General features: G+C 69.1%; 68 protein-coding genes and 2 pseudogenes (2 of these 70 running past the window's edge). 42 read left to right on the top strand and 28 right to left on the bottom strand.

Translation table 11 applies throughout. The features are described 5' to 3' along the window. The 8 genes in view from LRX76_RS11845 to LRX76_RS11810 are tightly spaced (at most 5 nt apart) and all read right to left on the bottom strand, a layout consistent with a single transcriptional unit that may run on beyond the window. Positions 1-286: the 5' portion of a DUF935 family protein gene (locus LRX76_RS11845; protein ID WP_231805416.1), read on the bottom strand. It extends 1,217 nt beyond the left edge of the window; 286 of the gene's 1,503 nt are visible here — the first part of the coding sequence; it begins with the start codon at positions 284-286; its stop codon lies beyond the left edge, outside the window. Next, the gene (locus tag LRX76_RS11840) at positions 283-1,734 is read right to left on the bottom strand and encodes a terminase family protein (protein ID WP_231805414.1); all 1,452 of its coding nucleotides are present in this window, start codon (positions 1,732-1,734) and stop codon (positions 283-285) included. The genes LRX76_RS11845 and LRX76_RS11840 overlap by 4 nt, the downstream gene beginning before the upstream one ends. Next, complete coding sequence (locus LRX76_RS11835; RefSeq protein ID WP_231805412.1) at positions 1,734-2,282, bottom strand: DUF3486 family protein; 549 nt, start codon at positions 2,280-2,282, stop codon at positions 1,734-1,736. Before LRX76_RS11835 ends, LRX76_RS11840 begins: the two co-directional genes overlap by 1 nt. A gap of 5 nt (positions 2,283-2,287) precedes the next feature. Further along, positions 2,288-2,602: a hypothetical protein gene (locus LRX76_RS11830; RefSeq protein WP_231805410.1), complete on the bottom strand. Its 315-nt coding sequence runs from the start codon at positions 2,600-2,602 to the stop codon at positions 2,288-2,290. Then, on the bottom strand, positions 2,592-2,906 hold the full coding sequence (locus LRX76_RS11825; RefSeq protein WP_231805408.1) for a hypothetical protein: 315 nt from the start codon (positions 2,904-2,906) through the stop codon (positions 2,592-2,594). Before LRX76_RS11825 ends, LRX76_RS11830 begins: the two co-directional genes overlap by 11 nt. After that, the gene (locus LRX76_RS11820; RefSeq protein ID WP_231805406.1) at positions 2,903-3,190 is read right to left on the bottom strand and encodes a hypothetical protein; all 288 of its coding nucleotides are present in this window, start codon (positions 3,188-3,190) and stop codon (positions 2,903-2,905) included. The genes LRX76_RS11825 and LRX76_RS11820 overlap by 4 nt, the downstream gene beginning before the upstream one ends. A 1-nt stretch (position 3,191) precedes the next feature. Beyond that, the gene (locus tag LRX76_RS11815) at positions 3,192-3,632 is read right to left on the bottom strand and encodes a hypothetical protein (RefSeq protein WP_231805404.1); all 441 of its coding nucleotides are present in this window, start codon (positions 3,630-3,632) and stop codon (positions 3,192-3,194) included. Then, positions 3,629-4,354: a hypothetical protein gene (locus LRX76_RS11810; protein ID WP_231805402.1), complete on the bottom strand. Its 726-nt coding sequence runs from the start codon at positions 4,352-4,354 to the stop codon at positions 3,629-3,631. Before LRX76_RS11810 ends, LRX76_RS11815 begins: the two co-directional genes overlap by 4 nt. Before the next feature lie 196 nt (positions 4,355-4,550). On the opposite strand from LRX76_RS11810, the gene LRX76_RS11805 reads away from it, so the two are divergent. Further along, positions 4,551-4,736 (top strand): hypothetical protein, encoded by a 186-nt coding sequence (locus tag LRX76_RS11805; RefSeq protein WP_231805400.1) that lies wholly within the window; start codon positions 4,551-4,553, stop codon positions 4,734-4,736. Further along, positions 4,733-4,876, top strand: a complete 144-nt coding sequence (locus LRX76_RS11800; RefSeq protein ID WP_231805398.1) for a Gp49 family protein — start codon at positions 4,733-4,735, stop codon at positions 4,874-4,876. The genes LRX76_RS11805 and LRX76_RS11800 overlap by 4 nt, the downstream gene beginning before the upstream one ends. 40 nt (positions 4,877-4,916) lie before the next feature. On the opposite strand, the gene LRX76_RS11795 is transcribed toward LRX76_RS11800, so the two are convergent. From LRX76_RS11795 to LRX76_RS11785, 3 genes are read right to left on the bottom strand one after another with little or no spacing between them, the layout of a single operon-like run. Further along, positions 4,917-6,227, bottom strand: coding sequence for a DUF4041 domain-containing protein (locus tag LRX76_RS11795; RefSeq protein ID WP_231805396.1), 1,311 nt, complete (start codon positions 6,225-6,227; stop codon positions 4,917-4,919). A 9-nt stretch (positions 6,228-6,236) separates the two neighbouring features. Then, a complete protein-coding gene (locus tag LRX76_RS11790; RefSeq protein WP_231805394.1) occupies positions 6,237-6,764 on the bottom strand; it encodes a hypothetical protein in 528 nt (175 codons plus the stop codon). A gap of 16 nt (positions 6,765-6,780) precedes the next feature. Then, a complete protein-coding gene (locus LRX76_RS11785) occupies positions 6,781-7,254 on the bottom strand; it encodes a helix-turn-helix domain-containing protein (protein WP_231805392.1) in 474 nt (157 codons plus the stop codon). A gap of 96 nt (positions 7,255-7,350) precedes the next feature. Between LRX76_RS11785 and LRX76_RS11780 the strand changes: the two genes are divergently transcribed. The 27 genes from LRX76_RS11780 to LRX76_RS11655 all read left to right on the top strand — a co-directional run bounded on the left by LRX76_RS11780 (position 7,351) and on the right by LRX76_RS11655 (position 19,277). Then, positions 7,351-7,560 (top strand): hypothetical protein, encoded by a 210-nt coding sequence (locus LRX76_RS11780; protein ID WP_231805390.1) that lies wholly within the window; start codon positions 7,351-7,353, stop codon positions 7,558-7,560. Next, a complete protein-coding gene (locus LRX76_RS11775) occupies positions 7,557-7,874 on the top strand; it encodes an aminopeptidase (RefSeq protein WP_231805388.1) in 318 nt (105 codons plus the stop codon). Before LRX76_RS11780 ends, LRX76_RS11775 begins: the two co-directional genes overlap by 4 nt. Continuing rightward, positions 7,871-8,098 (top strand): hypothetical protein, encoded by a 228-nt coding sequence (locus LRX76_RS11770; RefSeq protein WP_231805386.1) that lies wholly within the window; start codon positions 7,871-7,873, stop codon positions 8,096-8,098. The genes LRX76_RS11775 and LRX76_RS11770 overlap by 4 nt, the downstream gene beginning before the upstream one ends. Continuing rightward, entirely contained in the window at positions 8,095-8,400 is a 306-nt protein-coding gene (locus LRX76_RS11765; RefSeq protein WP_231805384.1) for a helix-turn-helix domain-containing protein, read from the top strand. Before LRX76_RS11770 ends, LRX76_RS11765 begins: the two co-directional genes overlap by 4 nt. Before the next feature lie 15 nt (positions 8,401-8,415). Then, positions 8,416-9,333, top strand: coding sequence for a hypothetical protein (locus LRX76_RS11760; protein ID WP_231805382.1), 918 nt, complete (start codon positions 8,416-8,418; stop codon positions 9,331-9,333). Positions 9,334-9,335: 2 nt separating this feature from the next. Then, complete coding sequence (locus tag LRX76_RS11755; RefSeq protein ID WP_231805380.1) at positions 9,336-11,141, top strand: hypothetical protein; 1,806 nt, start codon at positions 9,336-9,338, stop codon at positions 11,139-11,141. Next, positions 11,138-11,293 (top strand): hypothetical protein, encoded by a 156-nt coding sequence (locus LRX76_RS11750; protein ID WP_231805378.1) that lies wholly within the window; start codon positions 11,138-11,140, stop codon positions 11,291-11,293. Before LRX76_RS11755 ends, LRX76_RS11750 begins: the two co-directional genes overlap by 4 nt. Beyond that, positions 11,290-11,454 (top strand): hypothetical protein, encoded by a 165-nt coding sequence (locus tag LRX76_RS11745; RefSeq protein ID WP_231805376.1) that lies wholly within the window; start codon positions 11,290-11,292, stop codon positions 11,452-11,454. Before LRX76_RS11750 ends, LRX76_RS11745 begins: the two co-directional genes overlap by 4 nt. After that, positions 11,451-12,620, top strand: a complete 1,170-nt coding sequence (locus LRX76_RS11740; RefSeq protein ID WP_231805374.1) for an AAA family ATPase — start codon at positions 11,451-11,453, stop codon at positions 12,618-12,620. The genes LRX76_RS11745 and LRX76_RS11740 overlap by 4 nt, the downstream gene beginning before the upstream one ends. Before the next feature lies 1 nt (position 12,621). Then, positions 12,622-12,858: a hypothetical protein gene (locus tag LRX76_RS11735; RefSeq protein WP_231805372.1), complete on the top strand. Its 237-nt coding sequence runs from the start codon at positions 12,622-12,624 to the stop codon at positions 12,856-12,858. Beyond that, positions 12,851-13,090 carry a hypothetical protein gene (locus LRX76_RS11730; RefSeq protein WP_231805370.1) on the top strand — a complete coding sequence of 80 codons (240 nt, stop codon included), beginning with the start codon at positions 12,851-12,853 and terminating at the stop codon, positions 13,088-13,090. The genes LRX76_RS11735 and LRX76_RS11730 overlap by 8 nt, the downstream gene beginning before the upstream one ends. A gap of 1 nt (position 13,091) precedes the next feature. Further along, entirely contained in the window at positions 13,092-13,283 is a 192-nt protein-coding gene (locus LRX76_RS11725; protein WP_231805368.1) for a hypothetical protein, read from the top strand. A 172-nt stretch (positions 13,284-13,455) separates the two neighbouring features. Continuing rightward, a complete protein-coding gene (locus LRX76_RS18770) occupies positions 13,456-13,590 on the top strand; it encodes a hypothetical protein (protein WP_269450850.1) in 135 nt (44 codons plus the stop codon). 1 nt (position 13,591) lies between these two features. Continuing rightward, positions 13,592-13,978, top strand: coding sequence for a hypothetical protein (locus LRX76_RS11720; protein WP_231805367.1), 387 nt, complete (start codon positions 13,592-13,594; stop codon positions 13,976-13,978). Then, the gene (locus LRX76_RS11715; RefSeq protein WP_231805365.1) at positions 13,971-14,261 is read left to right on the top strand and encodes a hypothetical protein; all 291 of its coding nucleotides are present in this window, start codon (positions 13,971-13,973) and stop codon (positions 14,259-14,261) included. The genes LRX76_RS11720 and LRX76_RS11715 overlap by 8 nt, the downstream gene beginning before the upstream one ends. Next, positions 14,251-14,478, top strand: coding sequence for a hypothetical protein (locus tag LRX76_RS11710; protein ID WP_231805363.1), 228 nt, complete (start codon positions 14,251-14,253; stop codon positions 14,476-14,478). The genes LRX76_RS11715 and LRX76_RS11710 overlap by 11 nt, the downstream gene beginning before the upstream one ends. After that, a complete protein-coding gene (locus LRX76_RS11705; protein ID WP_231805361.1) occupies positions 14,475-14,966 on the top strand; it encodes a hypothetical protein in 492 nt (163 codons plus the stop codon). The genes LRX76_RS11710 and LRX76_RS11705 overlap by 4 nt, the downstream gene beginning before the upstream one ends. After that, complete coding sequence (locus LRX76_RS11700; RefSeq protein ID WP_231805359.1) at positions 14,963-15,220, top strand: hypothetical protein; 258 nt, start codon at positions 14,963-14,965, stop codon at positions 15,218-15,220. The genes LRX76_RS11705 and LRX76_RS11700 overlap by 4 nt, the downstream gene beginning before the upstream one ends. After that, entirely contained in the window at positions 15,217-15,825 is a 609-nt protein-coding gene (locus LRX76_RS11695) for a DUF3164 family protein (protein WP_231805357.1), read from the top strand. The genes LRX76_RS11700 and LRX76_RS11695 overlap by 4 nt, the downstream gene beginning before the upstream one ends. Position 15,826: 1 nt before the next feature. Next, on the top strand, positions 15,827-16,036 hold the full coding sequence (locus tag LRX76_RS11690; RefSeq protein WP_231805355.1) for a hypothetical protein: 210 nt from the start codon (positions 15,827-15,829) through the stop codon (positions 16,034-16,036). Position 16,037: 1 nt separating this feature from the next. Continuing rightward, a complete protein-coding gene (locus LRX76_RS11685; RefSeq protein WP_231805353.1) occupies positions 16,038-16,295 on the top strand; it encodes a hypothetical protein in 258 nt (85 codons plus the stop codon). Continuing rightward, positions 16,282-17,190, top strand: a complete 909-nt coding sequence (locus LRX76_RS11680; protein WP_231805351.1) for a recombination-associated protein RdgC — start codon at positions 16,282-16,284, stop codon at positions 17,188-17,190. The genes LRX76_RS11685 and LRX76_RS11680 overlap by 14 nt, the downstream gene beginning before the upstream one ends. Positions 17,191-17,192: 2 nt before the next feature. Next, the gene (locus LRX76_RS11675) at positions 17,193-17,903 is read left to right on the top strand and encodes an HNH endonuclease signature motif containing protein (protein WP_231805349.1); all 711 of its coding nucleotides are present in this window, start codon (positions 17,193-17,195) and stop codon (positions 17,901-17,903) included. Further along, a complete protein-coding gene (locus LRX76_RS11670) occupies positions 17,900-18,154 on the top strand; it encodes a hypothetical protein (RefSeq protein WP_231805347.1) in 255 nt (84 codons plus the stop codon). The genes LRX76_RS11675 and LRX76_RS11670 overlap by 4 nt, the downstream gene beginning before the upstream one ends. 3 nt (positions 18,155-18,157) lie before the next feature. Further along, entirely contained in the window at positions 18,158-18,460 is a 303-nt protein-coding gene (locus LRX76_RS11665; protein WP_231805345.1) for a hypothetical protein, read from the top strand. After that, positions 18,457-18,921: a regulatory protein GemA gene (locus tag LRX76_RS11660; RefSeq protein WP_231805343.1), complete on the top strand. Its 465-nt coding sequence runs from the start codon at positions 18,457-18,459 to the stop codon at positions 18,919-18,921. Before LRX76_RS11665 ends, LRX76_RS11660 begins: the two co-directional genes overlap by 4 nt. After that, on the top strand, positions 18,918-19,277 hold the full coding sequence (locus LRX76_RS11655; protein ID WP_231805341.1) for a Mor transcription activator family protein: 360 nt from the start codon (positions 18,918-18,920) through the stop codon (positions 19,275-19,277). The genes LRX76_RS11660 and LRX76_RS11655 overlap by 4 nt, the downstream gene beginning before the upstream one ends. A gap of 299 nt (positions 19,278-19,576) precedes the next feature. Here the strand turns inward: LRX76_RS11655 and LRX76_RS11650 are convergent, their stop codons facing one another. Continuing rightward, complete coding sequence (locus LRX76_RS11650; protein ID WP_269450849.1) at positions 19,577-20,905, bottom strand: allantoate amidohydrolase; 1,329 nt, start codon at positions 20,903-20,905, stop codon at positions 19,577-19,579. A gap of 161 nt (positions 20,906-21,066) precedes the next feature. Beyond that, on the bottom strand, positions 21,067-22,107 hold the full coding sequence (locus LRX76_RS11645; protein WP_269450848.1) for a purine nucleoside permease: 1,041 nt from the start codon (positions 22,105-22,107) through the stop codon (positions 21,067-21,069). 94 nt (positions 22,108-22,201) lie between these two features. Between LRX76_RS11645 and LRX76_RS18820 the strand changes: the two are divergent. Next, positions 22,202-22,627: pseudogene (locus LRX76_RS18820) on the top strand (PAAR domain-containing protein); the annotation flags it as partial. Between the two features lie 72 nt (positions 22,628-22,699). Here the strand turns inward: LRX76_RS18820 and LRX76_RS11635 are convergent. Continuing rightward, complete coding sequence (locus tag LRX76_RS11635) at positions 22,700-22,960, bottom strand: hypothetical protein (RefSeq protein WP_231805546.1); 261 nt, start codon at positions 22,958-22,960, stop codon at positions 22,700-22,702. Between the two features lie 301 nt (positions 22,961-23,261). Between LRX76_RS11635 and LRX76_RS11630 the strand changes: the two genes are divergently transcribed. Then, positions 23,262-23,627: a hypothetical protein gene (locus tag LRX76_RS11630; protein ID WP_231805544.1), complete on the top strand. Its 366-nt coding sequence runs from the start codon at positions 23,262-23,264 to the stop codon at positions 23,625-23,627. A 7-nt stretch (positions 23,628-23,634) separates the two neighbouring features. Continuing rightward, positions 23,635-24,180 carry a hypothetical protein gene (locus LRX76_RS11625; protein ID WP_231805337.1) on the top strand — a complete coding sequence of 182 codons (546 nt, stop codon included), beginning with the start codon at positions 23,635-23,637 and terminating at the stop codon, positions 24,178-24,180. 215 nt (positions 24,181-24,395) lie between these two features. Here the strand turns inward: LRX76_RS11625 and LRX76_RS11620 are convergent. Next, positions 24,396-24,569, bottom strand: a pseudogene (locus LRX76_RS11620) (SymE family type I addiction module toxin); the annotation flags it as partial. 35 nt (positions 24,570-24,604) lie between these two features. On the opposite strand from LRX76_RS11620, the gene LRX76_RS11615 reads away from it, so the two are divergent. Together LRX76_RS11615 and LRX76_RS11610 are read left to right on the top strand one after the other, a co-directional pair. Next, positions 24,605-25,060 carry a hypothetical protein gene (locus tag LRX76_RS11615; RefSeq protein ID WP_231805333.1) on the top strand — a complete coding sequence of 152 codons (456 nt, stop codon included), beginning with the start codon at positions 24,605-24,607 and terminating at the stop codon, positions 25,058-25,060. A gap of 97 nt (positions 25,061-25,157) precedes the next feature. Beyond that, entirely contained in the window at positions 25,158-25,718 is a 561-nt protein-coding gene (locus LRX76_RS11610; RefSeq protein ID WP_231805331.1) for a hypothetical protein, read from the top strand. 82 nt (positions 25,719-25,800) lie between these two features. Here the strand turns inward: LRX76_RS11610 and LRX76_RS11605 are convergent, their stop codons facing one another. The 10 genes from LRX76_RS11605 to LRX76_RS11560 all read right to left on the bottom strand — a co-directional run bounded on the left by LRX76_RS11605 (position 25,801) and on the right by LRX76_RS11560 (position 42,769). Then, positions 25,801-27,381, bottom strand: a complete 1,581-nt coding sequence (locus tag LRX76_RS11605) for a gamma-glutamyltransferase (protein WP_231805329.1) — start codon at positions 27,379-27,381, stop codon at positions 25,801-25,803. Continuing rightward, a complete protein-coding gene (locus LRX76_RS11600; protein WP_231805327.1) occupies positions 27,381-28,841 on the bottom strand; it encodes an AtzE family amidohydrolase in 1,461 nt (486 codons plus the stop codon). The genes LRX76_RS11605 and LRX76_RS11600 overlap by 1 nt, the downstream gene beginning before the upstream one ends. A 447-nt stretch (positions 28,842-29,288) precedes the next feature. Then, positions 29,289-30,389 (bottom strand): nucleoside hydrolase, encoded by a 1,101-nt coding sequence (locus tag LRX76_RS11595; protein ID WP_231805325.1) that lies wholly within the window; start codon positions 30,387-30,389, stop codon positions 29,289-29,291. A gap of 130 nt (positions 30,390-30,519) precedes the next feature. After that, on the bottom strand, positions 30,520-32,829 hold the full coding sequence (locus LRX76_RS11590; protein WP_231805323.1) for a TonB-dependent receptor: 2,310 nt from the start codon (positions 32,827-32,829) through the stop codon (positions 30,520-30,522). 274 nt (positions 32,830-33,103) lie between these two features. Further along, the gene (locus tag LRX76_RS11585; RefSeq protein WP_231805534.1) at positions 33,104-34,633 is read right to left on the bottom strand and encodes an adenosine deaminase; all 1,530 of its coding nucleotides are present in this window, start codon (positions 34,631-34,633) and stop codon (positions 33,104-33,106) included. A 79-nt stretch (positions 34,634-34,712) separates the two neighbouring features. Continuing rightward, a complete protein-coding gene (locus LRX76_RS11580; protein ID WP_231805532.1) occupies positions 34,713-36,014 on the bottom strand; it encodes an NCS2 family permease in 1,302 nt (433 codons plus the stop codon). A 279-nt stretch (positions 36,015-36,293) separates the two neighbouring features. Further along, the gene (locus LRX76_RS11575; RefSeq protein ID WP_231805321.1) at positions 36,294-37,244 is read right to left on the bottom strand and encodes a PDR/VanB family oxidoreductase; all 951 of its coding nucleotides are present in this window, start codon (positions 37,242-37,244) and stop codon (positions 36,294-36,296) included. A 338-nt stretch (positions 37,245-37,582) separates the two neighbouring features. After that, entirely contained in the window at positions 37,583-39,004 is a 1,422-nt protein-coding gene (locus tag LRX76_RS11570; RefSeq protein ID WP_231805319.1) for an amidohydrolase, read from the bottom strand. Between the two features lie 73 nt (positions 39,005-39,077). Further along, the gene (locus tag LRX76_RS11565) at positions 39,078-41,324 is read right to left on the bottom strand and encodes a TonB-dependent receptor (RefSeq protein WP_231805317.1); all 2,247 of its coding nucleotides are present in this window, start codon (positions 41,322-41,324) and stop codon (positions 39,078-39,080) included. Positions 41,325-41,713: 389 nt separating this feature from the next. Next, positions 41,714-42,769 carry an aromatic ring-hydroxylating dioxygenase subunit alpha gene (locus LRX76_RS11560; protein ID WP_231805314.1) on the bottom strand — a complete coding sequence of 352 codons (1,056 nt, stop codon included), beginning with the start codon at positions 42,767-42,769 and terminating at the stop codon, positions 41,714-41,716. Positions 42,770-42,930: 161 nt separating this feature from the next. Between LRX76_RS11560 and LRX76_RS11555 the strand changes: the two genes are divergently transcribed. Beyond that, entirely contained in the window at positions 42,931-43,851 is a 921-nt protein-coding gene (locus tag LRX76_RS11555; RefSeq protein WP_231805312.1) for a LysR family transcriptional regulator, read from the top strand. Positions 43,852-43,966: 115 nt separating this feature from the next. Here the strand turns inward: LRX76_RS11555 and panE are convergent, their stop codons facing one another. The 3 genes from panE to LRX76_RS11540 form a co-directional block, all read right to left on the bottom strand. Next, complete coding sequence (gene panE / locus LRX76_RS11550) at positions 43,967-44,917, bottom strand: 2-dehydropantoate 2-reductase (protein WP_231805310.1); 951 nt, start codon at positions 44,915-44,917, stop codon at positions 43,967-43,969. A gap of 137 nt (positions 44,918-45,054) precedes the next feature. Further along, entirely contained in the window at positions 45,055-45,864 is an 810-nt protein-coding gene (locus LRX76_RS11545) for an ABC transporter permease (RefSeq protein ID WP_231805308.1), read from the bottom strand. 21 nt (positions 45,865-45,885) lie between these two features. After that, complete coding sequence (locus LRX76_RS11540; protein WP_231805306.1) at positions 45,886-46,899, bottom strand: ABC transporter ATP-binding protein; 1,014 nt, start codon at positions 46,897-46,899, stop codon at positions 45,886-45,888. 103 nt (positions 46,900-47,002) lie between these two features. On the opposite strand from LRX76_RS11540, the gene LRX76_RS11535 reads away from it, so the two are divergent. From LRX76_RS11535 to LRX76_RS11505, 7 genes are all read left to right on the top strand, one after another. Continuing rightward, the gene (locus tag LRX76_RS11535) at positions 47,003-47,752 is read left to right on the top strand and encodes a ferredoxin--NADP reductase (RefSeq protein WP_331716775.1); all 750 of its coding nucleotides are present in this window, start codon (positions 47,003-47,005) and stop codon (positions 47,750-47,752) included. Positions 47,753-48,393: 641 nt separating this feature from the next. Continuing rightward, positions 48,394-48,552 (top strand): hypothetical protein, encoded by a 159-nt coding sequence (locus LRX76_RS11530; RefSeq protein ID WP_231805303.1) that lies wholly within the window; start codon positions 48,394-48,396, stop codon positions 48,550-48,552. Then, positions 48,549-49,133 (top strand): hypothetical protein, encoded by a 585-nt coding sequence (locus LRX76_RS11525; protein ID WP_231805301.1) that lies wholly within the window; start codon positions 48,549-48,551, stop codon positions 49,131-49,133. The genes LRX76_RS11530 and LRX76_RS11525 overlap by 4 nt, the downstream gene beginning before the upstream one ends. Further along, positions 49,130-49,327 carry a helix-turn-helix transcriptional regulator gene (locus LRX76_RS11520; RefSeq protein WP_231805299.1) on the top strand — a complete coding sequence of 66 codons (198 nt, stop codon included), beginning with the start codon at positions 49,130-49,132 and terminating at the stop codon, positions 49,325-49,327. The genes LRX76_RS11525 and LRX76_RS11520 overlap by 4 nt, the downstream gene beginning before the upstream one ends. Before the next feature lie 41 nt (positions 49,328-49,368). Next, the gene (locus tag LRX76_RS11515; protein WP_231805297.1) at positions 49,369-50,919 is read left to right on the top strand and encodes an alpha/beta fold hydrolase; all 1,551 of its coding nucleotides are present in this window, start codon (positions 49,369-49,371) and stop codon (positions 50,917-50,919) included. Then, positions 50,916-51,671 (top strand): ATP-binding cassette domain-containing protein, encoded by a 756-nt coding sequence (locus LRX76_RS11510; protein ID WP_231805530.1) that lies wholly within the window; start codon positions 50,916-50,918, stop codon positions 51,669-51,671. The genes LRX76_RS11515 and LRX76_RS11510 overlap by 4 nt, the downstream gene beginning before the upstream one ends. Then, positions 51,668-52,141: the start of an ABC transporter permease gene (locus tag LRX76_RS11505; protein WP_231805295.1), read on the top strand. 738 nt of this gene lie beyond the right edge of the window; 474 of the gene's 1,212 nt are visible here — the first part of the coding sequence; its start codon is at positions 51,668-51,670; its stop codon lies beyond the right edge, outside the window. Before LRX76_RS11510 ends, LRX76_RS11505 begins: the two co-directional genes overlap by 4 nt.

Raw genomic sequence — 52,141 nt, 5'->3', positions numbered from 1 at the left:
GCAGGTGCTCGGCGGCTTGCTTGTCCACGCGGCGATCGCTGGCGGCGTCCACCTGCCACTCGCGGCTGACCACGGCATTGCGGCGCTGATCGAAGCAGGCCTTGACCTGGTCGTCGCTGCGCACACGCTCGTAGATCTCCAGGTCATAGCTGCCGCGGTTGCGCAGCACCTGGTCGCCCGGCAGTAGCAGCGCGCCGGGGTGGGGATTGGTCCAGTCGCGGCCATCCTGCGTCGAGGCGATTTCCAGCCCAGGCTGCGGGCGCTTGATGTTCTCGTCCTCGCTCACACGAAACCTCCAAAGTCGTTGATGCCGCCGACGGTGCCGAAGCCGGTGTCGGTGATGCCGAGGCCGCTGTCGGCGTAGGCGCTGCCGAGGCCGTAGCTGTCGCGGCGCCCGGTGGATTGATAGTCGATCGCCGCCGCCGGCGAGCTGGCGGCATGCACTGCCAGCGCCAGCGCCCAGAAGCGGTCGGCGTGGCCATCCGGCGTGCGCTCAGCGGTGAAGCGGATGTTGCCGGCCACGGTGGTCTGCTTGGTCACGCTGCGCAGGTCCGAGCGCGTGGTGGGGTCGTAGGGGATGCGCAGCGTGCGGTCCTGCATGCGGCCGCGCACCGGGTAGGCCAGCGCTTCCTTGACGCGACCCGTGAACGTCACCGCCTCCACGCGGTCCTCGCCGAAGCGCCGCTGGGCGTCATCGGACCAGCCGATGCCCAGGCCGGTGGCGTCGATGCAGGTGCGGCGGCAGCGGGCAATCCACGGCCACAGGATGGCTTCCTGCTCGGGCTTGGACATGTTGGACAGGGCGATGATGGCGCGGGTGTAGAGCACGTCGCCCAGGCGCTCGAAGATCCACATCACCGTCAGGTCGCGCTTGCGGCCGATGTCGATGCCGGCATACAGCTCGCCGCGCTCGATCACCTCCCAGGGCGTGCCCTGGGCGTACTCGCAGCTGGCGATCAGGTCGTATTCCAGGAACGCGGTGTCGTCGTCGGCCGGGACGCACATGTACTCCTGCAGGAACGACTCTTCGTCCACGCAGCCGGACTTCACGAAGTCGAAGTACGCCTGCTCGTCCATCTCCTGGCGCTCGTCGTCCGCCGGCAGCTTCTGCTGCAGCTTGTAGAGCAGCCCTTCGTTGAGCGCGTCTTCCAGCGTGACACGGTGCAGGCTGATCCCCTTCGGGTTGCCGCCTTCGCGGACCTCGCGGATCAGCTGGTTGAAGAAGTTGTGGCTGCCGCGGTGGGTGCTGAACACCTCAAGACTTCCGCCCCAGGTGATGCCGGGGTAGGCGATGGACCACAGCTTGCGCGGATCGGCATGCAGGGCGAACTCGTCGAGCACACGGCCGCCGCGCTTGCCGGCCTGCGCATCCGGGTTGGACGACATGCTGTGGATGCTGCGGCCGTTGGCGAAGCGCAGATCGAAGCTGGTCTGCTTGCCGTCGAGTACTTGCTCGCCGAAGTCACGCGCGCCCAGCGCCAGCACGTCCGCCCACAGCTTGCAGTCGTCGATGAACAGCCGCGCCTGCATCTCGTCGCGGCTGCTGACCCATTGGTCCCACTTCGTACCCTGCTGGGCGGTGCGGCGAACGCAGGCATGGGCCGTCGTCCAGGACCAGCCGATCTGGCGCGACTTCTCGCCCAGCTTCAGGCGGCTACGGTCGTTGATCCATTTGGACTGCGACAGCAGGAAGATCGCTTTGGGATCGGCAGGGATGCAGCGGGCGCGGCCCATCAGACCACTCCCTGCAGGCGCGCGTCGATCGCTGCCAGCGTCTCCTCGGACACGCCGGCGCCGGCGGCCAGCTTGCGCACGTCGGCGGCCGCTGCCTCGACCTTGCTGCGGACCTCGACCGCCCACTTGTTGCGGTTGACGCTGGCGCGGCTGAGCGTGGCAATGTTCTTCGCAGCCTTGCCCAGCAACGTGATGCGAGCGGCGGGGTCCAGCGTTTCGCCGTCTTCGGCCACTTCCTGCAAGGCGAGGATGGCGTCGAAGATCTCGGTCTGCACCAGACTGATGATCGCGTTGCTGCGGTCGTCGGCATCGTCGGGCGCGGCCTGGGTGATCAGGCGGGCGGCCTCGGTGCTGGCCCTCACCGCGGCCAGCCGGCGCTCCAACTTCTGCCCATGCACGCCCAGGGCGCTCTTGCCGATGCTGTAGCCGGCGTCGGCCAGCCATTCGGACAGCGCCACGTAGCCGCTGAAGCCGTTGCTGATCAGACGCTGCTCAAGCTCGGCGCGGACGTCTTCCGGCAGCTGGTCGATCTTGCTGGGAGGCGGCATGGGGCTTACCAGTACTTCTCGGGCCGGGCGATGCCCGGCGCGCAGTCCACGGTGTATTCCACGATGTCGGTGCCCAGGCGGCTCAGGTCCGCGAACCAGCGGCCGTCCGGCTTCTTGTCCAGCCCGATCATGCAGCGGTCCTTGAGGTATTCCAGGGCGCGGCGCACCTCCAGCTGCGTGGCATCCGGGTAGAGCGCCTGCACGGTGCTGATCAGGATCTCCTCGTAGGCGCCGTAGGGTGCCGCGTTGTGCAGCGCCAGCAGCAAGATCCACCGCTGCTGCTCGCGCCTGACCTTGTCCATGTCCAACTTAATGCTCACGCTTTGCCCCCTGGATCTGCACGTTTTTCAGTTCGCTGCTGATGGCGTCCAACTTGGCCTCGATCACCGTTTGCCCTCGGATGTAGTCCTCCCGCCGCACGTACCGCTCGGCCAGCTCGGCGCGCAGCGCCAGCACCGATCGCTCGGTCTCGCGCCAGCCCTGGGCATCGGCGCCCAGGACACCCAGCCGCTCGTCGAAGCGCCGCTCGATCTGCGACAGCAACAGCCTCCCCAGGCCCACCAGGATGGTGAGCAGCGTCAGCGCCAGGGTGATCAGTTGCCACAGTTCGAACTGCACTTTCATGGGACCTTCGTCTCATCCAGGCTCAGGGATTGAGACGCAGGGGCCTCCGTTGGAAATTTCTGCAGCACCGCCGCCGACGATAGGCGTCCGGATGTCGAGCGGTCGTCGTTTATCCGTTGCAGCAGCTGCTGCCACTCCTGCTCGCGCAGCAGACCGTCGAGCACGCAAGGCACCGCCTGGCCGCTGGTCAGCCGGCAGCCCATTGGCGGCGGGGCCGGCGCCGCCACCGGCTCGGTCAACGAGGCCGGCAGCTCGGCATACACCAGCACCGGCCACTCGATCACTTCAGTGCGGCCCAGCGGTTGCCGGCTGGCCCCACAGGCCGTCAGCCAGAGCAGCGCACACAGGCATGCGGCGCAGCGCAGTGCAATCTTCATCGGTTTCCACCTTTGCTTTGAGGGCAGCCCGGCGCTGGGCTGCCTTGCGTTCGAGTTGGGCGATGCGGCCGGCGCGGGCATCCAGTTCCGCGGCCGCGGCCCGCTGCTGGGCCAGGCGCTGGTCGCGCTCGGTCTTCAGGCTGTCGCGCAGGGCCTTGGCTGCATCGGCGTTGCCAGTGGCCGTGGAGCGCGCGGTGGCCAGGTCCCGGGACAGCGCGGTCAGCTCGCCGGTCAGCCGGGTGACCTCGTCGCCCTGGTCGCTCTGGCCCCAGCCGCGGCCGATCCATACGCCGACCAGGAAGGCGACCAGCACCAGGATCAGCGCCACGCGGGCGATCATCGTGCTCACGTCGCCACCGCTTGGCGCGCGCGGCGCAGCCGCCACCAGGTGTAGACGCTGGCGCCGGCGGCGACCAGCACCACCCCGGCCACGACCAGACGCAGCCAGGACGGCATGCCGGCGGTGGACTGCGCCACGGTATTGGCCTGCTGGACCACCGGCATGAGCCCTTGGATCACCGGGGTCACCTGCTGCACCACCTCGGCCACGGCGACCGCGCCGCCGGTGGTGGCCGCGGTCACGGCCGCCGTGGTGGCCGCCTTGGGCACCGCCACCAGAGGCGCGGCGTCCGGCTTGGTCACGCCAGCCAGGCGCAGGCCCTCTTCGATCACGTCGCCGCTGTAGGGCTGGCGTCCGTTCTCGTGGGTGATGATGGCTTCCACCAGCGGGCGCAGGCGGCGGTATTCGTGGACGTTGATCCACGTGTCCGCATCCACGCCCACAGCCTGGGCCACCGCGCGGCCGTAGGCGCCGGTGTCGTTCTCCACCGGCGGTGCCCAGCGGTTGATGATCTTGCGGACGGTGTCGCAGCCATGCCGGTCGAAGTAGTTGACCAGCAGGATGCACATCGCGCGGATGCCGTAGGCCGGGCTGACGAATACCTCGAAGCGCGTTTCGGCACGCTGCTCGGCGTTCATCCGCTCGCGCGGCATGCGGCCCTGCCACTTGTTGGCGTTGTTGCGATCGATGTTGCCCGGATTGTTGTTGCGGATACCGCGCGACGTGCTCATGCCCTGCCAGCTCCTGTAGAGGTGGCCGGCGGGCAGACGAGGAGGAATGCCCGCCGGCCTGGTGCATCCCCCCGCGGGCGCACCAAATCGACGGGGTGAGTGTCACGGCTTCGGCGGGCGCGGTCATTTGACCGCGGTCCAAATACAACTACGCGCGCGCGCGGAAGAGTGGCGCTCCCAAGACAGGAGTACCGCGATGGAATCTCAACAGAGCACGGGCGTGGCTTCTCCTCGCCTCACGTCCGACGACATCGAGCGCGCGATCCGCAGCGAGTTCTACTTCACCGCCGCCGATGGCGTGCTTGGCGAATCTGAAATGGGCACCAAGCCTGCCGACTGGACGTGCTGGTCCTGGACAACCATGCACGGGTGGTCGGCGTGAACCACGGCAGCATCAGTTCGGCCAACCACAGTGCCGAACTGGGACGGAAGTACGCCCGCGAGGATGCCGTTCGCCAGGCTTGGGAGCTTCTTGGCTTCCGCCTGCGTGATTGGCTGCATGCGCAGCCGGGGACGTTCTGACCTGGTCGAAACGAAAGGGCCGCTTGAGGGCGGCCCTTGTTCAGTTGCTGACTTGTACCGCAGTCAAGCGCGATAGGCTTTCCCGGTATTCCAGCGCCTCCGGAATGTCTTGGAACTGGAGCAATTCGCCCGCCAGCTCAGCAAGATGCGCCTTTGCCTCCAGCGGAGTGGCGCGAAAGAACTCGCGGCGGAAGTTCACCTGATTGACTCGCCGGGCTGCCAGCCGCTGATGCATCGTGGTTTCGATGCCTACCGCGTCCTTAGAGAAGAACAACGCATGCACGTCGAAATTGAACGGAACTGAGGCATCGCTCAATTCACGGATTCGATCCAAAGGGTCGAGTCGGCGTGTCATCCCGATCTTGACCATCTCCTCGCCGAAGGAGCCGAGGTTGGAGATGACGTACACGTAGCCGGCACGGATGTTGGCGGCGCGGTAGTCCACGTCTTCGATTGCGCGCTGAACATCCACCAACTGCTCGCGAAGCCGCGCAGCGCCTTCTTCGTCGCCCTTCCTGACAAGCGCTTCCAGCGCGTTCGCATAGTGCTGACGCTCCTTCTCCAGCCGCGCGCGCTCACGTTCCATTTCCTGCTGCGCCTTTCGCTCTTCGCGGAGGCGCTCACGCTCGGCCCGCTCGGCCTCTTTTTCCGCGGCGACCTTGTGGACAAAGTCCGCGGTCAGCTCCAGCTCCTGTACACGCAGGCGCAGGTAGCGGTCCGATATACGGATGTGCATGGTCTTCCCCAGGCGCGCGATGGTTTCAGCCACCTTACTCAAGCGCTCCACCGCAGCATCCAGCCGGTGGGGCTTCAGCCCCCTGACCAGGTTGTCGGCCTCCGCGTTGAAGGCGCGCAGCATCAGCTTGGAGAAGTCATTGACCATCTTCCGGCCCTGAGCCTCGGAACCGTTGACCGTCCAAGAGGTGGCGGCGAGGACCGCGCCGCCGTCCTTCCGCGCCATCGACTTGATGTGCTCTTCAATGTTTGCCAACTCGGCCTGATATGCCACCGCATCCGTCAGCGGATGCCGGTAACGGTAGATGCCGGCCTCTTGGAGCAGGGCAAGCTCTTCGGTCTCTACGATCGTTTTCTTTACTTCTACCAGCTGCGCGCGTGCGGTAGCGACGGCAGCATCAGCATCTCCCCGCTCCTTCGCGCAGGCGGCGGTCAACTGCACCAACTCATGCTGCAGTTGAGATCGCTGGGCTTCCAACTCCAGAACCGAGAGCATGCCGAGCTTGGTCATCTGCTCTTTGAGCCGCTGCTGCTCGTCTTCTAACTTCTTGACTGTGCTGAGCAGCTCGCGTGCGTACTTCCGTGCGCCGAAAAATGGGATATGGTCACTACTCATTTCACTCCCCTAGAGCAATGTCGCGAGGTCTTCATTCGCTGGCCCACGCGGCCCAGCGGTGCGGACTGTGCGGCCGTCAATCGAGCCAAGCGCAGCATCGTTGCCGCCTTGGATCTCGATCAGCGTGGAAGTCGGCACATCTTCATTGACGTCGCGGCAGACCTTCACGCACGGCCGCTTCCACACGGCAACACGATCGGGTCGCTCGCCGCCGACCTCGGCGAAACAGCGCTGGCCGATGGCGTAGTACTCGCCGGGCACGTGTTCCAGGCGATCGTCCATGACGAACTTCAACAGGCTGGCTTTCGGCGCATCCTCCACATCCACGCTGACCAGCGTCCAGTCGTCGCGGTACTTCTCCAGCCCAGGGCACGCGGCCATCAGCGCGTCCAGAACCGTGCGCTGCGCGTCATCCAGGCCAGCAGTGTCGATCCGCTCCCCGACGATCCATCCCTCAGCTTCCGGCTGTTGCTCGGGCTCGGCAGTGCAACCGCATAGCGCCGCCGCAAGCACAGCAGCAGTGATCCATACACGCATACATTCCCCCTGAATATCAGCTCTTCCGGTGACCTTTCTTCGCATCGCCTGGAGCGACAGCGGCCGCGCCTATCGCGGCGGCGGTTGCCAGTATCGCCGTACGCCCCTGCGCATCTGCATTCCTGAAATTCTGCAGCAGCATCCGCTCCTCCGGCGACAGCTCGGCCACGAGCGTCTCGAATACCGCTTGCTGGACCTCGTAGCGGGCATCCGCCTCCTTCACATTGCCCGCGACCCTGGTCGCCTTGCTGATGGCTGCAAGGCGGCGCTCCAGCTCGTCGCTTTGCCCGGTCAACACGTATTTCACGTCGAGCCTCAGCTCAGGCCTGTCGGCGGCCAAGGCCTTCACCTTGTCCTCCGGGAACGCTTTGCGGCCCTTGCGCGCAGAAAAAGCGGCCTTGGTCATGCCAAGGATCTCTGCCACGTCCTGGTCTTCCGTAACCCGGAGAGCCTGCTTCAGCCGCAGCAGCTGTTGGTTGAAATCGCGCACGAAGAAACCTGTTGACTCAGTCAATAAAAGTTGATTAGATTGTTCCGTCGGTGGAAACAGCCGCTCAACACAACCGGAACAAGAGGATACAGGCAAATGAAAGCCCCCCAACCTGGGTTGGATCTGCTGCTGGCGGTGAAGGCCGGGTTCGTCCGCCAAGGCACCACGATGACGCGCTGGGCCAAGGACAACGACACCCACGTCAGCAACGTGCGCAACGCTCTGATCGGCACATGGAACGGCCCCCGCGGCCAGGCCATGCGGACCAAGATCGTCAGGGCCGCCGGCGTGAGGGACGCTGTATGACCCCGCTCAACAGCCCCCTGCCGACCAACTGGTCGGCCCGCCTTTCCCGCCAGTACACCGCCTGGGGCGCGCTGCATACCGCCCGCCGCATGCGCGATGGCTTCGCCGCCGGCACGCGCGAGCGGGCCGAGTGGGACTTCATCTGCACCGCCTGCCTGCGCGAGTCCAACCGCCTGGACCGGATTGCCGCGCGCCAACGCCGCAAGGCCGACCGCGAGGCCGAGGCCCACAACGCCGCCATGCATGCCCGGCTCGACTGGCTCAATGAGCAGGGCATCGACCCGGCGGACTGGCTGAGCGGGGCCGCCCGATGAGCGCCGCCTTCGACTGCTTCTCCCGCGTACGCGGCATCTACCACCGCCGCTTCCGTCCCGGCATGGCCGAGTGCGAGCGCCGGATCATCGACGCCTGGTACGACCTGTGCCGCGCGACCGAGCGCGACGGCGCCGACTCCACCGCCGCCCGGATCTACGCCCAGCGCCTGCACGACATGGGCGTGTTCCGCCGCCGGGCGATGCTGCAGGGGCGTGAGGCATGAGCGCTTCCAACCAGCCCACCCGCCGCACCCTGCGCCTGCTGTTCGCCCTGCAGGGCCACACCTTCGAGGGCCTGCGGCTCAAGCAACTGGCCGATGCCGTGCAGGCCAGCCCCTCCACCGTACTGCGCGACCTGGAAGTGCTGGCCGACGAGGGCATCGCCGAGCGCATCCCCGGCCGCGACGAGTACTGGCGGCTTTCCCCCCGACTGATCCAGCTGGCCCGCGCCCACGAACAGGAAATGGCGCGCGTGCGCCAGCGTCTGGACGAGACGGATCAGCGCTACTCCCGCAACCCCAACTGACGAGGAACCGAAGCAATGGCATCGAACAAGACCGCCGGGCGCAAGACACTGGCACCGGCAGAACAGGCAGGCCCGGAGTACATCGGCAAGACGCCGGCCGACGAGGCGCAGCAGATCGAGGCGCTGCGCACGCACCAGCTGGAATTGGTGGAGAAGTTCGGCGATGGCTTGCCCTGGCAGCCCGAACACTACGAGGCTGCGATCCGCAGCGAGCTGCATCGTGGCTGCGAGGCATTTCTGCGCGCTGGCCGCTACTTGTTGGTGGCGCGCGAATGCGCGCTGCGCGGAGAGTGGAGCGGCATGCTGCAGCGGCTGGGCATGGAACCGCGCCAAGCGCAACGCATGATGGAGGCGGCGCGACGCGTTGCCATGCTTCCAAATGCGTCGACGTCGACGCATTTGGTCGCCGCCGTGAACAACGAGAGCAAGTTGATCGAGCTGCTCTCGCTGCCGGAAGATCAGTTCGCGGAACTGGCTGAAGTCGGTGAAACGGGCGATCTCGCCCTGGACGACATCGTCACCATGTCGGTGCGTGAGCTGCGCGAACAGATCCGCGAACTGCGCGCAGACGTGGATGCAAAAGACCAGCGCATCAGCAAGTTGAGCGACGATCTCAACAAGGAACATGAGAAGGTCTCCAAGGCCAATCGGCGTTGGAAGGCGGCCGACCCGGATCAGCAGCTCATCATCCTCAAGCAGTCCGTGACCGAAGCCGAGCAGGCGGTTCTCTTGGTCCTCGGCAGCGACAAGACCGGCCTGCGCGCAGCCTTCCGCGCATTGGCCGCACACGCCTCCGACAACGACCAGGACAACGATGCCGCCATCTACCTGAGCGATGTCATCGGCCGCCTGCTCACCGCGGTGCGCATGGTCCGCGACGACGAGGAGCTGCCGATCTCTATCCCCCTCGTCAACGACGGCGCGGAGGGCTGAGCATGTCGGCCGAAACGCTCATCAACGCGGCCGCCAGCGAACTGCTGGCCGCGCCGCACGGCAGCAAGGGGCGCATTGCCGCGCAGCTGGCCGAGCAGATGGGATGCTCGGTCCAGACGGCCTACCGCCGCCTCGGCGCGGTGATGGCCACGCTCAAGCCGCGCAAGCGGCGCTCGGATGCCGGCGATCTCTCGCTCAGCCGCGAGGAGGCCGCAACGATCGCCGCGCTGGTGGAGGAGACGCGCCGGCTCACCGGCACCGGCACGCTGCCGGTGGAGGATGCTGTGGACATCCTGCGCGCCAACAACCGGATCGAGGCATGCCGCGTGGACAAGTCCACCGGCGAGTGGCGCCCGCTCAGCACTTCGGCGATCTGCCGGTCCATCCGCCACTACGGCTTCCACCGCGACCAGCTGGCCGCGCCGTCGCCGGCGGCGCGGCTGTCAAGCCCGCATCCCAACCATCTGTGGCAGATCGATGCGTCGGTGAGCCGGCAGTTCTACCTTGCCGACGATGGCGCGCACGTGATGGACAAGCGCGAGTTCTACCGCGGCAAGCCGGGCAACTTCACCAAGATCGCCGAACGGCGCCTGTGGCGCTACGCCATCACCGACCACGCCAGCGGCTGCATCGAGCTGTTCTATGTGCTGAGCGCCGAGAGCAGCGCCAACCTGCTCTCGGCGCTGATCCACGCGATGACGCAGCGGCCGGACGGCACCATGCACGGCATCCCCAAGCTGCTGATGATGGACCCCGGCAGCGCGGTCACCGCCGGCACCACGCGCAACTTCGTGGCCGCCTGCGGCATCGAGCTGATCGTCAACGAGGTGGGCAACGCTCGCGCCAAGGGCCAGGTGGAGAACGCCAACTACCTGATCGAGACCCACTTCGAGGCCGCGCTGAAGACGCGCGCGCCGGTGACCAGCCTGGAGGAGATCAACACCCTGGCGCAGCAGTGGGCGCGCGCCTACAACGCCACCCGCATCCATACGCGCACCGGCGTGACGCGCCGCGACGGTTGGCTGCGCATCACCCCGGCGCAGCTGGTGCTGGCGCCGGCGGTGGACGTGCTGCGGCAGCTGGCTACCAGCGCGCCCAAGCCCTGCACGGTGCGCGACTGCATGGTGCGCTTCCGCGGCAAGGTGTACGACGTGCGCGGCGTGCCCGGCCTGGTCAACGGCCAGCGCGTGGCCGTGGTTGCCAACGCCCTGGACCCGGACGGCAGCGTACGCGTGCTGATGCCGGGCGAGCAGGACAGCGCGCCGGTGCATTACATCGCCCCGCGCGTGGGCGCCGACGAGTGGGGTTTCCTCGCCGGCGCCGCCCAGGTGGGCAGCGAGTACAAGGCCATGCCGGAGACGCCGGCCGACGCGGCGCGAAAGGAGCTGGAGCGGCTGTCGATGGCAGTGCAGACCGACGCCGATGCCGCGGCGGCGCGCAAGGCCAAGCGCCTGGCGTTCGGCGGCGACCTGGACCCGATGAAGCACCTGCGCGAAGCCGATATCGCACCCAGCCTGCCGCGTGCCGGCACCGCCTCGCGCGTGGAAGCGCCGGAGGTGGTGGCCGCCCAGCGCATCGAGCCGGCGCCGGTGCGCGCGGAGATCCCGCCGCTCAACCACGTCGAGGCGGCGATGCGGCTCAAGCCGCTGGTGGAGCGTGCGGGCGCGGCCTGGACGGCGGCCATGTACGCGCGCACGGCGCAGCACTGGCCGGAGGGCATGCCGGTGGACCAGGTGGAAGCGTGGGCGGCGGTGCTGGCTACGCCGGAGCGTGGCGGCCTGCGCGTGATTGGCGGGGGTGCGGCATGAGCACTTCCCTCGAAGACATCAAGCGCGCGGCTAAGAAGATCCAGGCGCGCGACGGGTATGGCTACTGCCAGGCGCTGGAGATCGCGGCGCGCAACGCGGGGTTCCGGACATATGCCGCCGCGAAGGTGGCCCTACAGAGGGCGGGCAAATGACGAAGCGCTACGAACCCACACCCGAGCAGCGCGCCGCGATGGACCGTGCCAAGCGCCCCCAGGTCCACCCGTATCGCACCTGGCAGGGCATGCCGGGCGAGGCGGAAAAGGCCAAGGCCGAGCAGGTGGTGCCGTTCAACACCAGGCTGGTGCGCGCATGACCCTGCGCCTGAAATCCATCCTTGCGAGCGCCGGCATCAAGCAAGGCGCCCTGGCCGCGGCTGTCGGCCTGAGCCGGCCTGCGCTCAACGGCCTGATCAACCACAACGTGCTGCCCACCGGCTCCGACCGGCTGGAGCTGGAAATCGCCATCACGCGCTACCTGCGCGACCACCACGCCGACCACACCACGTGGACCCGGAAAGAGGAGCCGCCGCGCGCCAACGCGGCGGCCCCGGATTCCCCGCAAGACCCCGCTATCAACGATATCTCAGACGAGGAACTGCAGATGCTACTACGCAAGCAATCCCTGACGCCGCAGGCGCGGCGCCACTTCGGCCTGACGGCCGACCCCTTCGCCGAGCCGACCTCGGCCGAGGAAGTCTTCCTGTCGCCGGACATCCGCTACGTGCGCGAGAGCATGTACCAGGTCGCGCGCCACGGCGGCTTCCTGGCCGTGATCGGCGAGAGCGGCGCCGGCAAGTCCACGCTGCGCGAGGAACTGGTGGACCGCATCCACCGCGAAGAGCAGGCGGTCATCGTGGTCGAGCCCTACGTGCTTGCCAGCGAGGGCACCGACTCCGTCGGCAAGAGCCTGCGCAGCCAGCACATCGCCGAAGCCATCATGGCCACCGTCGCACCACTGGCGAAGACCAAGAGCAGCCCGGAGGCGCGCTTCCGGCAGCTGCACGAGGCGCTGCGCGACAGCGCTCGCGCCGGTCACGCGCACGTGCTGGTGATCGAGGAGGCGCACAGCCTGCCGCTGCCCACGCTCAAGCACCTCAAGCGCTTCCGCGAGTTGAAGGACGGCCTGCGCCCGCTGCTGTCGGTGATCCTGATCGGCCAGCCCGAGCTGCAGGTCAAGCTCTCCGAGCACAACCCTGAAGTGCGCGAGGTGGTGCAGCGCATCGAGATCGTCAACCTGCCGGCGCTCAACGCCGACCTGGAAGGCTACCTGGCACACCGCTTCAAGCGCGCCGGCGTGCCGCTGGACAAGGTGCTGTCCCGCGATGCCGTGGACGCGCTGCGCACCAAGCTCACGCCCACGCGCGCCGGCGGCACGCTGCTGTACCCGCTCGCGGTGCAGAACGCGCTCACCGCGGCGATGAACCGCGCCGCCGACCTGGGCGTGCCGGCGGTCAGCGCCGATGTCGTGCGGGGGGTGTGAGATGCCGATCTTCACCGAGGGTTGGCCTGCCATCGAGGGCATGGTGCTCAAGCCGGAGCGCAGTGGCAGCTGGCCGATGGTAACGCAGGCAGTGCTGGTTCCGTTCAAGGTCCAGAACGAGCCCGTGCCGGAACTGGACACGCTGCAGGTCGTGATCGTGCCGCGTGCGAATTGGGAGCGCCTGATCGCGCATGTACCTCCCGCCGTCCTGGCCCGCGAGGGGGTCCAGCATGGCTGACCGCACCGCCACGCCCGAGGGTCTGCAGTACCTGCGCGGCTTCGCCCACGGCCTGATGCGCCAGGCCGAGCTGCCGCACCGCGAGGTGACCGTGATGCACCGCGACTTGTTCAAGCGTGCCGGCATCGCCTGGCGCGACGGGCAGGCGATGGATGCGCTGCTCGGCTCGCTCGACTACCAACAGCTGCGCGCGCTCATCGATGAGCTGCGCGACGACGACCTGGAGGACTGACATGGACAAGCTCTGCACCTCGCCGCTCACCGCTATCGAGCAGGCCCGCCTGCTCGGCCTGCTGGACGCGCTTACCGGCTACCTGGGCGCACCCGGAAACTGGGGCTATGGCACGCGCCTGGGCAAGTTTGCCGGTGACGCGCTCGACGTGCGCCGCGCTGTTGCCACTGTGCATGTCGAGGAGGACCGCTGACATGGCAGCTCCTTCGCTCAAGCGCTGCAAGGGCATCGCGCGCAACCGCCGCGAGCACACGGCACGGCCGAAGCATCGGCCGCATCTCGGAACCGTTGGCACTCTCCGGCCGAACGGCCCACCGCGCATCGCCGTTTATATCGGCAGGGTGTGCCACAGCAAGAGCGGGCGCATGTACGAGGTGTCGCTCGACGACGATCGCCAGCCGGTGGTCACCTCCTGCACCACGTGGTCGGACTGGACGATCAGTTGGGACGAGCTGATCGACCTGGCCGTCGCCGCCGGCATCGACAGGGAGGGCGACTGACATGCAGCTGGCCCTGCTGCCGCAAGAGCTTTCCCCGGAGACGGTGCTCGCGCAGCTGCAGGGCCGCCGCGGCGCCGCCAACGGCATCACCGCGCGCGACCTGGTCTACGTCATCACCCACCGCATCAACGCCGCCGACGAGCGCCGGCTGCGCCAGATCATCGAGAAGCTGCGCCGCGATGGTCACCCCATTTGCGCTCATCCGGCCTTCGGCTACCACTTCGCCGCCGACGCCAGCGAGCTGGACCGCACCTGCAGCTTTCTGCTCGGCCGCGCAATGACCTCGCTGGAGCAGGTCGGCGCGATGCGGCGCGTGGCGATGCCGGACCTGTACGGACAACTCGGGCTGCAACCGCCCACCAAAGACGAGGATTCCCGCAATGACTGACCCGAAGAAATCCGAAGTGCTGTTCACCGCCGCCACCGCTGCCCAGCAGCTGGAACAGGCCGGCATCCAGGTGATCGCGCACTACAGCAACGGCCGCAGGGCGGTGCTGATCATCGACCGCCCGCCGCCGCTGGTGCGGGGCGTGCTGCGCCGGCGCCAGCCCAACGGCCGCGGCGGCATCGAGCGCGTGCTCGCCGCCGAGTACGAGGGCCTGCAGATCGAGTGGAGCACCCACGAAGACGGCGTGGCGATCGCGCCGCGGGAGGTGGCCCATGTCCACTGACCTGGGCAGGTTCCTGGTGGTGCCGCAGGAGTGGGTGGGCGGCGAAGGCTACGCCGACCAGGAGGAGGCATTGGGCGCGGCCGCACTGCGCACGCGCGCAGATCGCAAGCATCGCGCGGTGGTGCGCGTCATCGCCCAGGTCGAGCCGGACCCGGCGCCGGCGGTGGTGGTCACACGCTTCGGCGCCGAGGCCGGCGACGGCGAGGTGCGGTCATGAGCAGCACCGTCGCGGATCTCAACCGCAGCGCGCAGGCGTCGATCGCGCAGGTGCTTGCCGATGGCGCGTTGCTCGACTCGGCCACGCTGATCGACCGCGTGATGGCGCTCGGCTACCGCCACCGGCCCTATGTCGCCGGCATCGTTTCCAAGGCGTTCCTGGTCGGCATGATCGAGCGCGTGGGCCTGGGCCGGCCGTACCGCTACCGGCTGGCGCCAGGTTGGGCCGGCGACCTGGCTGCGCCGGCTTCGCAGCGGTCGGCACCGCGCGAGCGCGTGCTCAACGAGCCGCGCACGCGCGACATGACGCAGGCCACGGCCTATGCCGGCCCGGCGTTCGACCTCGGCCCGCTGGTGCCGGACCTGGGCACCGTCTGCGAATCGCAGGAGGAGCGCGAGGGCGAGCTGCCGCCGATGGTCGGGGCGCGCCTGCGCGACTCCCTGGACGCGCAGTTCGCACGCATGTTCGGCGAGGACTGGCGGCCATGAGGCCGAACGGTCGCCCTCGCAACGATCGCCTGCGCGCCATGCGCTTCGCGCTGTGGGCGCAGCACCAGCCTACCGCCGGCATCACGCCGCAGATGATCTCCGGGCTGTTCGGCATCTCCCTCGAATCTGCGCGGCTGTGGCGCACCGACTGGCTCGCCGCGGCCAGCCCCCTCGAAATCGAAAACGTTCCCGCGGTGCTCAACGTCCGCGCCGGCGGCAACCGGCGCGACCCCAACCAAGGAAATACCCCATGAACGCAATCCCCAAGGGCTACCTGGAAGACCGCAACGGCCACCTGGTACCCGAATCCCAGCTCAAGCCGATCGACCGCGCCCGCGACGAGCTGGTGATCGAGAAGATCACCCGCGCCCTGGCGCTGCGCAACCTGCTGCGCGAGTTCAAGCGCGGCGTGTTCAACGACATCGCCGCCTTCGTCCAGCTCAGCGCCGAGCAGTACGGCGCCCGCATCGGCGGCGACAAGGGCAACGTCACGCTGTTCTCGTTCGATGGCCGCTACAAGATCATCCGCGCCATCCAGGACACCATCGCCTTCGACGAGCGCCTGCAGGCGGCCAAGGCGCTGATCGACGAGTGCGTGAGCGACTGGACCGAGGGCGTGCGCATGGAGCCGCGCGCGATCATCAACAACGCCTTCCGCCTGGACAAGTCCGGCAACATCCGCACCGAAGCGGTGCTGGAACTGCGCAAGCTCGACTTCGACGACCCGCGCTGGCTTGAGGCGATGGAGGCGATCAGCGATGCGGTGACGGTGGTCGGCAGCAAGACCTACGTGCGCTTCTACGAGCGCGACGAGCGCGGCCAGTACCAGCCGATCTCGCTTGATGTGGCGGGGGTGTGAGATGGGCGAGATCAAGCTCAACCTGAAGGACTCCATGCGCATCCTCAACAACGAGGATGCCGCGCCCGACGCGCGCGTCATCGCCGCGTTTGCTGTCGCCTTTCTTGAGACCTTCAAGCACGCCGACGAGATCAATCCCGAAACGCGAGCCATCGTCCGCAAGCTGATGCACATGTCCCTTCAAGAGATCTACGACACAGAGGAGCAGTGAGATGGACAAGACCCTTCTTCAACGCCACCTGGACTACATGGCCCGCTACAAGGGCCACCGCCAGCCGCTGGTGACGCCGTGCTGCCAGTTCGACCTGGTCGTGTCGGCGCCGACCGACGCCGGCAATCAATGGGACAGCCTGGTGGAGTGCCCCAACTGCGGAGAGCTGTTCATGAAGATCGTCACCAGCACCGAAGCGCGCGGGCTGCTGCTTCAAGGAGCCGCGCATGCGAAGGAGACCCACCATGTTCTTCCGTAACCTGACCCTGTTCCGCTTCCCCACCGCCATCGACTTCTCTGCCATCGACGGCCGACTCGTCGAAGAGCGCCTACGCCCGGTCGGCCCGCTGGAGATGACCTCGCGCGGCTTCATCTCCCCGTTCGGCCGCGACGAGCAGGAGGTGCTCAGCCACCGCATCGGCGAGTTCCTGTGGCTGACCGTGGGCGGGGAGGACAAGATCCTGCCCGGCTCGGTGGTCAACGACCTGCTGGCGCGCAAGCTGGCCGAGATCGAGGAGAAGGAAGGCCGCAAGCCCGGCGGCAAGGCGCGCAAGCGGCTCAAGGACGACCTGGTGCATGAGCTGCTGCCGCGCGCCTTCGTCAAGTCCTCGCGCACCGATGCCATGCTCGACCTGCAGCACGGCTACGTGGCCGTGGACACCTCCAGCCGCAAGAGCGGCGAGAACGTGATGAGCGAGATCCGCGGCGCGCTGGGCAGCTTCCCGGCGCTGCCGCTCAACGCCGAGGTCGCGCCGCGCTCGATCCTCACCGGCTGGATCGCCGGCGAGCCGCTGCCCGAGGGCCTGTCGCTGGGCGAGGAGGCCGAGCTGCAAGATCCCTGCGAAGGCGGCGGCAACGTCAAGGTCACCGACCTCGAGCTGCGCAGCGACGAGATCGACAAGCACCTGGAGGCTGGCAAGCAGGTCACCAAGCTGGCCTTGAACCTGGATGGCCACGTCTCCTTCGTACTCGGCGACGACCTGGTGATCCGCAAGCTCAAGTTCCTCGACGGCGCCCTCGACCAGCTCGAGAACAGCGACCAGGACGGCGTGCGCGCCGAGCTGGACGCGCGCTTCGCGCTGATGAGCGGCGAGGTGCGGCGGCTGTTCCTGGTGCTGGAAGATGCGCTGAAGATCTCCAAGGTGGAGGACTGACCGTGGCGAAGTCGCGCGGCATCCTGCCCCCTCGTCGCCGGTGGACGGCGGACGAGGACGAGACGCTCCGCATCAACTTCCCGATGTGGCCGGCGTTCCTGATCGCGCACCTTGTCGGCCACAGCGAAACTTCGGTGTACCAGCGCGCCAGGCGCCTGGGCGTCGAGAAGCATCCGGATCACTGGCGCAACCCGATGGCCCACCTGTGGATGGGCAGCCAGCATCCGAACTCGATCGCAGCGCGGTTCAAGCCTGGCCTGGTGCCTGCCAACAAGGGCTTGCACCGTCCGGGCTGGGCGCCGGGCCGCATGGCCGAGACGCAGTTTCGAAAGGGCCGGCGGCCGGAGGAGGCGCATAACTACGTCCCGATCGGCACCGAGAAGATCGACCCGAAGCGTGGCGTGCTCATGCGCAAGATCACCGACGATCCGACGGTCTTCCCGGTGCAGCGGTGGCAGCCTGTCCACGTGCTGGTGTGGGAGGCCGTGCATGGCCCCGTGCCCGAGGGCCACATCGTCCGCTTCCGCGACGGCACGAAGACGTTCGACGCGGTGACGATCACCGCCGACAAGCTGGAGTTGGTCTCGCTGGCCGAGAACATGCGCCGAAACACCATCCACAACTACCCCGAAGAGCTGAAGAAGGTCATGCAGCTTCGTGGCGTGCTCAACCGCCGCATCAACCGTATGTCCAGGACGAGGACCGCACCATGAAGAACAAGATTGAGGATCTGCGCGATCACCTGTTCGAGGTGATCGAGGCGCTGAAGGACAAGGACGACCCGATGGACCTTGAGCGGGCCAAGACCGTCTCCACCGTCGCCCAGACCATCATCAACAGCGCCAAGGTCGAGATCGACGCCATGCGCGCGCTCGATGCCAACGGCCTGGCCACCGACTTCATCCCCGTCGAGAAGCGTGGCGTAAGCCCGTTGCTGCCGCCGCCGCGCCGTGGGAGGGATTGAGTAATGACCGAGAAGTACCGTCCGAGCAACGGCACCGAGGGTGATGGCTTCATCTGCGCCTGGTGCCGTGACTGCCAGCGCAGCGAACACCTGCAGGAGATCGACGATGGCGGACTGGCTCCAGTCGGGTGCCGGATTGCCGATCTGACCATGCTGCACGACGTTGACGATCCGGAATATCCCGCGGAATGGACCTTCGATCAGTTCGGCCTTCTGCAGTGCTCGGCCTATGTCCCCGCGGGCGAGCCGGTACCGCCGTCGCGGTGTTCCCGTACCCAGGACATGTTCCCCGAGACCACACCATGACCCGCTCTCGCAAGCCCCAGGACGGCCGCAAGCGCGTGCTGGCGGCCATCCACGCGGCCTCCAACAAGCTGGGCCTGGCCGACGACGTATACCGCGACCTGGTCGAGCGCGTCTCCCGCGAGCATGGCACCGCGGTGCGCAGCGCCGCCCTGTGCGACCAGCGCCAGCTCGACGCGATCGCCAACGAGCTGCGCCGCCTGGGCGGTATGCCCGCAAAGGCCGCCCAGGCAGCCCGCCAGTGGGCCGGCAAGCCCCGCGGCGCCCTCTCGCCCCAGCTGACAAAGATCGAGGCCCTGCTGGCAGATGCGGGCCGCGAGTGGGCCTATGCGCACTCGATCGCCCGGCGCATCTGCAAGGTCAACCGCCTGGAGTGGTGCAACGAGGACCAGCTCGCGAAGGTGATCGCCGCGATGCAGATCGACGCCAACCGCCGCGCGAAGCGGGAGGCCGCCCCGCAATGAAGCCGATGGAGGCCCGCCGCCACGAGCTGCTGACCGAGGTTGCGGAGTTGATCTCGCAGCAGTTGGTCCGAACGCATGCCGTGTCCGCGGACCTGGCCGAGCTGGTCGGCTCGTCCGTCGCCGACGCCCTGGCCGAGCACTGGGGCGGGCAGATCATCACGTATCCCAAGGATGCGCACTACAAGGCGTCCAAGCGCGAGCATGAGATACTGCTCGCCCACCGCCGCGGCGCGACGTTCGCCAGCTTGGCACGCGAGACAGGGATGACCGAGCGCGGTGTCCGTCGCCTCATCAACCGCGCCCAGGTCCGCGCCAGCGGGCTGGATCAACCAGGTCTATTCGACCAGGACTCTTGATTGCACCACGTGCAATAGCGTTTCATGGCGGTCCGCTCAATTCCGCCTTCTTCCGGGTTCTTCCGGCTAGATATCTCGCCTTCCCCCCCTGATATATCTCACCCCTGCACAAGCACCCCTCCCCAACCCTCCCCTTCGCTGCGCGAAAGGGAGGGGCAAAAATTCCTCCCCCTTGCGCGCGCAGCGCGTAGGGGCGGCGCGAAAGGGAGGGGGGTAGAGCCCGGCCCTGCGCATGCAACGCATTGGGGAGGCCGCAGAGGGAAGGCAGCGATCGCGGCAAGGTCAGTAGAGGCACGGCTTCACCCACCCGCGCCCACGATGGACGTCTCCGTGCCGGCGGTCATCGTCGTCCCCAGCCGCTCGACGAATCCCAGCATCGCCGCCACGGCCACGCTGGCGTCTTCGGCCTCGACGTGTTCGGCCGGGTTGTGGCTGATTCCGCCTTCGCAGCGCACGAACAGCATGGCGGTCGGGCACAGCGCGGTCATCACCATCGCGTCGTGGCCGGCGCCGGAGAGCAGCCGGCGCGGCGCGATGCCCTGCGCGGCGACCGCCTGTTCCAGCAGTTTCGTCAGCGCCGGGTCGCAGGGGCTGGCGCCCAGGTCCTGCACCGGCTCGGCGGCGATCTCCACGCCGCGCTCGCCGGCGATGCGGCGGAAGCGGCGCAGGATCTCGCCGGCGCCGGCGTCGCGCAGGTCGTCGCGGCCGGCGCGCACGTCCAGCGAGAATTCCACCCGCCCGGGAATCACGTTGGTCGCGCCCGGCAGTACCTGCATGCGACCGACCGTGGCGACCAGGTCGCCGCCGGCCTCGCGCGCTGCGGCCTCGACCGCCAGCACGCACGCGGCGGCGGCGGCGAGCGCGTCGTGGCGCAGCGGCATCGGGCAGGTGCCGGCATGCCCGGCGCGGCCGTCCACGCTCACGTTGAAGCGCAGCTGCGCGGCGATGCCGGTGACGATGCCCAGCGGCAGGCCTTCGGCTTCCAGCACCGGGCCCTGCTCGATATGCGCCTCCAGGTAGCCGATCACCGCCGCCGGGTCGCGCGCGGCCGCGCCGATGAGCGCCGCGTCCAGGCCCCAGGCCGCCAGGGCCGCGGCTACCGGGATGCCGTCGCCGTCGACCACGCCGTCCAGCGTCGCCGCATCGAGCGTTCCGGCGAGCGCGCGGCTGGTGAACATCGAGGCCGGGAAGCGCGAGCCTTCCTCGTCGCCGAAGGCGATCACCTCGATCGCGAACGGCAGCCGCCGCGTGGCGCGGTGCAGCGCAGCCACGCACTCGATGCCCAGCATCACCCCGAGCGGGCCGTCGTAGCGGCCGGCGTCGCGCACGCTGTCGATGTGGCTGCCGATCAGCAGCGCCGGCGCATCGGGCCGAGAACCCTCGTAGCGGCCGACCAGGTTGCTGGCCGCATCCATGCGCACGGCCATGCCGGCCTCCTCCATCCAGCCGGCGATGGCCTGCTGGGCGGCGCGGTGTGCAGGGGTGAGCCAGGCGCGGAACAGGCCATCGCCGCTGTCGCTGTACGGTGCGGTGCCGAGAGCGTCGCAGCGGTCGATGACGCGCTGGCCGGCCTGCAGGACGGCGGGAGGGCGGTGCGGCGGCGGTGCGGAAATGGCGTGTGCTTCCATCGGTGACCCCGCGCTTGCGTGGCCGGCGCCGGAGCGCCGCTGCGTCGTGGGTGGGGTGAATGTCGCGATCGACTATACGAATGGCCTCGTGTCGCCATCAAAGTGTTTTTTCGCACATGTATGTTGCGAAAAACGCAACGCAACGCAATGCTCTGGGACGCTCAAGGTGTGGGGGGCACGCCATCGCGCCAACGCGGCCAGTCGGCGAGGATGGTCGCGGCCAGTGCCTTGCCGACCCGGTAGGCGTTGGTGGTGGCCGGCACGAAACCCCCGGACTTGGCGTGCAGCGATTCGGCCACGTCTTGGCCCGGCGCCTCGCGATCGAAGTTGGAGCCGGTGCGCAGCACCGCGACTCGGCGGAAATCGACCCGGCCGGCCTCGGCACCGTGCCTGAGCGCGGTCAGCGTGGCGTTGTCCTCCATCTGCGTGGTGCATACCTGCGCCTTGCCGCCGCTGGCCACCGCGGCCTGCGTCGCCATCGCCGCGGCCAGCGTCGAGCCGTGCCAGTAGGTATCGGACGACAGCGTGTCGCAGATGCTCACCTGCGGCGGCGCGTTGGCCGGTGCCGCAGGGTAGCGGATGCGATAGGCACGCGCCTCGTCGCCATCGAGCAGCGGCGTGGCACGGGTCAGCGCATAGGCGCGCTGCAGCAGCGACTCGTCGAGCCGGTACAGCTCGGTGCCGGTGTCCCAATCGCCCTTCTCGCCCGGCTGCGGTGCGCCCAGCGCCAGGATGCCCGACGGCCAGCCGGCCGGCGCCTGGCGCGGATCGACCGCATAGCTCAGCCCGCCATCGACCACGTAGCGCGCCCAGTGCGCCGAGCCCAGCGTGCCAAAGGCCGGATCGACGCCGCCGATGCCGGCGACCAGCACGTAGCTGCGGCGCAGGTCGAAGCGCTGCGAATGCACCAAGGCGGCGGTGACGCTGGCGGCATTGGCATAGCCCATGTCGGTGGTGAGCAGGCACAGATGCGCATCGTCGGTGCAGTGCACGTCCGGGTAGCGCGGCGCCAGGCCCGGTACCGGCACCGCGCGCGTCAGCGGCTCGTGCTCCAGCCAAGGCCTGGCTTCGCTGTCGAACATGGTGATGACCAGTACCTGGGGCGCGAGCGGCGTGGCGCGGGGAGCGGGGAAGGCGGGCAAAGGCAGGAGGCTACAGAACAGCAGGGCGAGGGCGCGGAATGCGTCACGGCTGTGGGGCATCGGGGAACTCATCGGTGGGGACGTGGGGAATTCCAATGTAGCGACATGCGGACAGGGGGCGGCGCAGAGGTGGTGATGGTGAAGTGGATATCGAATGCACCGATGCAGATCGTGCGTGGCGTCATTAGGGGCGGTGGCTTGCTCCATGCGCAGCTTGGCCCCTGGATCCGCGATATATGGGTCGGGTGATGTGTCGGGGGGGGCGCGGATGCGGTGGGGAAACGTGGTTGGAGGGGGCGGCAACGCAGCGTCCCGTGTCCTGCTCCGTTCATGTCGGTCAGGCATCCCCCTGCCGGGACCTGGTGGCATACTTCGCTTCACCCTGCACTCCCATGGAAGGTGTTGCATGTCCCGAGTCATCGCCATCGTTGGCGACGCCACGGACAGCGGTGGCCGAGTAGTCTCAGGCTCCGCCTTTACCGACATCGATGGCCAACCGGTCGCGCGTGTCGGCGACCAGGCTACTTGTCCCCGGCACAAGGGGGTTTTTGCCATCGTTTCTGGCGATCCGGCCATGATCGTCGATGGCCAACCGGTCGCACGCCATGGCGATGCGCTCGCCTGTGGCTGCAAGCTGCTGGCGGGTCGGCAATCACATGTGTTCGTCGATCCGGGTGGAGGTGGCTCCCCTGACCGGCGAGCCGTTTCCGCTGCCGTCGCCGCCGCTTCCGTACTGGGAGCAATGGTGGCCCGCTTCGACGAGCAACTCCGTTTCGTCAATCCATCGGGAGCGGCCCTGGCCGGGGTGCGCTACGTTTTGAAGCTCGACGACGGAACCGAGGTCGAGGGCACAACCGATGCGCAAGGGCGGACGCAACGCGTGACGACTGAGGTGGCTACCGCTATCGCCCATGCCGAGCTACGTGCCAGGGAGCTAGATTGCTGTGCTGCCCATTCCCGTCTTGGTAGCGATAACGATGCGATTTCTTTCGAGGTGGAAGGCGTCACCACCTCGGCTGTCGGCATTGGCTCTTCGATACGTCAGGTAGCCACACCGGAGGGAGAGTCGCGCGGATTGAATGGCGATGAGATCGCCATGGCGCGCCTGGTCTTCGGCGATGCAGTGGACTACGACAAGGTGCGGATCCACAACGGCGAGTATCTCTGGTTCGGGATGCAGCCGAACGACACTGCGATGACCCCCAGAGGGGGAGATGTACTTCAACAAGAAGCACTTCCGCGAAAGCTACGCCGACCGCACCCAGCCCATGTACCAGACGTGGTTCATGCACGAGATGGTGCATGTGTGGCAATTCCAGCTCGGATATCCAGTCAAGTGGCGCGGCGCGCTGCGAGTGGGGCTGAGCTATGCGTACACCCTGGCGCCGGAGAAGCGCCTGGGCGACTACAACATGGAGGCGCAGGGAGACATCGTGGCGGACTACTTCGCCCTGGAATACCTGAAGAACCCGGGCGTGGTGAGACAGGAAAACTATGCAACGGTGCATGCGCTCCCGCAGTATCGCCAGGTCCTGCAGGAGTTTCTCAAGGATCCATCGAACAAGATCAGCCTGCCATGAGGTTTTCATGAGAGCCCTGTCGGTTTGCTTCCTGCTGTCATTGACCATCGCCGCCATGCTGCAGGCCGGCGATGTTCATGCGCGATCCTCGATGTCGGAACTGGTGGTGAGCGAGAAGGACGGGAAACCCTGCTTCGCCCTGAAGCCCGACCGCGAAACCCGCCGCTACCGCTCGCGGATCGCCTACGTCAACGTCGCCAGCGATCCATCCCCCGGATCGACCGAACCGGCACGGGTCGCCTGGGCATCGACGCTGCCGCCGGCTCCCGGCGAGTACACGCTTGGCGCGGAGGAATGCCTGGCGTATGGCCAGCGGGTGCCGGGCGAGGAGATCGTCACGGCGGCACAGCCGCTGCAGCCGGGGGTTCGCTACACGGTGACCATGAACACGTTCCTGCGCGGCAAGGGCGGTTCGACGAACAGCGGTTACGCGGGACAGTTCTGCCTGGCGCGCGACCGACAGGGGCGTGTCCGCGTGCATGACCTGTGGCATGCGCCGCGCGCTGGGGTCGCTGCCGGCGATGCCTGCCGTCCGTTCTTCCGACAGCCCTGATGCGCGGGTAATCCCACGCGCTTTCCTGTTTGCGGGGGAGGACTGGGCGAAAGCGCCCCCATCCTCCTTTCGGATCAAGTCCGGGACAGGCTCTTCGTGTGCCTTCTACCGCAGGCGGCAGAAGGGTACCGACCAAGTGGTCCCTTCCCCCGCTTGCGGGGGAAGGTGCCGAAGGCGGATGGGGGGCGCCGCAGGCGCCTGGCCGCATCCGCTGATCAGCCGCCGCCGTTGCCGCGGCTGATCAGCAACAGGCCGCGCCCGACCGTCACCTGCTGCGCATCGCCCACGGCAAAGCCGCATTGTTCCAGCCAGCGGCCGGACAGGCGCAGCCTGGGCACGGCGCGGCCGACCACCTGGTCGCCACGGCGCTCGTCGTAGTACTGGTGGCCTGTCGTGCAGCGCTTGGGCGTGCGCGAGCGTGCACGTGGTGCAGGCTATCATCATGCCGGATGTCACGAGTAACGCCTTGGCGGGGGGCGCGATCCCTTTCCTGAGACGCGACTTCATCGCGATGACTGGAATTGGGGCAATCATTAGAAAGACGGAAGTTAACGTGATTACCGTTCTCCCCGCCATTCCAGAGCGGAGAACGCTCCTGGTCGGTGAGCCGATCGGTCAGCAGCAGTTGCATCCTCGTGTTGCTGCGGATACCGGGAGTGCTGATTTCGTTGACCACTGTATCGTTCGACGTATGTTCGAATCCCTAGAAGGAAACATGGGCGACAAGGCGCTGTTCGGGGTTTACTGGCTTGCCTGCTCGGCTCCATATCGCATGAAGGAGGAAGTTGGGACTGACGACCTGGAATTGGATGTCGCTCAGGACTCATTGACGCATGTCCATTTGCGACCGGTCGTTGATCTGACGGCTTTCGTCCGGTGATGGCTTAGAGATAACGATGAACTTGCTCATGTCGAGGGAGTCTTGCTGGAATCTGGGTGGCTCACGGCCCGTGTGGCTCGAATCGGCTTTCGCGTGCGTGGCGGTATTGATTGCCCTGCTGTCCATGCTGCTCCTGCTGTTGTCCAGCCCATGGAGAGGGGGGACAGCCGAGTCCCGGCGCAACGAGGTTCGCACTGCGCTGATATTCCTTGACCGCGTGCTAGAGAAGGCGCCGGTTATCGAACGTACGGTGGTGCTTCCGAGGCGGGGCAGCCGTGTGGTGGCACAGACGGCCGATGCAAGACCAGTCGTCGAGAAGCGCAAGGCGGAAGATGCACTGGGTGAGCCGGCCGTGGCAGGTGGGTCTGCGCAGTTCATCGCTCGGATTCCCGACGATACGAGCATGAGTCCTGACTACCGCCCTCGGATTGTCGGGGGTAGGCAAGACGAGACGCCTTACGAGCAAACCCGGTTCAACGGAAGCTGGACGCCCAACGGTGGTGCAGTACAGCAGACGTGGGCATTTCGCTCCAAGGCTGCGCATCTTCTCCTGTCTGCAACGGGCGCACTCGACCTGCCATGCACCGAGCAGGAGCGGCGCCAGAGAAAGCGAAGATGCGCCGGCGAGCAATACGACTACGCCGACGAGCCGAATTAGCTGCGCCGGATAACCGCAGTGATGCCACGATGTCGATACGGGAATCGGGGGCCGGGAAGCATGGCCGGGTGCTTTCTCACCGTCACCACCCGGCCACGGCCCCGTCGCTGCGCGGGTCGAACGCGCCGGCCAGGGTTCCATCGGCCTCCCGCACCAGCGCCCCGGCGTGCCCCATCACCGGGGTGAACGCCGGGAGCAGTTCCACCGCATGCCCGGCTTCGCGCAATGCCTGCACCACGGCCGGATCGAAGCGGTCCTCCAGCTTCAGCGAGGTGCTGTCCTCGCCCCAGGTGCGGCCGAGCAGCCAGCGCGGGGCGGTGACCGCCTGCTGCAGCGGCATGCCGAAGCGGGCGTAGCGGGTGAAGATCGCGGCCTGGGTCTGCGGCTGGCCTTCGCCGCCCATGGTGCCGTAGCTCATGACGCGGCCGTCGTCGAACACGGCCAGGGCCGGGTTGAGGGTGTGGAACGGTTTGCGGCCGGGGCGCAGTGCGTTCCAGCCGTCGCGCGCGAGGCGGAAGCTGCAGCCGCGGTTCTGCCAGGTGATGCCGGTGCGCGGCAGCACCAGCCCGGAGCCGAACTCGAAGTAGGTGGACTGGATGGAGCTGACCGCGCGGCCGTCGCCGTCGATGGCGCCGAACCAGACGGTGTCGCCGGCCTGCGACGGCTGCGGCCACGGCAGGGCGCAGGCCGGGTCGATGCGTGCGGCCAGGGCATCCAGTGTGTCGTCGTCGTCGAGCAGGGCCTGCGCATCCAGGGTCATCCAGGCCGGGTCGCCGACCTCGCGGTCGCGGACCAGGAAGGCCTGCTTGGTGGCCTCGACCAGGCCGTGCAGGTGGGCATAGCCGTCGGCCGCGTCGGCCGGCAGGCGGTCGAACAGCGCCAGGATCAGCAGCGAGGCCAGGCCCTGGGTCGGCGGGGCGTGGTTGTAGACGGTGGCGGCGCGCAGGCGTGCGTGCAGCGGCACGCTGGCCTCGGCACGGTGCGCGGCCAGGTCGGCGGCCGCGAGCGGGCTGCCCAGCGCCTGCAGGTCGGCGGCGATGTCGGCGGCCAGCGCGCCGCGGTAGAAGTCGTCCAGGCCGTCGCGCGCCAGCCGCTCCAGCGTGGCCGCCAGCGCCGGCTGCCGCAGCAGCGCACCCTCGCGCAGCGGCACGCCGTCCGGCTCGAAGATCGCGGTATAGGCGCCGGGCTGCGTGCGCAGTTCGGCGCCCTTGGCCGCGGCGATGTCGGCGCCGCCGGCGGTCACCGGCACGCCATCGCGGGCATGGTGGATGGCATCCTCCAGCAGCCGCGCCAGCGGCAGCCTGCCGCCGGCCCTGGCCAGTGCCAGCGCCCAGCCGGAGACGGTGCCCGCCACGGTGTTGGCGGCACCGGGGCCGCGCCAGGGGATGGTGGTATGGCCCGCATAGAAGTCCAGCGTGGCCGCGGCGGCGGCGCGGCCGCAGGCGTCGATGCCGTGCACGCGGCCGTCGGCTTCGCGGACCAGCCAGAAGCCATCGCCGCCGATGGCGGTCATGTGCGGGTAGACCACCGCCAGGCAGGCGGCCGTGGCCACCGCCGCCTCGACCGCGTTGCCGCCGTCGCGCAGCACGTCGCGGCCGGCCTGCGCGGCCAGGTGATGGGGGGCGACGACCATGCCGCGGCGCGAGCGCAGGGTATGCAGCATCAGCGCAGCTCCGGTGCGGGCGGCGGCGCCGAGCCGACCAGGCCGTCGCGTTCCAGCTGCGCGGCGACGGCGAACAGCCGGTCCTCGCGGCCGGGCGCGGCGATCAGCTGCACGCCCAGCGGCAGCCGGTCCGGGCGCCACAGCGGCGCGGCCAGCACCGGGCAACCGGCCAGTCCCAGCGGCTGGGTGAACAGGCCGAGGTTGGCGCGTGCGGAGACCTGGACGCCGTCGATCTCGATGGTCTCCTGGTCGATGCGCGGCGCCGCGCATGGGGTGGCCGGGGCGAGAAGTACGTCCACCTCGTCCCACAGCCGGCGCATCGCGCCGGCGAACCAGTCGGCGAAGCGGCGGGCGTCGGCGATCGCGGCGGCCGGCAGTTGCAGGCCGGCCAGCAGGCGGTCGCGGGTGGCCGGGTCGAAGCCGGCGGCCTGCGTCGCCAGCGCGGCGCGATGGCGGTAGCCGCCCTCGGCGGCGGTCATCACGAAGGCGGCGGCACGCGAGCGTTCGGCGTCGGGCAGTTCGCGGATGGCAGTGATGCCCAGGTGTGCGGCCAGCGCGTCGAGGCCGGTGGCCAGCTCGGGGTCGAGGTTGCGGGCGAACCAGCCGCCGAGGCGGGCGATGCGCAGCGCAGCGACGTCGCAGCCGGGCAGGGACTGGCCGGCCATCGCCTGATAGACGACACGCAGGTCGGCGACCGAGGTGGCGAACGGGCCGGCGACGTCGAAGGCGTCGACGAACGGGAACACGCCGTCCAGCGGCAGGCTGCCGTGGCTCGGGCGCAGGCCGTAGATGCCGCACAGCGCTGCCGGCACGCGGATCGAGCCGTTGGTGTCCGAGCCGAGTGCGAACGGCACCAGCCTCGCCGCCACCGCCGCGGCCGAGCCGCCGGAGGAACCGCCGGCCAGGCGCCGTGGATCGTGCGGGTTGGCGGTGGTGCCGTAGTGGGCGTTGACGGTGGCGAAGCCGTAGGCGAACTCGTCCATGTTGGTGGTGCCGGCCAGCACCGCGCCGGCATCGACGAGCCGTTGCACGAGGACGGCATCGCGCGCTGCGGGCGGTGCGTCGGCGCGGATCGCGGCGCCGGCGGTGGTCGGCAGGCCGGCGACGTCGAACAGGTCCTTGACCGCGAATGGCACGCCGGCGAGGGGGCCGCCGTCGTGGCCGCCATCGAGCGATGCCTGCACGCGTGCGGCGTCGGCTCGGGCGCGTTCGGGGAGGGTGCGGGTGAAGGCGCTCAGCGAGGGGTTGGCGGCGGCGATGCGCTCGAGGGTGCGCTCGGCGTGGGCGAGTGCGTGGCCGGGCGTGGCGCGGGTGGTTTCGGCGATCGCGGCGATCTGGCCGGGGCCTTGGGCGCCGGCTTGCTCGATGGGGGCGGCGAATTCGCGCAGCAGTCTTGCGTAGCCGTCGAGCAGGTCGGTGTTGCGCTGGATGCCGGGTTGGTATTCGACGGGGATCTGCATGGGAATCTCAGGCTTGGGGGGCGCTGTTCTGTGTAGGAGCGGCTTGAGCCGCGATGGGCCTTGCTGATGATGCTCGATAAAGCAAAGTCAAAGGCTTTCGCCCTGACGGGCGAGCCACCTTTCTTTGCTCGTGCAAAGAAACGTGGCCCAAAGAAGCGCTTTTCCACAGTCGCAGGCTGGTCAAGCACGCCCTGCCTTCGCGCCCTCCGCGCTCCGGGTTAGCGGATCCGGTGGGAATTTTCGGACGGGGCATCCTGCCCCTGCCGCGAACGACGTGCATCCATGCACGTCGCCCCTGCGGGGTCTTACCCGCTGGCTCCGCCGCTTCGGAAGGGAACCCGGCAAGTCAAAAGCCAAGGCAACAGCAAGAGCACCCCTCCCCAGCCCTCCCCTGCGCTTCGCGCAGGGGAGGGAGCAGAGCAACGGCAACAGCGGGCTGCTTGTTGATCATGCTGCCGGCAGCGGTGCGCCCACCGCCGGTGGCTGCGGGGCGGTCAGGCGCTCGACGAGCAGTGCTTCCAGCGCGGGTACGTCCACTTCGCGTACCACGGTCTGGGGTTGCTCGCCCAGGCCGGGCTGGTAGCCCTCGGCCCAGGAGACGATGTCGCCGTAGCCGGCGTCGAAACCGGTGTTGACGTCGATGTACAGCCGTTCGGTGGCGGTGGCCAGCTGCGGCTGCAGCCAGACCGCCGTGGCCAGTTCGTCCCACAGCGGGAAGCCGGGTTCGCGCCGGCGCAGGGCGTGGCCGATCGGGGTGTCGGCCGCGCCCATGCGCGCCAGCAGTCCGGGGGTCAGCTCGGTGGCGGTGGACGGGTCGACCGGGACCATGACGATCTTCTGCCACGGCGCGCGGAACACGATGCGCGCCGCTTCCGGGTCCCAGCGGATGTTGAACTCGCGCCGCGGCGAGTTGACGAACTCGCGGGCGAACTGCGCCGCCGACACGCTATCGCGGCGCTGGCGCGGGTTGAGGCTGCCGCCCATGTACACCAGCTCCCTGGCCAGCGTGGCGAACTGCGGGTCCAGCGACTGCGCCAGCGCCAGGTTGGTCAGCGGACCGGTGGCGACGATGCTGACCTCGCCGGGGTACTGCCGCACCATGCGCAGCATGAACAGCGCGGCGTGCTCGTCGGAGGCGCGCACCACCGACGGGTTGCCCAGCGCCAGGTCGGGCACGACGTCGTGGGCGTGGTAGCGCGGTGCGCTCTGCACGGTGTCGCCGTCGATCCACTGCCGGGTCCACGCGCCCTTCCACAGCAGCTTGCCGTGCAAGGCTTCCCAGCGCTCGGTGGCGGCCTCGGAATTGAGCAGCGGGAACACCGGGCCGGGCAGGGCCGGCACCTCGGGGCGGCCGGCGATCTCCAGCAGCCGGCGGGTGTGCGCCAGCGCCTCGTCGCGCCAGATGTTGCCGCTGACCGCGGAGATGCCCAGCACCTCGACCCCGGGCGACTGCAGGACAAGCAGGTGGGCGGGGGTGAAGCCGTCGATGTCGTCCTCGAGGATGACCTTGCGGCGTGGTGGAGTGGAGGCTTGCGACGGAATCGTCATGCGGGGTACGGGTCCTCTTGCGTTAGGGCCCACGCTTAACACTGGGCCGGGGGTGGGGGCGGCGCCGCGCCCGCGGGCGCGGCGCCGGATGCGGGCGGGGGCCGGAGCCGGTCCCCGCCTCCAGGCGAGGTTACAGGTCGAACGAGGCGCCGAAGGTGACCATGAAGGTGCGATCCTGCAGCAACTGCCACGTGGCCGCGGAGGCGGTCGTGGTCAGCGATGTCGTCGTCGAGTAGTTCAGCGCCTTGCGGTCGCCGAGGTTGAACACGTTGACCTTCAGGTAGGGCTTCCTGAGGCTGCCGAAGTCCTGGAAGTTCCAGCCGCCGTTGAGGTTCAGCACCGCGAAACCGCCCGAGTACGAGCCCTCCGCATTGGTGAAGGTGCCCCAGATGCCGCTCTGCACGGTGGTGCTGAGGCTGGCCCAGAACGGTCCGTCGTTGTAGTTCAGCGCGGCGTAGCCGGCATGCTTGGGCGCGTTGACCAGGGTGCTGCCGCCGATGGCGTAGGTGCTGGTGCCGAAGCTCAGGTCGTCCTGAATCGTCGCCTTGGTGTAGGCATACGACGTGTACAGGTTCCAGTTGTCGTTGAACTTGTAGCTGAACTCGCCGTTGATGCCGCGCATGTGCACCGCGCCGAGCGGGAAGTACACGTACTGGCTGGTGACCGGGTCGGTGCCGCTGAACTGCTTGTTCTTGAAGTTGGTGGCGAACACGTCGATCACGGTGCTGACCTTGTCGCCGTAGAAGCGCCAGCCGAAGTCGGCGGTGGTGGCCTGCTCGGGATCGGCGTTGCCCGCGCCCACGCTGGTGCCGGTGGCGGCGGCATAGGCGGCGTTGTAGATGTCGTCCAGGGCCGCCAGCGCGATCGGCGCGCGGTAGGTCTTGCCGATGCCGAAGTACAGCTGGTTGGCGTCGTCGATCTGGTACTTGATGCCGGCGCTGGGAGTGAACTTCTTGTACTCCTTCGAGCCGGAGGCGTAGAACTCGGTGGCCGTGTCCCAGTTCGGCTGGTTCCAGTACCAGCCCTTGCGCGTCACCCAGGTGTAGGCGCCGCCGACGGTGACGGACAGGGCGTCGGTCGGGGTCCAGGTGTTGTTGAGGAACACGCGCTTGGTCGGGGTGACCGCGTAGTAGCTGTAGGCGACGTACGGGGCGCCGTTGGCCGCCTGCAGGTAGTTGGCGCTGTCGTGCGCCCACAGGTCGGACATGTTGCCGCCGGCATCGACGCCCAGGCGGGCGTTGAGGCCCTGCTGGCGCGGGCGCTCGTACAGGAAGCCGTACTCCAGGCTGTCGTTCTCGCTGAAGTCCTGCTTGAACTTGACGTGGATGCCCGGGCGGTAGGTGTCGGAGGTATAGAAGTTGTAGTAGTTGCCCACGCCGGTGCCCGAGCCGGAACCGCCGCCGCCGTAGCCGTAGACGAAGTACGGCACCACCGACAGGTGCAGGCTGTCGGTCAGGGTGAACTCGCCGTCGAGGCTGGCGATCCAGCTGCGGAACGGGTTGGTCTGCAGGCCGCTGTAGGTGCTGGCCGAGGCCGGGTTGTAGAAGCGGTCGTAGCCGAGCTTGTAGTCGCTGGCCTGGGCCTGGGCCTTGGTCAGGGCGCGGTAGTTGTTCTTGACCTCGCGGTTGTACTGCAGCGAGGCGGTGATCGAGTTGTCCGCGTCGATCGTCCACACCGACTTGCCGTCGATCTTGGTGACCTTGGACTGGCCGGCGCCGCGCCACAGGTCGGTCTGGTTGTTCGAGTAGGAGATCCACGAACGCACCGGGCCGAGGTCGCCGGTGTTGTAGCGCACGAAGGTGCGCTTGTAGCTGTTGCTGCCGAAACTCTGGCTGACGTCCACGCCGGCGTCGTGGGTCGGGTCGACGGTGACCCAGGCGATGTTGCCGCCGGCGGCGCCGATGACCGGCGAGGTCACGCTCGGGAAGCCCTGCTCGACGGTGATGTCGCCCATGTTCTCGGTGTCGCCGTACTCGGTGGCGTACATCTTGTAGTTGCCCGAGTCGTTGATCGGCACGCCGTTGACGGTCACGCCCACTTCGTCGGCGGGAAAGCCGCGCACGGTGAAGGCGCCGTCGTTCAGGCCGGTGATGTCGTTGGTGGCCGAGATCGCGCCGGGGATGGAGCCGAGCATCTGGGTGAAGTTGGCGCCCGGTGCGGCCTTCAGGATCGCCTCGCGGCCGACAGTGGACACCGCCTTCGACGCCACCTGGTACTGCATGTTGCCGCCGCCGATGGATTCGATCTGGCTGCCGCTGACCTGTACCGCGTCGAGCTGCTGCACGCGCCTGGTGGCGTTGGAGTTGGTGGTGTTGGAGGTGGTGGTGACGCTGCTGCGCTGGGTGCTGCCGTCGTTGTCCTGGGTGGACTGGGCGAGCAGCAGGCCGGGGGACGAGTACAGGGCCGCGGCGACCGCGGCGGCCAGGATGGCTTTGTTCATTGGGGAAGTACCTGTGGGAGATTGATGCATCGGGATGCGGATGGGCCGCCGCGGCCGTCGCTGGCCGGACCGGCGGTGTTGCCTCAAGGGTCTGTCCCGGCCCTGTCCGTCGTGCTTCCTGCCGTCTGCTCTTGCTTCTTCGTATGGGGTGGGGCGGCCGCGTGCCCGGCTACCGGTGGACGACCGGGCCGGCCGGGCGATCGGCACCAGACGCCGGCGGCGTCGATCCCGCGCGCCGGGCCCGTGTGCCGCCATGCCGGCGCCGCTCCGGCGGTCATCGTGCTTCCTCCAGCACCTGGTCCTCGAATGCGGCCAGCCGCGTTTCCAGCGTCCACTGCAGCCGCGCCTTGGCACTGCGCTGCAGCAGCCTCGCGCAGTCGCCGCGCGCGGTCCCGGGGGCGGCCGCGGCCAGCGCGGCGGCGCAGGCCGGTGCGGCGGCGCCATCGGCCTGCCACAGGCCGTCGCCGGGCAGGAAGGCGTAGCTCAGGCCGTTGCGGGCGATGCGCTTGAGCGTCGGGTAGTCCAGGCCCTGCTCCTGCACCGCGCGCTGGTACTCGTGGGTCATGTCCGAACGCGAAACCCCGGCGTCGTCGGTGGACAACACCACCGGCACGCCGGCGGCCAGGTACATCGACAGCGGATGCGCCGCGCCCTTGACCCCGAGGATGACGTCGTTGCTGCTCAGGTTGATCTCCACCGCGACCTGCCGGCTGCGCATGTCCGCCAGCAGCCGTCCGGGATCATCCTCGTAGGCGATGTCCACGCCATGGCCGATGCGGCGCGCGCCGGCATCGACCGCGGCGCGGATGTGGAAGCGCAGCTCGGCCGGCGGCACCAGTCCCAGCGTCAGCTCGCCGGCGTGCAGCGCCAGCGGCACCTTCGGCTGGCGCGCGGACAGGAAGCGGAACATGTCCATGTGCGCGCGGTAGTCGGCCAGCGCCACCGGGTTGTCCTCCGGCGCGACGATGTTGACCCCGGAGTAGCGGCTGCCGTCGGCCTCGACCAGCGCGTAGCCCAGCGCTATCTGCGCGAACACCGCCGGCTGCGGCAGGGTGCGCAGCGCATAGGCGAGGTAGCGGTACTCCACCGTGCAGCCGGGGCTGGCGCGGGACGTGCCGCAGCGCATCTTGCGCCGCACCTCGGCGTCGATCCGCGCGCGGTCGGCGCTGGCCTCGCGGGCCAGTCCGGGCAGCTCGCGCTCGAAGCGGCGCAGGTTGCCGGCGTAATCGCCGTCCCGCCACGGCAACTGCTGCACGCGGCGGCCCAGCTCGCCGGACTGCGGCGGGTTGTCCATGATCTCCACGTAGGCCACCCGGTCGCGCGCGGCCTGCTCCAGCGTGGCGACGACGCTGTCGGCGCGGCGCAGGTCGGCCACGCCGAACTTGCCGAAGGTGGAGAAGAAGCGGCCGTGCCCGGACGGCTGCGGCTGCCCGGGAATGAAGTTGCGCATCGACAGCGCATCGACCACCTGCGAGTACAGCGCCGGGTCGCGGCTGCCCAGTTCGCGCGCGGGCGCCTGGCCCTGGCCGCACGGCGGCGCGCGCAGTGCACGCGTGTCCAGCTGCACGCACCAGCCTTCCTCGCCGGCCCAGCGCAGGTAGTCCTCGGCGTACACCGAACCGGACAGGTGGTTGTGCAGGTCGCCGCCCTTGGGCATGGCCTGCAGGAAGCGGCGCAGCAGGGCCGGGCTGCCGGCGCGCTGCTGCATCAGCGCGGCGACCTGCTGCTCGCGCACGGCGGCATCGGCGGGGGGAGCGGTGGGCCTGGCATGCGCGCCCTGCGTGGCGGCCAGCAGCAGGAGCATCGACACGGAAACGAGCGGTCTTGGCATCGGCGGCAGAGGGTATCGGATGGGAAGGCGGGCCGAGAGCGACGAGGAGTCGCTACAGCGCATAGCGCAGCACGAACAGCGCGGCGACCACCCAGGTCGCCATGTGCACCTGGCGCCAGCGGCCGGCGCCGAGCTGCAGCACCGCATAGGTGACGAAGCCCAGCGCCAGGCCGTTGGCGATGGAGTAGGTCAGCGGCATCGCCAGCGCGCAGGCCGCCGCCGGCAGCGCCTGGGCCAGGTCGTCCCATTCCACCGCGGCGATCTCGCGCAGCATCATCGCGGCGATGTAGACCAGCGCCGGGGCGGTGGCGCAGGCCGGCACCATCGCCGCCAGCGGCGAGAACAGCAGCGCCAGCAGGAACAGCGCCGCCACCACGATCGCGGTCAGCCCGGTGCGGCCGCCCACCTGCACCCCGGCCGCGCTCTCCACGTAGGCGGTGGTGCTGGAGGTGCCGATGATCGAGCCGGCCAGGATCGCGCCGCTGTCGGCCAGCAGCGCGCGGTCGAAGCGGCGCCGGTGTTCCGGCGTCTTCAGCAGCCCGGCGCGCTGGGCCACGCCGGTCAGCGTGCCGGTGGCGTCGAACACCTCCACCAGCACGAACACCAGCACCACGTGCAGCACCGCCGACAGCGTGTCGCCGCCGCCCAGCGCGCCGGCCACGTCCAGCTGCATGAAGGTCGGCGCCACGCTCGGCGGCAGCGCCACCAGTCCCTGGTAGTGCACCAGTCCCAGCGCCCACGCCGCCACGGTGGTGGCGAGGATGCCGATCAGGATCGCCCCGCGCACCTTCCACAGCTCCAGCAGGGCGATCAGCAGCAGCCCGCCGAGCGCCAGCAGCGGCTCGGGCCGGTGCAGGTCGCCCAGCGTCACCAGCGTGGCCGGCTGCGCCACCACCAGCCCGGCCTTCTGCAGGCCGATGAAGCCCAGGAACAGGCCGATGCCGGCGGCGGTGCCGCTGCGCAGCGCCAGCGGGATGCCGTCCACCAGCCAGCGCCGCGCGCCGGTCAGGGTCAGCGCCAGGAACAGGCAGCCGGAGATGAACACCAGCCCCAGCGCCTGCTGCCAGGAATAGCCCAGGGTGGCGACCACGGTGAAGGCGAAGAACGCGTTCAGGCCCATCCCCGGCGCCAGCCCGATCGGGTAGTTGGCCAGCAGGCCCATCAGCAGCGAGCCCAGCGCCGCGGCCAGGCAGGTGGCCACGAACACCGCGCCGTGGTCCATGCCGGTGGTGGCGAGGATGTCGGGATTGACGAAGACGATGTAGGCCATCGTCAGGAAGGTGGTGGCGCCGGCCAGCAGCTCGGTGCGCACGCTGCTGCCGTTGGCGGCGATCTGGAAGCCGGGCCAGCTCATGGTGCCGGCACCGCGCGGCGGCGGGAAGATGCAGCGGTCGATGTCATGCACGGTCTCGCGGAAGTCTGGAAGTACCGACGCGCGGTACGTAGGTTCGCAGGCCGCGTCCGCAGCCATTATCCCACCGGGCATCCTGCACCGGCATGACGGATTTTCGATGTCGCCCTTGCAAGACAACGCACCGGCGCCCCTTGGCGGCGACGGCAGCAGGACCTGTAGGTGCTACTGATGTCGCTTTGGGGCCTGACCGGTAGAGCCCCAGCGCGACTGAAGTCGCTCCTACAGGTCAAGCACCAGCCGCGGCGAACGGCTGCGCGAGCAGCACACGGTGATCTGGTCGTTGGCGGCGCGCTCGCCGTCGCTGAGCACGCAGTCGCGGTGGTCGGGCTCGCCGGCGAGCACACCGGTCAGGCAGGCGCCGCACATGCCCTGCTCGCAGGACAGGTCCACCGGTATCCCGGCGGCCAGCAGCACGCTGGCGATGCTGGCGTCGGCCGGGACCGTGACGACCTGGCCGCTGGAGGCCAGCTCCACCTCGAACGCGCCGTCGCCGGGCAGCGCGCTGTCGAGCACGCCGAAGTGCTCGCGGTGCACCTGCGCGGCCGGCCAGCCGGCCGCGGCGGCCAGCGCCGCGTAGCGGTCCATGAATGCCACCGGCCCGCACAGGTACAGGTGTCCGTGCGAGGCCTGCAGCAGTTCCTCCGGCACATGCGTGCGCGGGCTCTGCCCGGCCTCGCTGGCGTGCAGTTCGACGCGGCCGTGGGCGAAGCCGGTGCGCAGCTGCGACAGGAACGCCGCCTGCGCCATGCTGCGCACGTAGTAGTGCAGCACGAACGCCTCGCCGCGCGCGTCCAGCGCCTGTGCCATCGACAGCAGCGGGGTGATGCCGATGCCGGCGGCGAGCAGCAGCTGCGGGCCGCCGGACTGCAGCGGGAACAGGTTGCGCGGCTCGGAGATCCACAGCCGCTGGCCGCCGGCCAGCTGCTCGCAGACGTGGCGCGAGCCGCCGCGCGAATCGGCCGCGTGGCGCACGCACAGCAGGTAGTGGTCGCGCACGTGCGGCGCGCTGGCGATCGAGTACTGGCGGACCAGGCCGCCGGGCAGGTGCAGGTCCACGTGCGCGCCGGCCTCGAACGCGGGCAGCTCACCGGCCACCGGCTCCAGTCGCAATGCGCGGTTGCCCTGGCCTTCCTCGACGATGGCGGCGACCGATACCTCGATCAGGGCCATCGCCGATCCTCCCGGGCGCGGCGGTGAGCGGCGATCGCTGCCGCGCCCCGGCCATCCCGATGACGCGGCCCTGTCGCCGCCCCGCTACGGAAACCCTGCGCGAGCAGGCACGGGCCCGGTCTCATGGCGGAGCGGGGAGCATCGGCGGGGCGGTCGGGTGCGGCGATATGCATGAAGTCCGATCTGGTTCGAGCGGCGGCGGGCCGGCGCGAGCGGTGCAGCGGTGCTCGCGAGTGCTGGCCCGATCGACTGTAGGTAGCCGGTAGCGTGCGATCAACAATCGTTTTTCAGTCGCCGGATTGCAAAAAATGCAACGCCCGCCGCCGCTCGCCCGCCGCTCAGTAGTCCAGCGTCCTGGCGAACTCGGCGACCTCGCGGGTGACCCGGTTCCACTCCTGCTGCTGCCTGTCCAGGTCGATGGTGAGCACCTTGCCGTCGCGCGCGACCACCCGGCCATTGACGATGGTGGTGTAGATGTCGCCGGCATCGGCCTGGTAGGCGATCGCGGCATAGACGTCGTACAGCGGCTGCATGTTCAGCGAGCGGGTGTCGACCAGGATCACGTCGGCGGCCTTGCCGGGCTCCAGCGAGCCGATGCGGTCGTCCATCTTCAGCGCCCGCGCACCGCCGATGGTGGCCATCGCCACCAGCTCCGGCGGCGTGTAGGTGGTGGTCTCGGGATGGCGGATGGTCGCCACGCGCTTGGCGTAGCCCATGATCGAGACGATGTCCATCTGGTTGGAACTCAGCGGGCCGTCGGTGCCCAGGCCGACGCCGAGGCCGGCCCGCATCATTTCCAGCGCCGGCGACAGCCCGCCATGGCCCTTGGTGTTGGCCTTGGGATTGTGGGCGATGCCGACGCCGCGCGCCTTGAGCAGGGCGATGTCCTTGTCGTCGGCGCGCAGCACGTGCGCGGCCAGCAGGCGCGGGCTGAGGATGCCGGTGGAGTCCAGGTACTCGAGTTCGTCGCCGAAGCCGGCCGCTTCCGGGAAGCGGGCCTTGACCCGCTCCCATTCGTCGAGCGGCTCGACCAGGTGCATCAGCACCGGCACGTCGTACCGCTCGGCGGCCTGCTGGATCCTGGCCAGCATCTGCGGCGAGACCGAGTACGGCGCGTGCGGGGCGAAGGCCGGGGTGATCAGCGGGTCGTCCTTGAAGCGCTCGACGAAGTCGACCGCGTACTGGAAGCCGCCGTAGGGCTCGGGTGCGTCGACCACCGGGAAGTTGATCACCGTCTCGCCGAGCACGCCGCGGATGCCGACCTCGCGCACCGCTTCGGCCACTTCGTCCTCGTGGTAGTACATGTCCACCACGGTGGTGACGCCGGCCACCGCCAGTTCCATCGCCGCCTGGCGCGAGGCGACGTTGATCAGCCGGCGGCTGAGCATCCTGCTTTCCAGCGGGAAGAAGAACTTGCGCAGGCGATCGTCGGTGCGGTACTCGCCGAGGCCGCGGAAGGCCATCATCGCGATGTGGTTGTGGGCGTTGACCATGCCCGGCATGGCGATGTTGCCCTGCGCGTCGATGGTCCGGGCGGTGGCGTAGTCCTTCTCCAGGCCGGCCGGGCCGACCGCGACGATGTTGCCGCCGTCGATGATGATCGTGCCGTCGTCGTGGACGTGCAGCTGCTCGTCCATCGTCACCACCCGGGCGTGGACGATGGCCAGCGAGGCCGGCTTCCTGGCGGCGGCCTCGGCGGCCGGCGCGTGCAATGCCAGGCCGAGGACGGCGCCCAGCGCGAGGGGGAGCAATCGGGTCATGGGGATGCCTTTCTTGGGTAGGACGGGCCTGGCGGCCGCCACCGCGACGGGCGGCGGCCGTTGCCGGGCCGGCTCAGAAGTGGGTGGCGTACTCGATGCCGACGATGCGCGGGTCGCTGACCATCGCCGCGCGGCTGATGAAGGTCGAGGTGGCCAGGATCACCCGGCGGTCGGTCAGGTTGCGCCCGTACAGCGCGATCTCGTGCCGGCCCAGGTCCCAGTTGTAGCCCACGCGCAGGCCGCCCAGCGTCACCGGCTTGCTGTTGAACTCCACCGAGTCGTACAGGTAGAAGTTCAGCTTGCTGCGGTAGTTCCAGTCGGTGTAGGCGAAGAACTCGCCGGTGTCGCCGACCGGCACGCTGTAGCGCGCGGTGAAGCTGGCGACGTACTTGGCCGCGCGCGGCAGCGCGTTGCCGTCGACCAGGGCGCGGCCGTTGGCGTTGAGCGGGTCGAGCACGATGCAGTTGCTGCACACCGATACCGCCAGGTCGCGGTCGCGGATCCGGGTGTCGTTGTAGCTGCCGCCGAGGGTGAAGGCCCAGTTCGCGTTCGGGCTCATCTCCAGGTCGAACTCCAGGCCGTGGCCGTCGGTGCGCTTCACGTTCACCAGGTCGGTGGAGTTGGAGGTGGCGGCCACCGCGGTCATCTGCTGGTCGTGCATCACGAAGCCGTAGATGTCGGCGTTGAAGCGCAGGCGGCCGTCCCAGCCGGTGCTCTTGATGCCCAGCTCCAGCGAGTTGATGGTCTCGGCCTTGGCCGAGGACAGGCTGTTCTTGCTGGTCAGCCGGCCCTGCACGCTGGGCGCGCGGAAGCCGTTGGCGTAGCGGCCGTAGACGCTGAGCCGGTCGGAGAACGCCCAGGTGCCGGTCAGGTCGCCGCTCCAGTGCGAGTCGGTGGGATTGGCGGTCAGCGGCCCGAGCGTGCCGGTGTAGCCGTAGAAGCGCTGCGCGCTGTAGTCCTTGTCCTCGTGCGAGTAGCGCAGGCCGGCACGCAGGTTGAAGCGCTCGTCGAGCTGGTAGGCCAGCGAGCCGAACACCGCCGCGGCGTTGGTGCGCTGGCTCTGCCGGACCCAGGCGGTGCGGGTGGTGCCGGTGTTGTCGTAGTTGAAGTTGTTGATGTCGATGTCTTCGTGGAAGTAGTACAGCCCGGTCTGCCAGCGCAGGCGCTCGTCGGCGTCGTTGGCGATGCGGAACTCCTGGGTGAGCTGGCGGTGCTGCGGGATCTCGTCGGCGGTCTGCGAGTACGACCCCAGCGCGCTGGACGGGCTGGGCCAGGCCGGCGTGCCCGCCGCGGCCAGGTAGCCGCCGTCGATGTCGCCGAGGCTGAACATGCGCACGCGTTCCAGGCCGGTGATCGAGGTGAAGGTGAGGTTGTCGCGGTACCAGTTCAGCTTGGCGCTGGCGCCCCAGCTGGTGACGTTCTCGGTGTTGCGGCCGTCCTGGGCGACGCGGTCGAGGTCGAAGCCCGGCACCAGCGACGGCGAGCCGGCCTGCACCGAGTTGGGACGGAAGATCGCCGCGCTGCCGTCGTAGTCGCGCGCGTGCACGTTGAGCAGCGCATCGAAGTCGTCGCTGCGGTACATCGCCTGCAGGCGCAGCGCGCGGTCGTTGTAGCCGCCCAGGGCGTCGTGCCTGCCGCTGTAGGCGTTGTCGATCCAGTCGTCGCGATGCTGCAGCAGGAACGACGCGCGCCCGCTCCAGCCGCTGCCGCCGAGCTTGCCGCCCAGCGCGCCCTCGACGTTGGCGGTGCCGTAGCTGCCATAGGACACCTTGGCGTAGCCCTCGGTGTCCTCGCCGGGCTTGACCGAGTCGAACTTGACCACGCCGGCCGGCGAGTTGCGCCCGAACATGGTGCCCTGCGGGCCGCGCAGCACCTCGACCTGCTCCAGGTCGAACATCGGGAAGCCCTTCAGCAGCGGGTTCTCTTGGACGATGTCGTCGTAGACCAGCGAGACCGGCTGCGAGGCGTTGGCGTCGTAGTCGGTGTTGCCCAGGCCGCGGATGTAGAAGCGCGGGAAAGTGCGGCCGTAGCTGCTCTCGACCTGCAGGCTGGGCGAGCGCCCGGCCAGCTGCACCAGGGTGTCGCCGGAGGCGCCGTAGGCCTGCAGTTTCTCGCTGTCGAGCACCGAGATTGCGATCGGCACCTTCTGGATGTCCTCGGGCCGCTTCTCGGCGGTCACCACCACGTCCTTGAGGGTGCTGGTCGGCGGGCTGGCCTCCTGGCCGGCGGGGGCGGCGATCGCCGCGGGGCTGCACAGGGCGGCCAGCGCCATCGTCAGCGGGATGCAGGCGGCCAGCCGCTGCGTGTCTACCTTTGTCATTCGATTCTTTCCCGGTTGTTGTCTGCGCGGTGCGCGCACCATCCCTCCCACCTTGCAACGCTTCGTCCAGAAGCCGGGCAGGCTGCCGCGAGCGGACCGCGATCCGCCGCAGGTGCCGTGTCGTTCTCCGGGTGCCGCGCATCCTTTCGGTGCCGGAAGTCCGCCTGCCGCTGCGAGGGCGGCTGCCCTCGCAAGGGCGGGGAAGATAGCAGAAGACGCGCGCTCTTCCCGCGCGTACCGCACACGCGCAATGCATTCCGGGACGTGGTCGTCGTGGTGCGCGCATGCGCGATCGGCGCGGGCGCGTGACGGGTATCCGGTTTCGCGGCCGGAGCGGGCCGCCGGCTTCCGCCGCGGCCCCGGGGCGGGGGCCCCGTGCCGGCCGCGGATCAGCGCAGGAAGAAGTCGCTGTAGCCCTTGCCGCGCAGGGCGCGACGATAGGCGATGGAGCTGCGGTCGGCGGGGATGTGCACCTCCAGCAACGGGTCCAGCGGCAGGTACTCGGGTTTCTGCGACTCCACCATCGCCCGGTCCTCCTCGAACACCCGCAGGTTGAAGGCGTGCACGTCCTCCACCGGCAGGTCGGTGTCGAAGTTGCGCGCGATCGGCACGAACAGCCGGGTCCGGTGCGCCGATACCGGGCTGGCCGCGTTCATGATCACCAGGCGCTGGCCCGGGGTGGGGAAGTGGATGGTCAGGGTGGCGGTGAACGGCAGGTGCACCTCGAAGTGGCGCAGCCACTGGAAGCCGGGGGGGGTCGGGTCCTTGCCGTCCACCCCGATCGGGTAGTTGCCCACCGAGCTCAGGTAGTCGGCGTTGAAGCCGCTGGGGGTCTCGCTGGTGGTGTAGGCCGGCACCTCCTGGTTGTTCGGGTCGGCGAAGGTGCCGGTGTGGATCCAGGCGAAGTGGGCCACGTCGATGAAGCCTTCCAGCTGGCGGCCGGCCGAGCCGGCGATGTCGAAGCCGGGGCAGACGATCTGCTGGAAGCCGGCATCGTCCCAGTGCGGCATCGCCGGAATGTCGGCCTGCTCGCCGGGCTGCAGCGGCGGCCGCGCCAGGCATACCCAGACCAGCCCGTAGCGCTCGACCACGGCGTAGCTGCGCAGCTTCATCTTGCCCGGGATCGCCTGGTTGGGATTGGCGGGGATGCGGTTGCAGCGCCCGCCGGCGCCGAAGCGCAGGCCGTGGTACGGGCACACCACGCCTTCGCCGTCGCTGAAGCCCATGCTCAGCGGCACGCCGCGGTGCGGGCAGACGTCGCGCGCGGCCACCAGCTCGCCGGCGAAGCGGTACAGCACCAGCTGCTCGTCCAGCAGCGTCGCCTTGACGGGCGCCGCGCCGACTTCGGAACCGAGCGCCACCGCATGCCAGTGCTGCGCCAGGCGGTGCCAGTCGTCGGGGTCGAAGGTGGAGTCGAGCGGAACAACGGGGGCGGCGGCGTCCATGGGGCGGTCTCGTCTGTGCTTGCCGGAGGGCTGGCGAAGAGGGGATCGGGCCTGCGCTGCGACATTCCGCTGCAGGGTGGATTCACTCTAGGGAGTGCGCCGTGTCATGATCAAACATCATTTTTCAGTCATTGCATTGCAAAAAACGCAACATGCCCTCCATGATCACCTTCTCCCGCTTCACCCACTACTTCATCGAGGTCGCCCGCTGCGGCAGCATCCGCAAGGCCTCGGAGGTGCTGCACGTGTCGGCCTCGGCGATCGACCGGCAGATCCTGCGCGCCGAGGAGGAGCTGGGCGCGCAGCTGTTCGAGCGCTTGCCCGGGCGGCTGCGGCTGACCGCCGCCGGCGAGCTGCTGCTGGTGGACGCAAAGCAGTGGGAGAAGGGCTTCGCGCGCACGCTGGAGCGCTTCGACGAACTCAAGGGGCTGCGCCGCGGTCATGTCGAGATCGCCATGATCGACGCCCTCGGCGAAGGCATGGTGACCGACGCGCTGGCGGCGCTGATCCAGCAGTACCCGGGCATCACCTTCAGCCTGATGACCGCCGGCAACAAGCGCGTCAGCGACCTGGTGGCCGGTGCGGAGGTCGATTTCGGCCTGCTGCTGGACCCGGTCGGCGGCGCCTCGCTGGAAGTGCGCGCCTTCGCCGAGGTGCCGCTGGGCATCGCCATGCCGGTCGGCCACCCGCTGGCCGCGCGCACCGAGCTGCAGCTCAACGAGACGCTGGAGCACGGCCTGCTGCTGCCCGACGCGCCGCTGATCGTGTCCGAGCACGCCAAGGTGCTGTACCAGCGCCAGCACATCGATACTTCGCGGCTGACCCGCTGCAACGACGTGCGCACGCTGCGCTCGCTGATCCGCAACGGCGTCGGCGTCGGGCTGCTGTCCTGGCTCGATGCCGCCCCGGACGTGGCGCAGGGGCGGCTGTGCTTCGTGCCGCTGCGCGCCAACCTGAGCAAGCCGATGACGCTGGCGCTGTGCGTGGCGCCGCAGCGGCAGCTGTCCAAGGCCGCGCAGATCGCCATCCAGGCGCTGACGCCGGCGGTGGAGAGCGGCATGGGCCTGGAGCCGGCGGGGTAGGCCGGAACCACGTCGCCGACGTGTGAGGCTGTCGCTGCCTCCTGCGCCCAGCGCGAGGGATGAGGAGATTTCGTAGTTTTCGTTGCCTGGCCGCGCCCGCAGGCTGCGGCCCGGGTCAGGCGCCGGCGTCGCGCTCGCGGCCGAGCTGGTAGGCCTGCAGGTGGCAGTACGCCGCGGCCAGCAGCGGCGCCGCCTCGCCGGCGGCACGGGCGCGCGCCAGCATGTCGCCGACGATCTGCCCGGCCTCGACCCGCGCACCGGCCTGCAGGTCGCGCAGCATCGAGGCGGTCATGGTCGAGCCTGCCTCGGTCAGCAGGTCCAGGGCGCGCTGCCGGGCCGTCGCGGGCACCGGCTCGCCCGCGGCCGCGGCGGCGGCCAGGCATTCGCGATACAGGCCTTCCATCAGCGCGCGGCCGTCGTCGGTGGCGACGATGCGGCCCACCGGCGCGCGCATCAGGCAGGTGCCGGCCGCCAGCGCGGCCAGGAACGCGAACTTGATCCACTGCTCCCGCGCGATGCGCGGCGAGGCCAGGTGGTCGATCCGCGCCTGCGCGCAGGCCTGGGCGAAGCGCTGCACGCGCGCGCTGCCGGCCTGGCCGTCGCGTTCGCCGAAGGTGATCGAGGCCGCCTCGCCCAGGTGCACGATCTCGCCGTCCTCGCCCTTGCCCGCGCTGATGAAGCACAGCCCGCCGAGCACCCGCGCGGCACCGAAGCAGGCATCGAGCGCCGAGTAGTGGCGCAGCCCGTTGAGGATCGGCAGCACCGAGGTCTGCGGCCCGATGGCCGGAGCGATCGCCGCGATCGCGCTGTCCAGGTCGTAGGCCTTGCAGCTGAGGATCGCCAGGTCGAACGGCCTGTGCCCGGCCAGTTCCGCCAGCGCATCGGCGGTGACGTGCGCCACCTGCACGCCGGCATCGCCCAGCGGGCTGCGGATGCGCAGGCCGTCGCGGTCCAGCTGCGCCGCACGCGCCGGCCGCACCAGGAAGGTGACGTCGACGCCGGCCTGCGCCAGGCGCGCGCCGAAGTAGCCGCCGGTACCGCCGGCGCCGAGGATCAGGATGCGCATGTCGAGCCTCGCTCAGTGACGGAATTGGCCATGATGGGGGGATGCGGTGATCGGTGCCGGTTCCGTCCGTCCGGGGGCGGCCTGCGAGCGAGAGGGCCCCGGCAGTCCACGAACCCAGGCAGCGCCGGCACGGAGCCTCAGCTGCGCAGCCCCACCCCGCGCCGCAGCAGCCACAGCGCCAGCGCCGACAGCACCGCCACGAAGCCCAGCATCAGCGCATAGGCGACCCAAAGCGGGACGTCGCTGGCGCCGAGCAGGCCGTAGCGGAAGGCGTTGACCATGTAGAAGATCGGGTTGGCGTGGGTGGCCGCCTCGGCCCAGCCGGGCAGCAGCTTGACCGAGTAGAACACCCCGCCCAGGTAGGTCAGCGGGGTCAGGATGAAGGTCGGCACGATCGCCACGTCGTCGAACTTGCGCGCGTACACGGCATTGATGAAGCCGGCCAGCGAGAAGATCGTCGCGCCCAGCAGCACCGTGGTCAGCGTCACCAGCGGATGCGGGATGCGCACCGGGGTGAAGAACATGGCGATCAGCAGCACGATCACGCCGACCATCAGCCCGCGCGCCACCGCACCGGCGACGTAGCCCCACAGGATCACCCAGTTCGGCATCGGGCTGACCAGCAGCTCCTCGACGTGGCGGCCGAACTTGGCGCCGAAGAACGAGGAGGAGATGTTGCCGTAGCTGTTCTGGATCACGCTCATCATCACCAGCCCCGGCACGATGAAGGCCATGTAGCTGAAGCCGTCCATGTCGCCCACGCGCGAGCCGATCAGGCCGCCGAAGATCAGGAAGTACAGGGTCATGGTGATCGCCGGGGGCACCAGCGTCTGGCCCCAGATGCGCAGGATGCGCTGCACCTCGCGGCGCACGATGGTGCCCAGGGCGACCCAGTTGCGCTGGGCGGGCGAGGGATCCGGGATGGGGGACTGGGGGTTGGTTGTCATGCTCATCGTCGTCGAAGGGGCTCAGCTGGCGGCGGACTGCTCTTGCGAATCCCGAATCCCCGGTCCCGGCTTCCCACCGCCGGACGGCGGGTCATCCCGGCCTTCCCCCGTCAGCCGCACGAACAGCTCCTCCAGCCGGTTGCTCTTGGTACGCATCGAGCGCACGCGGATGCCGGCGCCGTCGAGCGCGGCGAACACGCGGTTGAGGTCCATCGCCCGCGGCATGTCCAGGTCCAGCGTCTGCGCATCGCGCGCCACCAGCGTGGTGCCCTCGATCGCCGGCAGCTGCGCCGGCAGGACGCCGTCGATGTCGAACACGAAGCCCTCCACGTCGAGCTTGGCCAGCAACTCGCGCATCGGTCCCTGCTCGACGATCCGGCCGTGGTTGATGATGGCCAGGTTGCGGCACAGGCTCTCGGCTTCCTCCAGATAGTGCGTGGTGAGGATGATGGTGGTGCCGGCGGCGTTGATCTCGCGCAGCGCACGCCACATGTCGCGGCGGATCTCGATGTCCACGCCGGCGGTGGGCTCGTCCAGGATCAGCAGGCGCGGGCGGGTCATCATCGCCCGGGCGATCATCAGCCGCCGCTTCATGCCGCCGGACAGCGTGCGGCTCATCATCTGCGCCTTGTCCCACAGGTGCGCGCGCTTGAGCTCGACCTCGGCCAGCCGCTCGGCCTCGGCACGCGGCATGCCGTAGAAGCCGGCGTAGTTGACCAGGATGTCGAAGGGCTTCTCGAACAGGTTGAAGTTGATCTCCTGCGGCACCAGCCCGATCAGCCGCATCGCCGCGCTGCGCTGCTTCACCAGGTCGGTGCCGAACACCTGCACGCTGCCCGAGGTCAGGTTCACCAGCGAGCTGACGATGCCGATCAGGGTGGACTTGCCGGCGCCGTTGGGCCCGAGCAGGGCGAAGAAATCGCCCGGCGCCACGTCCAGCGACACCCCGCGCAGGGCCTGCACGCCGTTGTCGTAGAGCTTGCGAAGGTCGCGCGCGCGCAGGGCGGGCGGGGCGGAATCGGCTGCGGCAGTCAAGTTGGGTCTTCTCGTCGTATTGACGACAGGGGTGGAAAACGGCGGCTATTATAGGTTCCCAAGCCGGCCTGGCCCGGCGACAGACCGTTCCAGACACCCCACAGTGCCCGTTCAATTCCCACTCAAGCTCGTCGATCGCCGCATGCTGGCGCCGGCCGTGGGCCATTACCGTTTCGTGCGCGACGATGGATTGCCGCTGGACTTCCTGCCCGGCCAGTTCATCCAGCTGCACTTCCACTACGCCGATGGCACCGCGACCAAGCGCAGCTATTCGCTGGCGACGATCCACGACCACGCGCTGACGGCGGGCGAGGACGTGGAGATCGCGGTGAGTTTCGTGCCCGGCGGGGCGGCCACGGCGCTGTTCGAGGCACTGGAGATCGGCGGCCACGTCACCGCCAGCGGGCCCTACGGCCGCTTCTGCCTGCAGCCGGGCGACCGCAACCGCCGCTACCTGCTGGTCGCCACCGGGACCGGGGTGACGCCGTACCGTTCGATGCTGCCGCTGCTGCAGCGGGCGATGGCCGAGCGCGGCGTCGAGGTGGTGCTGCTGCAGGGTGCGCGCACGCCGGCCGAGCTGCTGTACGGCGACGAGTTCCGCGGCTTCGCCGAGCGCCACCCCGGTTTCCGCTACGTGCCGTGCTTCTCGCGCGAGATGCCGGCGCAGCCGCATGCGGACGTGCGCCAGGGCTACGTGCAGCAGCACCTGGTCGAGTTCGCCCCGGATCCGGCCGGCGACACGGCGTACCTGTGCGGCAACCCGGACATGGTCGATGCCTGCTTCGAGGTGCTCAAGCAGGTGGGGTTGCCGATGCAGCACATTCGCCGCGAGAAGTACGTCAGCAGCAAGTAGCTGCGCGGGGGCGGATCCGGGTCCCCGGCCGTACGCGGTGCGTGGTCGTTCGTATCTGCACCCGATTGCTCACGGCCTTCGCATTCAACTCGTTCGAGTTCTCAAGGCTCGGCGAGGTGTCGTCGTCTCCGGGCGATGGGAGCAAAGGCTTCCGCCCGCTGACGCGGCCGGTTTCACCCTTTTGCAAAGCGCCAAAAGAAACGGAACCAAAGAAAAACGCTTTCCCTGCAAGGTCACGAGCCTGCGTCTGATGGTCTATCGGCATTTTCCGACTCGCCATCCTGGCTCGGTCGGAAAACGCCGCCCATCCATGGGCGGCGCCCTGCGGGTCTGGATAGGTTCTCGTCGCTCACGCCTGGCAGGAACGGCGTCTCAGTCCCTGACGCCTCGTGAAGCAGAATGCCCCGCTGTTGCCCCCTCCCTTGCGAAGCGGGGGGACGAGTACGGGCGCTTGCGAGCCATTGGCTCGCGCTCGGCGCATCGTTCACCGGCCACGCCGGCGGTCCGGTCAGTTGGGAGGGAGACCGTTGCTATCCCGGTACGGATGCGACTGTTGGGGAATCGGCGGCCTGTAAAGGACGCTTGACAACATGCACGGCCTCGCCCAAGCTGGCTGTCAAGCAGCCTTTACAGGTAGGGGAATGACCATTCGTCCATGGGGCCGACCGGCCGCGATCCCGGTACTGGCGTGCGCACTGGTGCTGATCTGCTGTGGCGCGCGCCAGCCGGCCATGCTGGGCGTGGGGCTGGCGTTGCTGGGCTTGGCTGCCGGCATTGCGCCGCAGCGGGGCTGGCGATGAGCGGCTGCCGCCGCGGCGCGGTCGTCGCGCTCTGCCTGGGGCTGGCGCTGTTGCTGGCCGGGGCGGGCGGGCGCTGGCTGTGGCGGCTGGACGACTACTGGTCCGGCTTGCTGATCGGCTGCGGCACCGGCGCGCTGATCGCCGCGGCGATGATGTGGTGGATGCCGGGCAGCCTGCGCGACAGCGCCCCGCCGGCACTGGCGCGGCGCTACTACCGCGACTTCTTCCCGCCGATGGCCGCCTATGTGGTGGTGATGATGGTATGGAAGCACCTGCTCGATGCGGTCGACGCGCGCTGGCTGCGGCTGCTCGTCGCGCTGCTGCCGGCGTTGCTGGTGGTGCTGGTGATCCGGGCGATGGCGCGCTACGTGCGCGACAGCGACGAACTGCAGCGGCGCATCGAGCTCGAATCGGTGGCCATCGCCGCCGGCCTGGTGGGCGGGGGCTACATGGCCGCCGGCTTCCTGCAGTCGGCCGGGCTGATCGCGGTGCCGGCGGTGGTGGCGATGCTGTGGGTGTTCCCGGCGCTGTGCGCCACCTACGGTTTCACCAAGATCTTCATCGCCAGGCGCTACGCGTGAAAAATCGCATGCGCGAACTGCGCGAAGCCCATGGCTGGTCGCAGGGCGAACTGGCCGAGCACCTGGGGGTGTCGCGGCAGACCATCAACGCGCTGGAAACCGGAAAGTACGACCCGAGCCTGCCGCTGGCCTTCCGCATCGGCGCGCTGTTCGGCCAGCCGATCGAGGCGATCTTCATTCCCGCAGAGGAGTAGACCGATGCACGACCCTTCATCCATCGCAGGAGTACGCCTGCATGCCGCGTAAGTACAGGATCCTGCTGGCCATCGTGGTGGTGGTGGCCGCACTGGGCTGGAACCAGTGGCAGCGGCATCGGCCCGCGGCCGACGACGACACCGGCCGCGCCGCCGGCCCGGCCAAGCCGGCCACGGCGGTGCCGGTCAGCCGGCGCAGCTACGGCTCGCTGGTCTTCGAGCCGTGCGCGCTGTCCGTGCCGACCGGTGCCTCGATCGAGGCGCAGTGCACCACGCTGCAGGTGCCCGAGGACGCGGCCGCGCCAAAGGGGCGCGCGATCGCGCTCAACATCGCCTGGCTGCCCGCCAAGGAGGAGAGCAACGCCGCCGAGGACCCGGTGTTCTTCCTCGCCGGCGGCCCCGGGCAGTCGGCGGTGCAGAGCTACCCGCAGCTGGACCCGGCCTTCGCCGAGCTGCGCAAGCGCCGCCACGTGGTGCTGGTGGACCAGCGCGGCACCGGCAAGTCCAACCCGTTGAACTGTTCCGTGTCCGACGGCGGGCTGGAGCACGAGGACGACCTGGCCACCACCCTCGCGCTCACCGAGACCTGCCGCGACACGCTGTCGAAGAAGGCCGACCTGCGCCTGTACACCACCACCGAGGCGGTGCGCGACCTGGACGCGGTGCGCACCGCGCTCGGCGTGGACGCCATCAACCTGGTCGGCGTGTCCTACGGCACCCGGGTGGCGCAGCAGTACGCCATGCGCCATCCGCAGCACACCCGCAGCATCGTGCTCGACTCGGTGGTGCCCAACACGCTGGTTCTGGGCAACATCTTCGCCCGCAACCTGGACGATGCGCTGGCGCTGCAGTTCGGCCAGTGCCAGCGCGATGCAACCTGCCGCGAGAAGCTCGGCGACCCGCGCGGGGAACTGGACACGCTGCTGCAGACGCTGCGCCGCGACCCGCCGCAGGTGCGATACCGCGACGCGGCCACCGGCGAGCTCGCGCAGACCCGGCTGCAGGCATCGCAGGTGGCCGGCCTGGTGCGCATGTACGCCTACATGCCGACCGTGGCCACGCTGCTGCCGGTGCTGATCCACGAGGCCAACCAGGGCCGCTACGAGTCGCTGACCGCGCTGATCCACATGCTGTACGGACAGCTCGAGGACGCGATGGCGGTGGGCATGCAGTTCTCGGTGGTGTGCAGCGAGGATGGCGACCGCATCGCCGCTTCGGCCAGCGACGCCGGCACCGTGCTCGGCAACATGCTGACCGACTTCATGGCCGCGCAGTGCAAGGTATGGCCCAGGGGGCAGGTGCCGGACGACTTCCACCGGCCGCTGGCCACGCCGGTGCCGGCGCTGGTGCTGGAGGGCGAGTACGACCCGGTCACGCCGCCGCACTACGGCGAGGAGGTGGCCGCCACGCTGCCCAACGGCCGCCTGCTGGTGCTGCGCGGCCAGGGCCACAACGTCATCGGCGCCGGCTGCATGCCCAAGCTGTTCGCCCAGTTCGTCGAGAAGACCGACGCCAAGGCGCTGGACGCCAGGTGCCTGGACTCGCTCGCCTACGCCCAGCCCTTCACCAGCTACAACGGATGGAACCCATGATCGTCGCCGACCATCTCCGCAAGACCTTCCCCGGCAAGGGCAAGAAGGACGCTCCCGTGGTCGCCGTCGACGACGTCGGCTTCCAGGCCCACGACGGTCAGATCACCGGCCTGCTCGGCCCCAACGGCGCCGGCAAGACCACCACGCTGCGCATGCTCTACACGCTGATGAAGCCCGAGTCCGGCCGCGTGCTGGTGGACGGCATCGACGTGGCCGCCGACCCCACCGCCGCGCGCCGCGCGCTCGGCGTGCTGCCGGACGCGCGCGGCGTGTACAAGCGCCTGACCGCACGCGAGAACATCGAGTACTTCGGCGAGCTCAACGGCCTGGACAAGGCCACCATCGCCGCGCGCATCGCGGTGCTGTCGCAGGCGCTGCAGATGGACGATTTCCTCGACCGCCGCACCGAGGGCTTCAGCCAGGGCCAGCGCACCAAGACCGCCATCGCCCGGGCGCTGGTGCACGACCCGCGCAACGTGATCCTCGACGAGCCGACCAACGGCCTGGACGTGATGACCACCCGCGGCCTGCGCGAGTTCCTCGGGCGCCTGCGCGGCGAGGGCCGCTGCGTGATCTTCTCCAGCCACATCATGCAGGAGGTGGCCGCGCTGTGCGATCGCATCGTGGTGATCGCACAGGGCCGGGTGGTGGCGCAGGGCACGGCCGACGAACTGCGCGCGCGCGCCGGGCAGGACAACCTGGAGGACGCCTTCGTCCGCCTGATCGGCTCGGAGGAGGGCCTGCACGCATGAACGCCTCGCCCTTCTCCAACCTGCTGACCGTGCTGCGCAAGGAACTGCGCGACTTCATGCGCGACCGCCGCACCCTGGTGCTCACCCTGCTGGTCGGCCCGCTGACCTTCCCGCTGCTGATGATCGGCATCGGCAAGCTCAGCCAGATGCGGGCCGAGACCCAGCTGGAAAAGCCGCTGCAGATCCACATCGTCGGCCAGCAGCGCGCGCCCAACCTGGTCGCCTGGCTGGCCGGCCAGGGCATCGCCGCCAAGCCCGCCAGCGGCAGCGAGGCCGAGCAGTCGGCCGCCGCCGACGCGGCCATCCGCGACCAGAGCGAGGACGTGGCGCTGGTGATCGATCCGGCCTACGCCGACGACTGGCGTGCCGGCAAGCCGGCCGGCGTCACCGTGGTGGCCGACTCGACCAGCCGCAACTCCGAACTCGTCGTGGGCCGGGTCAAGCGCGCGCTCGCCCTGTACGGACAGCAG

It is taken from the genome of Stenotrophomonas sp. MMGLT7 (assembly GCF_021168555.1).
GTDB lineage: Bacteria > Pseudomonadota > Gammaproteobacteria > Xanthomonadales > Xanthomonadaceae > MMGLT7.
Note: the sequence above shows the minus strand (reverse complement) of the source record. Positions and strands in the feature narration are given on the sequence as shown.

What these genes read in the sequence shown, in the direction of transcription:
- LRX76_RS11760 (WP_231805382.1), top strand. Translation starts at nt 8,416, where the DNA reads ATGGCATCGAACAAGACCGCCGGGCGCAAGACACTGGCACCGGCAGAA.
- LRX76_RS11825 (WP_231805408.1), bottom strand. Translation starts at nt 2,906, where the DNA reads ATGAAAGTGCAGTTCGAACTGTGGCAACTGATCACCCTGGCGCTGACG.
- LRX76_RS11600 (WP_231805327.1), bottom strand. Translation starts at nt 28,841, where the DNA reads ATGCAGATCCCCGTCGAATACCAACCCGGCATCCAGCGCAACACCGAC.
- LRX76_RS11735 (WP_231805372.1), top strand. Translation starts at nt 12,622, where the DNA reads ATGCCGATCTTCACCGAGGGTTGGCCTGCCATCGAGGGCATGGTGCTC.
- LRX76_RS18770 (WP_269450850.1), top strand. Translation starts at nt 13,456, where the DNA reads ATGTACGAGGTGTCGCTCGACGACGATCGCCAGCCGGTGGTCACCTCC.
- LRX76_RS11740 (WP_231805374.1), top strand. Translation starts at nt 11,451, where the DNA reads ATGACCCTGCGCCTGAAATCCATCCTTGCGAGCGCCGGCATCAAGCAA.
- LRX76_RS11695 (WP_231805357.1), top strand. Translation starts at nt 15,217, where the DNA reads ATGAACGCAATCCCCAAGGGCTACCTGGAAGACCGCAACGGCCACCTG.
- LRX76_RS11680 (WP_231805351.1), top strand. Translation starts at nt 16,282, where the DNA reads ATGTTCTTCCGTAACCTGACCCTGTTCCGCTTCCCCACCGCCATCGAC.
- LRX76_RS11725 (WP_231805368.1), top strand. Translation starts at nt 13,092, where the DNA reads ATGGACAAGCTCTGCACCTCGCCGCTCACCGCTATCGAGCAGGCCCGC.
- LRX76_RS11790 (WP_231805394.1), bottom strand. Translation starts at nt 6,764, where the DNA reads ATGCGTGTATGGATCACTGCTGCTGTGCTTGCGGCGGCGCTATGCGGT.
- LRX76_RS11840 (WP_231805414.1), bottom strand. Translation starts at nt 1,734, where the DNA reads ATGGGCCGCGCCCGCTGCATCCCTGCCGATCCCAAAGCGATCTTCCTG.
- LRX76_RS11765 (WP_231805384.1), top strand. Translation starts at nt 8,095, where the DNA reads ATGAGCGCTTCCAACCAGCCCACCCGCCGCACCCTGCGCCTGCTGTTC.
- LRX76_RS11510 (WP_231805530.1), top strand. Translation starts at nt 50,916, where the DNA reads ATGATCGTCGCCGACCATCTCCGCAAGACCTTCCCCGGCAAGGGCAAG.
- LRX76_RS11530 (WP_231805303.1), top strand. Translation starts at nt 48,394, where the DNA reads ATGACCATTCGTCCATGGGGCCGACCGGCCGCGATCCCGGTACTGGCG.
- LRX76_RS11630 (WP_231805544.1), top strand. Translation starts at nt 23,262, where the DNA reads ATGTACTTCAACAAGAAGCACTTCCGCGAAAGCTACGCCGACCGCACC.
- LRX76_RS11685 (WP_231805353.1), top strand. Translation starts at nt 16,038, where the DNA reads ATGGACAAGACCCTTCTTCAACGCCACCTGGACTACATGGCCCGCTAC.
- LRX76_RS11755 (WP_231805380.1), top strand. Translation starts at nt 9,336, where the DNA reads ATGTCGGCCGAAACGCTCATCAACGCGGCCGCCAGCGAACTGCTGGCC.
- panE (WP_231805310.1), bottom strand. Translation starts at nt 44,917, where the DNA reads ATGCGCATCCTGATCCTCGGCGCCGGCGGTACCGGCGGCTACTTCGGC.
- LRX76_RS11635 (WP_231805546.1), bottom strand. Translation starts at nt 22,960, where the DNA reads ATGGGCGATAGCGGTAGCCACCTCAGTCGTCACGCGTTGCGTCCGCCC.
- LRX76_RS11705 (WP_231805361.1), top strand. Translation starts at nt 14,475, where the DNA reads ATGAGCAGCACCGTCGCGGATCTCAACCGCAGCGCGCAGGCGTCGATC.
- LRX76_RS11810 (WP_231805402.1), bottom strand. Translation starts at nt 4,354, where the DNA reads ATGAGCACGTCGCGCGGTATCCGCAACAACAATCCGGGCAACATCGAT.
- LRX76_RS11690 (WP_231805355.1), top strand. Translation starts at nt 15,827, where the DNA reads ATGGGCGAGATCAAGCTCAACCTGAAGGACTCCATGCGCATCCTCAAC.
- LRX76_RS11560 (WP_231805314.1), bottom strand. Translation starts at nt 42,769, where the DNA reads ATGGACGCCGCCGCCCCCGTTGTTCCGCTCGACTCCACCTTCGACCCC.
- LRX76_RS11605 (WP_231805329.1), bottom strand. Translation starts at nt 27,381, where the DNA reads ATGCTGCATACCCTGCGCTCGCGCCGCGGCATGGTCGTCGCCCCCCAT.
- LRX76_RS11745 (WP_231805376.1), top strand. Translation starts at nt 11,290, where the DNA reads ATGACGAAGCGCTACGAACCCACACCCGAGCAGCGCGCCGCGATGGAC.
- LRX76_RS11835 (WP_231805412.1), bottom strand. Translation starts at nt 2,282, where the DNA reads ATGCCGCCTCCCAGCAAGATCGACCAGCTGCCGGAAGACGTCCGCGCC.
- LRX76_RS11730 (WP_231805370.1), top strand. Translation starts at nt 12,851, where the DNA reads ATGGCTGACCGCACCGCCACGCCCGAGGGTCTGCAGTACCTGCGCGGC.
- LRX76_RS11625 (WP_231805337.1), top strand. Translation starts at nt 23,635, where the DNA reads ATGAGAGCCCTGTCGGTTTGCTTCCTGCTGTCATTGACCATCGCCGCC.
- LRX76_RS11590 (WP_231805323.1), bottom strand. Translation starts at nt 32,829, where the DNA reads ATGAACAAAGCCATCCTGGCCGCCGCGGTCGCCGCGGCCCTGTACTCG.
- LRX76_RS11700 (WP_231805359.1), top strand. Translation starts at nt 14,963, where the DNA reads ATGAGGCCGAACGGTCGCCCTCGCAACGATCGCCTGCGCGCCATGCGC.
- LRX76_RS11515 (WP_231805297.1), top strand. Translation starts at nt 49,369, where the DNA reads ATGCCGCGTAAGTACAGGATCCTGCTGGCCATCGTGGTGGTGGTGGCC.
- LRX76_RS11565 (WP_231805317.1), bottom strand. Translation starts at nt 41,324, where the DNA reads ATGACAAAGGTAGACACGCAGCGGCTGGCCGCCTGCATCCCGCTGACG.
- LRX76_RS11720 (WP_231805367.1), top strand. Translation starts at nt 13,592, where the DNA reads ATGCAGCTGGCCCTGCTGCCGCAAGAGCTTTCCCCGGAGACGGTGCTC.
- LRX76_RS11575 (WP_231805321.1), bottom strand. Translation starts at nt 37,244, where the DNA reads ATGGCCCTGATCGAGGTATCGGTCGCCGCCATCGTCGAGGAAGGCCAG.
- LRX76_RS11645 (WP_269450848.1), bottom strand. Translation starts at nt 22,107, where the DNA reads ATGCCCCACAGCCGTGACGCATTCCGCGCCCTCGCCCTGCTGTTCTGT.
- LRX76_RS11660 (WP_231805343.1), top strand. Translation starts at nt 18,457, where the DNA reads ATGACCCGCTCTCGCAAGCCCCAGGACGGCCGCAAGCGCGTGCTGGCG.
- LRX76_RS11580 (WP_231805532.1), bottom strand. Translation starts at nt 36,014, where the DNA reads ATGAGCTGGCCCGGCTTCCAGATCGCCGCCAACGGCAGCAGCGTGCGC.
- LRX76_RS11775 (WP_231805388.1), top strand. Translation starts at nt 7,557, where the DNA reads ATGACCCCGCTCAACAGCCCCCTGCCGACCAACTGGTCGGCCCGCCTT.
- LRX76_RS11795 (WP_231805396.1), bottom strand. Translation starts at nt 6,227, where the DNA reads ATGAGTAGTGACCATATCCCATTTTTCGGCGCACGGAAGTACGCACGC.
- LRX76_RS11670 (WP_231805347.1), top strand. Translation starts at nt 17,900, where the DNA reads ATGAAGAACAAGATTGAGGATCTGCGCGATCACCTGTTCGAGGTGATC.
- LRX76_RS11750 (WP_231805378.1), top strand. Translation starts at nt 11,138, where the DNA reads ATGAGCACTTCCCTCGAAGACATCAAGCGCGCGGCTAAGAAGATCCAG.
- LRX76_RS11805 (WP_231805400.1), top strand. Translation starts at nt 4,551, where the DNA reads ATGGAATCTCAACAGAGCACGGGCGTGGCTTCTCCTCGCCTCACGTCC.
- LRX76_RS11595 (WP_231805325.1), bottom strand. Translation starts at nt 30,389, where the DNA reads ATGACGATTCCGTCGCAAGCCTCCACTCCACCACGCCGCAAGGTCATC.
- LRX76_RS11715 (WP_231805365.1), top strand. Translation starts at nt 13,971, where the DNA reads ATGACTGACCCGAAGAAATCCGAAGTGCTGTTCACCGCCGCCACCGCT.
- LRX76_RS11525 (WP_231805301.1), top strand. Translation starts at nt 48,549, where the DNA reads ATGAGCGGCTGCCGCCGCGGCGCGGTCGTCGCGCTCTGCCTGGGGCTG.
- LRX76_RS11555 (WP_231805312.1), top strand. Translation starts at nt 42,931, where the DNA reads ATGATCACCTTCTCCCGCTTCACCCACTACTTCATCGAGGTCGCCCGC.
- LRX76_RS11665 (WP_231805345.1), top strand. Translation starts at nt 18,158, where the DNA reads ATGACCGAGAAGTACCGTCCGAGCAACGGCACCGAGGGTGATGGCTTC.
- LRX76_RS11780 (WP_231805390.1), top strand. Translation starts at nt 7,351, where the DNA reads ATGAAAGCCCCCCAACCTGGGTTGGATCTGCTGCTGGCGGTGAAGGCC.
- LRX76_RS11770 (WP_231805386.1), top strand. Translation starts at nt 7,871, where the DNA reads ATGAGCGCCGCCTTCGACTGCTTCTCCCGCGTACGCGGCATCTACCAC.
- LRX76_RS11585 (WP_231805534.1), bottom strand. Translation starts at nt 34,633, where the DNA reads ATGCTCCTGCTGCTGGCCGCCACGCAGGGCGCGCATGCCAGGCCCACC.
- LRX76_RS11655 (WP_231805341.1), top strand. Translation starts at nt 18,918, where the DNA reads ATGAAGCCGATGGAGGCCCGCCGCCACGAGCTGCTGACCGAGGTTGCG.
- LRX76_RS11650 (WP_269450849.1), bottom strand. Translation starts at nt 20,905, where the DNA reads ATGGAAGCACACGCCATTTCCGCACCGCCGCCGCACCGCCCTCCCGCC.
- LRX76_RS11710 (WP_231805363.1), top strand. Translation starts at nt 14,251, where the DNA reads ATGTCCACTGACCTGGGCAGGTTCCTGGTGGTGCCGCAGGAGTGGGTG.
- LRX76_RS11570 (WP_231805319.1), bottom strand. Translation starts at nt 39,004, where the DNA reads ATGACCCGATTGCTCCCCCTCGCGCTGGGCGCCGTCCTCGGCCTGGCA.
- LRX76_RS11545 (WP_231805308.1), bottom strand. Translation starts at nt 45,864, where the DNA reads ATGACAACCAACCCCCAGTCCCCCATCCCGGATCCCTCGCCCGCCCAG.